This window comes from Chromobacterium sp. S0633, from assembly GCF_024158805.1.
Lineage (GTDB): Bacteria > Pseudomonadota > Gammaproteobacteria > Burkholderiales > Chromobacteriaceae > Chromobacterium.
The window spans coordinates 1-53564 of record NZ_JAMZGH010000026.1 but is presented as its reverse complement, the minus strand read 5'-3'; the positions used below and the strand labels follow the sequence as shown (position 1 = coordinate 53564).

Sequence of the window (53564 nt, the reverse complement as noted above, 5' to 3'; positions counted from 1 at the left end):
AGAGGACGCCGCTGCGCTCGGCCCAGGCTTCCGGCAGCGCCCGCAGCCGTCCGTCCGCCAGTTGGCGGCGCACGGTGAAGTCCGGCAGGCAGGCGATGCCGGCGCCTTGCTCCGCCAGCTGGATCAGCGCGTCGCCGGTATTGGCGCAGGCATGGACCGGCAGCGCCGGCGCGTCTTCATCCTGGCCGGCCAGCGGCCACGGCGCCAGTTTGCCGCTGCGCGGATAGCGGTAATGCAGGCAGCGGTGCTTCGTCAGATCCATCGGCGACGCCGGCTCGCCGCAGCGGGCGAAGTAGGCCGGCGCGGCCACCAGCCGCATGCGGTAAGCGCCCAGCCGCCGCGCGCTCAAGCGCGAGTCTCCCGGTTCGCCGCCGCGAATCACCACATCGAAGCCTTCGCCTATCACGTCCACCAGCCGGTCGCTGTAGTCCAGATCCAGTTCGATCTCCGGATAGTCTTGCATGAAGGCGGCCAGCAGCGGGGCCAGCACGCCGCATTCGTGCGGCAGGCCCACCTTCAGCCGGCCGCGCGGCGCGGCCTGCTCTTGTTGCAACTCGCGCTCCGCCGTTTCCACTTCGTCCAGAATGCGCAGGCAACGTTGCAGGTATTGCTCGCCGGCCGGGGTCAAGGTCAGCCGCCGGGTGCTGCGTTGAACCAGCCGCGCGCCCAAGCGCGCCTCCAGCCGCGCCAGGCCTTTGCCGGCGGCGGAGGCGGAAATGCCCAGTTGCCGTCCGGCGGCCACCAGGCTGCCTTGCTGGGCGATATGGGCGAACAGCTCGATGCCGCTCATTTTTTCCATGGTTTGCCTCGAAATTACGGAATAAAGTTCCGTTATGTATGGAATTGAAGACTATTTTTCCGTATCGCCAAGGAATCTAGCATAAGCCCTCGTTCATGTGCGATACGGGAGAAGTGGGATGACAGGCAAGAGCGGTGAGTCGGCGATGCCGGCGACGGTGTATCTGTTGGGCCTATGCATTTTTGCGATGGCGACGTCGGAATTCATGGTGGCGGGGATGATGCCGTCGTTGGCGGCGGCTCTGGGCGTCGGCTTGCCGGCGGTGGGCAATCTGGTGTCGGCCTACGCCGCCAGCGTGGTCCTGGGCGGGCCGGCGCTGATTTGGCTGCTGCGTTCGGCGCGGCGCAAGCACAGCCTGATCGGCCTGTTGCTGTTATTCCTGGCCGGGCAGGTTTTGGGCGCGCTGGCCGGCGATTACGGGCAGATGCTGTGGTCGCGGCTGATCTGCGGCGTGGCGCAATCGGCTTTTATCGGCGTGGCCGTGGCCTTGGCGGCGGAACTGGTGGGCGAACACCGGGTGGCGCGCGCCGCCGCGCTGGTGCTCAACGGCCTGATGCTGGCTTCGGTGGCCGGCCTGCCGCTGGCGGCCTGGGTGGACCAGAATTGGGGCTGGCGTGTGAGCTTTTGGCTGGTGGCGGGCATGGTGGCGTTGGCCGCGGCGGGTATCGCCGCGCTGACGCCGTCCGGCGTCCGCCCGCAGACCTTGAGTCTGGACGAGGAGGGGCGCCGGCTGGCGCGACCCAGCCTGTGGGCAGCCTATCTGAGCAGCGGCCTGATCATAGGCGCGGTGTTCGCCGCTTTCACTTATCTGGCGCCCTTGTTCACCCGGGTCAGCGGCTTCGCCGCTTCGACGCTACCCTGGCTGTTCGCCGCTTACGGGCTGGCGACGGTGCTCGGCAATCTGTTCAGCGGCCGCCTGGCGGACAGCCACACCCGCGCCGTGCTGCGCGGCGGCCTGCTGGTCTTGCTGGCTGCCCTGGTGGCGTTGGCGTCGCTGGCGCAATGGCAGACTGCGACGGTGATCTGCGCACTGCTATTGGGTCTGGCCGGCCTGCCGATGAATCCGGCGATGGTGGCGCGGGTGGTGCGCGCCGGCGGCAGCGGGCCTATGGTGAACAGCCTGCATGTATCGGTGGTCAATCTGGGGCTGATGCTGGGTTCCTGGGGTGGCGGTGCCTTGTTGGACGCCGGCTGGAGCCTGCGCGCGCCGGTATGGCTGGGCGCGGCGTTGGCCGCGCTGGCCTTGCTCAGCCTGTGGCTGGACCGCGCCGGTCACAGCTGGCAGGTCACCGGCAGTTCGGCCGGCTTGCCCAGGTAGAAGCCCTGGTAGAGCTCGACCCCCAGTTCCTGCATCGCCTGGTGTTGCTCGCGGGTTTCTATGCCTTCCACCGCCATGCGGCAGCCTATCTGCCAGCCCAGCTCCAGCAGCACCGGCAGCCGGTGGCGTTCGCCGGACATATAGTCCAGCAGCAGGCTGCGGTCTATCTTGATCAGGTCCGGGCACAGCGACTTGACCTTGCCGTGGCGAGCGGCCACCGCGCCGAAATCGTCCACAGACAGGCCGAAGCCGGCCTCGGCGGTTAGACGCAGGCTGTTGATCAGCGGTTGGCCGTGGTGTTCCACCTCGTATTCCGGCAGTTCGAAAATCACGCCGCCGCTGTCCAGTTCCAGCGAGTCCAGCAGGCCTTGCAGCAGGGGAAGGTGATTGCGGCCGTGGTTGTCCACCACCGCGGTCTGGGCCAGCAGGTTCAGGCACAGGCAGCCGGATTGGCCGCTTTGCGCGAAATTGCGAATGTGGATCAGCCTCGCCAGCTGATCGGCCTCCAGCGCCAGCTCCGGCGGCAGGCCGGACAAAAAAGAGTCGGGGGACGGCGTCTGGCCGTCCTGCGTCCGTACGCGCAGCAGCGCCTCGTAGCCGAACACGCCGCCGCTGCGGTAGAACAAGGGCTGGAACACGCTGCTGAGCTGACAGCCGCCCAGACGCGCGCAATACCGGCCGTCCGCGTCGCGGTACAGCTGTCGCTCGGGATGAGGGCCTAGGGGTGGAGCCATGGTGGTTTAGTCGCGCGGGATGGACTTTCAGCATAGCAAGCATTGCGCCGGGCTACCGGCCGGCTGCTGCCTCTGCTGGAGCGCTATCCCTTGCCGCTGCACGCGGTGTTTCCCGAGCGCAAGCACGTGCCGGCCTAGGTGCGCGCCTTCCTGGAGTTCATCGACCGGAAGCTGGGCGGTGAGCCGCCGCCGACAGATTTCCCGGCCGCCGCCGACTAAGAGTCTGTTCAAAGTTTCGCGAGCGAGAGCGAGACAGGGCGAACGCCGCTGAGAAAGCGGAATGCGTCAGTGGCGCATTGGCGCTTCAGCGGGCTTTGAACAGCTTCTAAGCTTTGGTAGTAGGGGCCCGATGAGGAGAGGCGCGATGAAGGCGTGGGCAGGCGGGATATGGGCGGCGTGGGCGCTGGCGTCCCTGGCCGCGGACGTGGCGGGCTGGGCCAGCTATCAGCGCGGCGATTTCGCCGCCGCGCGCCGGCAGTTCGAGCAAGCGGCCCAGGCGGGCGACCGGGTGGCGGCTTTCGACCTGGCGATGATGCATTGGCGCGGCGAAGGCGGCGCGCCGGACCGGGCGCAGGGCGAGCGCTGGCTGCGCCGCGCTGCCGACGCGGGTCTGCCGCAGGCGCAGCACGCCTTGGGCGCGCTGTATGAAAGCGGTCAGCAAGTGGCCAAGTCGCAGACCGAGGCGACGCGTTGGTTCCTGTTGGCCGCGCGGCAGGATTATCTGCCGGCGGAGCTGGATCTGGGCACCCAGTACTTCTTGGGCCGCGGCGCGGCCAAGGACTACCGGCTGGCCGCGTACTGGTACGAAAAAGCCGCGCAGCAGGGCGATATGGGCGCGCAATATCTGATCGCCAGCATGTACGAGCACGGCGACGGCGTGGAGCGGGATCTGCCGGCGGCGATACGCTGGTACGCCAAGGCGGCGGCTCAGGGCGACGTCGGCGCCAGGCTCAAGGCGCTGGATCTGGCCAAGAGGGCCAAATAGGCCTCGAAACCCAGGCCGGGCTTTCAGGCGCGGGCCGGCCCGCGGCGCATCGCCGCCAGGCACTGGCAGGCGGCCTGCCAGTCCTGAACCCCGCGCAGACCGCGCACGATGATGCCGGCCAGGGTGTCGTTGCAGGCGTCCGGGCCAAACTGCATCAGCATCTCATGCAGGGCGAAATGCAGGGAGGCGTTGTGTTGCAGCAACAAACCCACTTGCTCGTGGACGAAGCCGTCCACCGTGGCTTGGCCGTCGCGGTCCACATGCACATGGTGACGGGGGCAGAAGCCGGAACGGATCAGCGCCTGATCGGCGCGCACGTCGTCGAGAAAGGCCTGCGCGCTGTGGTGCAGAAAGCCGCAAGCCATGATCAGGCTGGCGACGGAGTAAGGCTTGGTGGTGGTGGCGTCGGCGACGAGGGCGTTGTCCGGCAGGGTGGCAAGCATTAATGTTCTCCTGTTATCTTTGTAAACCGCGCTCAATGGCATAAATCGTCGGTTTTATTATTTTTTCCGCGTTTTTGTATCATTCATGCGAATGTATTGGCAAGCCCGTCGAAAGGACGGTTGCCAGCCGCGGCTGCCAGGGTTTTTCTTGGGACGATGGCCATTTAGAATGAACTCTTTCTTTTCCGTTTGTTCCCATCCGCATGCATATTGTTTACCTGCACGGCTTCAACTCCGGTCCGCAATCGCTGAAGGCGAACGAAACCGCCGCTTATCTGCAACAGAACGCTTTCGATGCGACCCTGCATTGTCCGCAGTTGTCGCCGCATCCGGCCGAGGCGATTGAGCAGGCGTCCGCCCTGGTGGCCTCCTTGCCGGCCGACACCCTGTTGATCGGCAGCTCACTCGGCGGGTATTACGCCACGTTTCTGGCCGAGCGTCATCAACGCCCGGCGGTGCTGATCAACCCGGCGGTGCGGCCTTACGACGACCTGGCGCGCTTCATCGGCGAACAAACCAATCCCTACACCGGCGTGGTCTATACCCTGAGCGACGCCGATATGCGGGCCTTGCTGGCGCAGCGCGTGGCGCAGCCGTCCGCGCGCCGTTACTGGCTGCTGTTGGGCAGCCGCGACGAGGTGCTGGACTGGCGCGAAGCGGCCGCGCTGTATCTGGACTGCCGTCAGACGGTGTTCAACGGCGACGACCACAGGCTTGAAGCCTGGCCGCGCATCTTGCCGGAGGCGCTGGCCTGGGGGCGCGGGCAATTATTGGCCTGAGCATCGAAACAGTCTGTTCTGCGACAGTGGCTTGTCCGGGGGAAGGCGCTGCCGCACACTGGATTTTTTGCGCCGAGGAGGCCGCCATGACTCAAGCCATCGTTTTCTCCCATACCGGCGGGCCGGAAGTGCTGGGCCTGCAGAGCCAGACGCTGGCCGCGCCGGGACCGGGCCAGGTGCGGGTGCGTCACACCGCCATCGGCGTCAACTTCATCGACACTTATCAGCGCAGCGGCCTGTATCCGCTGCCGCTGCCGTCCGGCCTGGGCCAGGAAGCGGCGGGGGTGGTGGAGGCGCTGGGGCCGGAGGTGTCTGGCCTGGCGGTGGGCGACCGCGTCGCATACGCCGGCGGCCCGCTGGGCGCTTACAGCAGCGAACGGCTGTTGCCGGCGGCGGTGCTGGTGAAGATTCCCGACGGCATCAGCGACGAATCCGCCGCCTGCATGATGTTGCAGGGCATGACCGTGGAGTATCTGGTGCAGCGCAGCTACCCGGTGCGGCCGGGGCAGACCGTGCTGTGGCACGCCGCCGCCGGCGGCGTCGGCCAGATCGCGGTGCAGTGGCTGACGGCGCTGGGCGCGACGGTGATCGGCACCGTCGGCTCCGACGCCAAGGCCGACATCGTGCGCGGTCTGGGCTGCCAGCATGTGATCAATTACAGCCGAGAAGACGTGGTGGCCAGGGTGAGCGAGATCACCGGTGGCCAGGGCGTGCCGGTGGTTTACGATTCGGTGGGCAAGGACACTTTCCAGATCTCGCTGGCCAGCCTGAGCCCGCGCGGCATGCTGGTCAGCTTCGGCAACGCCTCCGGCGCGGTGCCGCCGTTCGCGCCGCTGGAATTGACCAGCCGCGGCTCTCTGTTCTTCACCCGGCCCAAGCTGGCCGATTACATCGCCAGCCGCGCGGAGCTGGAGGCTTCGGCCCAGGCGCTGTTCGAACGGGTGGCGGACGGCAGGATCAAGGTGGCGCCTTCGCATCGCTATCCTCTGGCCGAGGCGGCGCAGGCGCACCGCGATCTGGAAGGACGCAAGACCAGCGGCTCCATCATCCTGCTGCCTTGAGCCGGCGACGCGGCGCTTAGAGCCGCTAACAACACCTCGCAGAGAACCTGAGCCAAGGCGCGCCGACGCAGGCAGTACCCGTAGTACGACAAGGAGGCGCAACGCGGGATCAGGGGTTTTGTTAGCGGGTCTTATTCCTGATGCCAGGGTTGGCGCTGGTGTTGTTCCAGCCAGGCCAGCGCCTGGCCGCCGGCGTCCACATGGCTCAGATAGCCGGCCAGGCTGACCCCGGGCGGACAGCTCAAGTCCGTGGCGCGCCAGCTTTGCAGCCGGTCCACGCGGAAGCTGCGGTAGTCCAGGCGCAGCCCGCACCAGGCGGCCAGCAGCCAGCGGTCGCCCCAGAAGAACAGCGCCAGCGGCATCAAGGCGCGCTGGCTGCCGCGGCCGCTTTCGTCGCGGTAGTCCACCCATAGCGGCTGGCGGGAGACGATGGCGTCGCGCAGCGGCGCCAAGCGCTCGCGCGGGTAATTGCCCGACGTCGGCGCGTACAGCGGTTCCGGCGGCAGGCCGGACGAGCCCAGCACCGCGTGGATGCGGCCCAGCGCCGATTGCGCCGCCGCCGCGGTGTCGCGGTCGGCCCAGGCGGCCAGCATGCGGGCGCCCACTTCCAGCGCCGCCAGCTCGCGCGCGGAAAACGCCACCGCCGGCGGCGTGAAGCCGGCTTCCAGCCAATACCCCTCGCCGGCCTCGCCGTTGACCGGCGCGCCGCTGGCCATCAGGTCCGCCATATCGCGGTAGACGGTGCGCGGCGTCACCTCCAGCCATTCGGCCAATTGTCGGGCGGTGGTGCGGCGGCGGCCGCGCAGCAGCAAGAGGATTTGGACCAGTCGGTCGGCTCGGCGCATTCAGTCGGATTCCCGCAGCATGGATGGCGGCAGTGTCGCCCGCATTGCGCGCGCGATCAACAGGAAATCGGCATGGCCGATTTCCAGGTGGCCAAAGCGGAAAGCGTAGCCCCAGCGCGCCGGATCCGCGATAAAGGCCAATTGACCGAGCAGCGGCCGGATGTCGGCGTCCTCCGCCGGCCAGAAGGCGATGTCGCGCCGGTAGGGTTCGAAATCGGTGCTGACCCGGAAGGGATAGACTCGGGCGTCCGCCGCCAGGCCGACGGCGGTGAAGCGCTGGCAGGGCTCGCGCCCCTCCAGGCTCAGCACCGGCGAGTAATAGATCAGGCCGTCGCCGGCCGCCATCCGCCTGAGCGGCGCGGCCTTGCCGTGGCAGAGCTGGGCGAAGCCGCCGGCCAGACCGCGCCGAACATGGTCGCGGCTGGCCACGCCTATCCAGTAGCGCCGGCTCATGCGGCGCTGTGCAGGCCGATCAGATTGCCGTCCGGATCGGAAAACAGCGCGATCTGGCCCCAGTTCTCCGGCAGCGCGGTCTTGGGCTGCACCACGATGCCGCCGGCGCTCTTGATCCGTTCCAGCGTGGCGTCGAGATCGGCGCCGCCGTCCAGATAGACGCGCACGCCGTCGACATGGGGGCGGGCTTGCGGGCAGCTGAGCAGCGCGCCGCCGCAACTGTCGCCGGTTTGGGGAAACAGGGCCATGCGATTATTGTCGAAGCTCTCTTCTTGCAGCTCCACCCGCAGCGCCTGTTGATAGAAGGCGACGGCGCGCTCGAATTGGAGCACGGGAATTTCAAACCAGTGTAGAACGGGGGACATGGCACACTCCTTGAACAGGTTTTATCGAGATCCGGCCGGGGACATCCCGGCGCCGCTTCCGGGCGGGACGGAGGCGGCGTTGCGGCCTGGAGGACAGTGTGCGGCCCCCCTGCTGACAGCGTACTGTCAGCAGGCATCCGCCGTCGTCAATTTTCCTGCTTGGGCCGGCGTCACGTGTGCTTCGCCGCGCAGCAATCGCCTGGTCGGACACGACCCGGTGACGCGGATGTGGCAAACTGCCTGACTGTTTCCCGGCGCGACGGGAGCGCTGTTTTTTCAATCGACCGCAGGAGGAATAAGAAGTGGAAACCTTACTGCAGTTTCTGGGCTTCAACGGGTCTGGTCTGCTGCAAACCTTGCTCAGCCTGTTGACGGCTTTCATCCTGGGCTCGGCCATTGGCTATGAGCGGCAGTTCCGTCAGCGTACCGCCGGCTTGCGAACCAATACCCTGGTGGCGGTGGGCGCGGCGGCCTTCGTCGACATGGCCTTGCAGCTGGACGGCACCGGCGGCGCGGCGCGGGTGGCGTCCTACGTGGTGTCCGGCGTCGGTTTTCTGGGCGCCGGCACCATCATGAAGGAAGGCCTGAACGTGCGCGGTTTGAACACCGCCGCCACCTTGTGGGGCTCGGCCGCGGTCGGCGCCAGCGCCGGCGCCGGTCAGATTCCGCAGGCCTTTCTGATCACGCTGTTCGTCTTGGCCAGCAACACCTTGCTGCGTCCGGTGGTGAACTCCATCAACCGCAAGCCGATCGACGACGAAACCAGCGAAGTCACTTACCAGCTATGCGTGATTTCCAGCCGTTCCGGCCAGAAGCACGCGATGGCCTTGCTCAGCGATCTGCTGGAGGAGTCCAAATACCCGGTGGGGGATCTGGACGTGGAGCCCTTCGGCGACGACGAGGTGGAGATGACCGCCACCTTGCTGTCCACCTCGGTGGAGTGGGAGGAGCTGGAGGAGATCGCCGCCAAGCTGGTGGCCCAGCCTTTCATCAGCCAGGCTTACTGGAATCCCAGCACCTCGGAGTGAGGACGGCGGGGAAAAGACCGCGCCCTGGGCCGCTAGCCGGTCCAGGGCGTTTTTTATGGGGCGGAAGAGCGGTTCAAAGTCTTGCGAGCCAGCGCGAGACAAGGCGAAAACCGCTGAGGAAGCGAAACGCACGCGTAGCGCGTGGGCGTTCACGAAGCGGTGCTCGCCGCGCCTCGTATCACGAAGCGCAGCGGATGTTGAGCCGCTTCTTAACCTTCCGCCAGCGCCGCCATCACCTTGGCCGACAGCGCCTGCGGCTGCGCGGTGACGCGCAGCAGATGGCGCACCGCCGGATGCGGCGGCCGGTGCACGGCGATGCCGTCGGACAGCAGTTGGCGGTGAATGGCCTCGCTGCTGGCGGCGTCGCGATAGGCGATGCAGACGAAGTTGGTGTGCGAGGGCATCACCACCAGATCGCGCGCGCGCAAGGCGTCGGACAGCTTGTCGCGCAGATGGATGGTGGCGGCGATCAGCTGGCGCGAGTAGTCCGGATCGTCCAACACGATTTGAGCCGCCAGCTGGGCGAAGCTGGACAGCGCGAATTGAGGCCGTATCTGGTCCGCCTTGGCGACGATGTGCTGCGGGCCGACGGCGTAGCCCACCCGCAGGCCGGCCAGCGCATAGGCTTTGGACAAGGTGCGCAGCCGCAGCGTGTTGGGCAGCGCGCCTTGCGGCGGCGCGTCCTGCGCGTCCACGCAGAAATCGACGTAGGCCTCGTCCAGAATCAACAGCGTGGACGAGGGCAGCATTTCGCGCAGCGCCAGGATATCGTCCGCGCCCCAGTAATGGCCGCTGGGATTGTCCGGGTTGGCGAGATAGAGCACGGCGGCGCGCTCGGCGCGCGCCACCTCCGCCAGCCGCGGCAGATCGGCTTGCAGCCGGTCGCCTTGCTGCTGGTAGGGCACTTCCAGGATGCGCGCGCCCACGCCTTCGGCGAAATAGCGGAAAGTGGGATAGGTGCCGGCGGTGCACACCACCGCGTCGCCGACATTACAGGCCAGGCGCAGCGCCAGCAGGATCAGGCTGTCGGCGCCGGTGTCGAACAGCACCTGGCTCGGGTCCACGCGGTTGTGGGCGGCGGCGCGCTGGCGCAGCCCGTGCGCGTAGGGGTCCGGGTAGAGCCGGGCCAGCTCCGTCATCATCTCGCCGAATTCCGCCGTCAGCGGCGAGGCCGGCTTGGCCATGCTTTCATTGGAGCCGATGCGCGCGCCGATGCGGTGACCCAAGGCCGCTTCCAGCTTGGCGATGCCGGGAAAGGGGTTGACGATGGTGTGATGTTCCAGATGACGGGCGAAGTGGGACATCGGCGGCTCCTTTATCTGCAGATACAGCCTTTGAGTGTAAAGGATATGACTGAAGCGCAGGAAACCGCGTGGGAATATCAATATGTCTTCGGCATTTCGCGGCCGCCGCGCCGGGCCCAAAGCGCGGCGGGAACCGTCAGCGGACGGCGGGAGCGGCGGGTTCGGCCGCGGCGCGCGGAGCGGAGGCGTCGGCCTTGGCCGCGGGTTTGACGGCCGGCGCGGCGGCGGCCGGCTTGGCGGCGGGGGCGGGCAGATACAAGGGGCCTTTGAAGCCGCAGGCGGCCAGGAACAGGGTCAGGCTTGCACAAGCCAGCAAGGTGCGCATACGAATGAGTTCCAATGTGGCAAAATCTGGATACTAGCAAAGCTGCGGCGCGTCGTGTGATTCCGATGCGCCCGGCGATCAAGGCCTGAGCCGCGCCAAGACGGCGTCCAGGCCGTCATTCAACGGGAAAGCGCAATGAACGAAACCGAATTTCTGCGGCACACCGACGCCATCTTCGCACGCATCGAAGCCGCCATCGACGACAATGATCTGGACGCCGACTACCTGGTGTCCGGCAATGTGCTGGACATCGAGTTCAGCGACGGCGCCAAGATCATCGTCAACCGCCACACCGCCAATCAGGAGCTGTGGATCGCGGCCAAGAGCGGCGGCTACCACTTCGCCTTCCGCGACGGCCGCTGGATCGCCGCACGCGACGGTTCGGAGTTCTTCTCCACGCTCAGCGCCGCCATCGCCGCCGCCTGCGGCGAAACCATCGGGTTTGATGAATGAGTCATTTGGTTTGGCTGGGCCTGGGCGGGCTGGCGGTGTCGGCCTTTACCTCGTCCACCATCCTGCCCGGCAATTCCGAACTGGCGCTGTCCGCCTTTCTGTACAAATGGCCGGAGTGGCTGTGGCCGGCCTTGCTGGTGGCCACGGTGGCCAATACCGCCGGCAGCGTCACCAGTCTGTGGCTGGGGCGGCTGGCGCCGCGCAAGGAGTTGCCGCCGCGGCTGGCCGGCTGGTTCCAGCGTTTCGGCCCGGCGGTGCTGGCCCTGTCCTGGCTGCCGGTGATCGGCGACGCCATCCCCTTGGCCGCCGGCTGGCTGCGGCTGCCCTGGTGGTCCAGCATTCTGTGGCTGACCCTGGGCAAGGCGGCGCGCTATCTGGCCTTGGCCTGGGGGGTGCTGCTGTTGTCGAGTTGAGCCAATAACAATCAGGGCAAATAAAAAAGGACATGCGCGAGCATGTCCTTTTTCGTATGGAGTCCCCGGGATCAGCAGCCCTGTTTCAGCGCCAGCTCCAGGCTCTTGTTGTAATGCTGAGCCGCCAGCTCTTCCTTGCCGGTGGCTTCGAACAGCCGCGCCAGCTCGGCGTGGGCGCACAGCGTCGGCGAGATCGAGGCGCTGGCTTCCAGATAGCTCTGCGCCTTGCCCCACAGCTGCTGGCACAGGGCCAGACGGCCCAAGGCCATCAGCAGCCAGTGGTCGCGCGGCCGCTTCTTCAGCCAGTTTTCAGCGGTTTTCAGCAGTTCCAGGCGCTTGTCCTCGCTCAGGTGCTCGGCCAGCTTGCCCAGTTCGCGAGACAGCTCCGGGGTGTCGTGGTCGTCGTTGGCCAGCGCGCCGGCCAGTAAGGTGGCGGCGTAGTCGTAGTCCTGCAGCACGATCAGCCGCGCCACCACCTGGTCCATCAGCTGCGGGTTGCTGCGTTCGGCTTCCGGAATGCGGCGCAGCCAGTCGCGGATTTCCTGACCGCCCAGCAGCGTCACCAGCTGTTGCTGGTAGGCGGCCAAGCGGTAGCGCCGCGCCTGTTCCGGCTCCAGCGCGTCGGCCTTGAGCAGTTTCTCGGTCAGCGCCAGCACCGCCTCCGGCTGCTTCTGCAACAGACGGACCTTCAATTCCAGCCGCAAGGCGTTGGTCAGATTGGGCGACAGCGCGCGCGCGCGTTCGATGGCGGCCAAGGCGCCCAGCGGGTCTTTGGCTTCCAGCTTCAGTTCCGCGTCCAGCATATGGCGCGCCAGCTGCAGCCGCGGCGGCATGGCGTCCAGTTGCGCCAGATAGCCGTCCCGCTTGTCCAGATCGCCGGCGGCGCCGGCGGAACGGGCGGCGATCAAGAGCGCCAGCGCCTTGTTTTCCGGCGAGTATTCGTCGTCCAGCGATTTGCTGGCCTCGCGCTCGGCTTTCTGGAAACGGCCTTCAAAGTAGGAAATGCCGGCTTCACGCAGCGCGTGGCGGGAAGCTTTCAGCTTTTTCTGGCGCTGGAAGCGGCGCACTTCCGCCGGCAGATTGGCGGCCACCGCCACCATGCGCAGCACCAGGTGCACCACGAAGATCAGCGCCACCACCGACACGATCAGCAGGTTGAAGGACACTTCCATCCGGTAAGGCGGCAGGAACAGGATGGCGTAGCCGGTGTTCAGGGTGGCGGCCAGGCCGACCAGCACCGCGAGGGCAAACAGCCCGGTAATCCACAAGGCGAATTTCACGGTTTATTCTCCTGCCGCGCCTTGGGCGTCGCGCACCGATTTGAGGCTGGCGTTCATGTCCGGCAGCGCCACGTCCAGCGGCGCGCCTTCCAGTTCGCCCAGCGTGCCCAGCCATTGGGTGACGGCTGGAGCGTCGCGGTCGAAGTAGCGCTGCACATAGCTGCGCGCGGCCACGATGTCGGCGGCGAAGGTCTTGCCGTCGCGCTGGATCAGCGCCAGGCGCGCGTCCAGCAGGCGCATTTTCAGGTTTTCCCGCAGGAAGAAGGCTTGCTCCGGCGACAGCAGCAGCGCTTCGGGCTTGTCCATGCGGCGGATATGGATCAGCTCGCCCAGGCTCTTGCTGACGTCGGCCACCAAGCGTTCCCACAGCGGCGCGCTGGCCGGCGTCGCGGCCTTGGCCTGCGGTTTCTGGCTGGCTAGGCGGTGGGCGTCCACCGCCAGCGGCAGGCTGTCGGCGGACAGCATCAGCCGGTCCAGCTTGACGGTGAGGCCGACGCTGTCCAGATAGGGCAGGGCCTTGAGTTTTTCCAGGTCGGTGGCCACCGCCTTTTTCACGCCGATCAGCTGCGGGCGGTCGAACTTGGCCAGGCGCGCGTCCACCATTTCCAGCGCGGACACGGCGGCCGGCACATTGCCGGCCAGCTGCAATTGCTGGCTGGCGATGGCCAGGGTGTGCTCGACTTCGGACAGCAGCCAGTCGGTGCGGTTCTTGGTCAGTTCCTGGTACATGCCGTTCAGCGTCGCGTATTGGCCGGCGGATTCGTTGACGCGGGCCTCCATCAGCGCCAGCCGGCCTTCGGTGGCGCGGTTGGCGCTGATCGCCTGCTCGGTCATCGCGCGCAGCTCCTTGGCGGATCCGCTGCCTTCGGCCAGCCGGCGCGCCAGTTCCTGGCGGGCGGCGGTCAGTTCCTGCTGGGTGCTGAAGTACTGCCAGCCGGACACGCCCAGCGCGGCGATGGCGATCAGCAAGGCCGGACTCAGCGATTTCTTGGACTCGGGTTTGGCGGTTTCGGTGATCTGGGATTCGCTCATGGGTGACGACAGAACCATTTTTTAAGGCCGGCGACCAGCGCGCTGTCTTCGGCCCGGGTTGTCATGATGCGCGTCGCGCCTTGCGCGGCGAGCCGGTCGGCCACGCGCGGATGCGGCACGCAATATAGCAGGCATTGTAACGTCCTGATTCGACTGGGGCCAGCGAGACGGAACAATTGCTCTACGATTTCGCCGGAAGTGACGATTACCGCGTCCGGCGGCGCGAGGTCGAAGGCCGCCCAGTCCGGCGCGCCGTCCAGCCGACGGTAGATTTCGGCGAACTCCACCGCCGCGCCGCGCGCGGCCAGGCTTTGCGCCAGCAGCGGCCGGCCGCCGACGCCGCGCACGATCAGCACGCGCTGTCCGCGCATATCGGCCAGTTCGGGCAGGGCCAGCAAGGCTTCGCTGTCGCTGCCCTCGGCGGGGTGCAGCGCCGTTCGGCCGCTGAGCGCGGCCAGCTTGGCGGCGCTGGCGCGGCCGACGCAGACCAGCCGCTTGGCGGCGAGGTCCAGCGTTCGCAGCGCCGGCCAGGCCTGATCTATGGCGCTGGGGCTGATGAAGACCAGGCAGTCCGCCGCCGCCGCTTGTTGCGGCAGCGCCGCCAGCGCGTCTGGCTGCGGAGCGATCTCCATCAGCGGCAGATGGCCGGCGTCGAAGCCGGCGGCGGCGAGCAGGCGCAGCAGCTCGGCGCTTTGCGCCAGCGGGCGGGCGACCAGGACGCGCGGCATCGCCGTCTCAGCGCGGGTCGGCCAGCACCGCCTCGATCAGCGGGCCGGCGCCGTCGTCCAGCAGCTTCTTGGCCACGACGCGGCCCAGCGCGTCGGCGTAATCGGCCGGGGCGCTGGCGCTGGCGGTCAGCATCACCGAACCGTCCGGGCTGGCGACGAAGCCGCCCAGCGTCAGCGTGTCTTCGCTGAGGGTGGCGAAGGCGCCCAGCGGCACCTGGCAGCTGCCGCCCAGCTCGCGCGCCAGCGCGCGCTCGGCGCTGACACAGGCGTGGGTGGCGGCGTGGTTCAGCGGCGCGAGCAGCTGCATCAGGTCGGCGCGGTCGGCGCGGATTTCGATGCCCAGCGCGCCTTGGCCGGCGGCCGGCAGGCTTTCCGACGGCGGCAGCTCCTTGCGGATGCGCTCGGACAGGCCCAGGCGCTTGAGACCGGCGGCGGCCAGGATGATGGCGTCGTATTCGCCGTCGTCCAGCTTGCGCAGCCGGGTTTGCACATTGCCGCGCAGCGGCTTGACCACCAGCCACGGATAGCGGGCGCGGATCTGCGATTCGCGGCGCAGGCTGGAGGTGCCCACCACCGCGCCGTCCGGCAGCTCCGACAAGTCCGCGCAGCGGGCGGACACCAGCGCGTCGCGGGGGTCTTCGCGCTCGCAGATGGCGGCCAGCGCGAAGCCTTCCGGCAGCACCATCGGCACGTCCTTGATCGAATGCACGGCCAGGTCGGCGCGGCCTTCGGCCAGCGCCACTTCCAGCTCTTTGACGAACAGGCCTTTGCCGCCGATCTTGGACAGAGTCTTGTCCAGAATCTGGTCGCCCTGGGTGGTCATGCCCAGGATGTCCACGCTGAGGTGGGGGTAGAGCGCTTGCAGCCGGGCCTGGATATGTTCGGCCTGCCACATGGCCAGCCGGCTCTCGCGGCTGGCGATGACGATTTTGTCCATGAAAACCGGTTTCCGATTGGGCTATGTGCTTGGATGGCGGGCATTCTAGCACGCCGGCCCGACGCGCAGCGCCGCGGCATCGTCCAGGCGGGGGCGTAAAGCTTGATGTTGCGCAATGCGCAGTCAGGTCAATATCTAACGGCTTAAATGACAGTAGTGTTGCCACTACAGCGGCAAGCCTGCTTATGATGTTTTGCATGCGAAACGAATCGTCTGAAGTCAGCGACCGCGCTGACTTGAGCTGATTCAAAACTAGGAGCGGCCACGGCCGCTCGTCATCATCAAGGAATACCGAATGAGCGATTTAGACAAGGACTTGCCGCTGCGCGCCGATCTGGCGCGCCTGGACCGCGCGCTGGCCGAAGTGTTGAGCGAACAGGCCGGCTCCGAGGTCTACGCCGAGGTGCGCGCCATCGCCGGCCGCAGCGCGGAGGAACGCAGCCAGCCCTTGGCGGCGGAATTGAGCCCGGCGGCGGCGATGGCGCTGGTGCGCGCCTGCGGCCTGTACGCCCAGCTGTTCAATATCGCCGAGGATCTGCACCATGTGCGCCGCCGCCGCGCCCACCGCCAGGCCGGTTCCGCGCCGCAGCAGGGCAGCCTGTCGCGCGCGCTGGGCAAGCTGAAGGCGGACGGCGTCAGCATCGCCATGCTGGCCGACACCCTGCGCGACGCCTATGTCGGCGCCATCCTCACCGCCCACCCCACCGAGGTGCAGCGCCAGAGCGTGCTGGACGGCCACCGCGCGGTGCGCCGTTTCCTGGGCAAGCTGGCGGCGGCGGACCTGACGCCGGAAGAAGAAGAGGAGCTGGAGGCCAAACTCAAGCGCGTGATTGTCGCCTTGTGGCAGACCTCGGAAATCCGCCACTTCAAGCTGGCGGTCAAGGACGAGATCGAAAACGGCGTCGCCTACCACCCGCTGACCTTCTTCCAGGCCTTGCCGGCGCTGTATCAGCGCCTGGACCGGCAGATTGAGGCCACCTGGGGCCAGACGACGCCGTTGCCGTCCTTCATCCGCGTCGGCAGCTGGATAGGCGGCGACCGCGACGGCAACCCCAATGTCGACGCCGTGGTGCTGCGCCACGCGGTGACGCGCCAGGCGCAAGTGGCCTTCGAACATTATCTGTACGAGCTGGCGGCCTTGTACCGCGAGCTGTCGCTGTCGCAGCGCCTGGTCGGCGTCAGCCCGGCCCTGGTGGGTTTGGCGGCGTTGACGCCGGACCAGGAGGAGAGCCGCCGCGAGGAGCCGTACCGGCGCGCGTTGGCGGCGATGGAGGCGCGGGTGCTGGCCACCGGCCTGCGGCTGGGCGTGAGCCTGAGCGGCCGCTGGCCGGCGGGCCGGCCCTATGCCGACCAGGCTGAATTCCAGGCCGATCTCGCGGTGCTGGACGCCTCGCTACGCGAACACGGCAGCGCGACGCTGGCCGACGGCCGGCTGGCGGAACTGATCCGCGCGGTGGACGTGTTCGGCTTCTTCCTGATGCCGCTGGACCTGCGCCAGTTCGCCGGCAGCCACGAGGCGGTGGTGGGCGAGCTGTTCGCCCGCGCCGGGCTGGAGGAGTTCGCGGCGCTGGACGAGGCGGCGCGGACCCGGGTGCTGCTGCGCGAGCTGGCCACGCCGCGGCTGCTGTATTCGCCCTATCTGGACTACAGCGCCGAAGCGGAGAAGGAACTGGCCATCTTCCGCGAAGCAGCCTTGATCCAACGCCAGTTCGGCGTGGACGCCATCGGTCAGAGCATTATTTCCAATTGCGCCCAGGTCAGCGACATCCTGGCGCTGGCGCTGCTGCTGAAGGAGGCCGGCATGATCCGGCTGGTGGACGGGCAGCCGCGCGCCAGCGTCAACCTGGTGCCCCTGTTCGAAACCATCGCCGATCTGGACCGCAGCGCTCAGGTGATGACGGCGCTGTTCGCGCTGCCGTGGTACCAGCAACTGCTGGACAGCCGCGGCCGCATGCAGGAAGTGATGCTGGGTTATTCCGACAGCAATAAGGACGGCGGTTATCTGACCAGCCAATGGCAGCTCTACCAGGCGGAAAAGCGGCTGGTGCGCTGTTTCGCCGACGGCCGGGTCAAGCTGCGGCTGTTCCACGGCCGCGGCGGCTCGGTGGGCCGCGGCGGCGGTCCGTCGTTCGAAGCCATCATGGCGCAGCCGGCCGGCAGCGTGGCCGGCCGCATCCGCATCACCGAGCAGGGCGAGGTGATCGCGTCCAAGTATTCGGACCCGGCCATCGGCGGCCGCAACCTGGAAGCCCTGGTGGCGGCGACGCTGGAAGCCAGCCTCAGCGGCTGCGCCAGCTGCGAGACCGACGAGACGGTGTTCGACGAGTTGTCGGACGCCGCCTACCGCGCTTATCGCGAGCTGGTGGAAGCGCCGGGCTTCATGCAGTACTTCCTGGAGGCGACGCCGATCAACGCCATCGCCAAGCTCAATATCGGCAGCCGGCCGGCCTCGCGCAAGAGCCTGGCCTCGATCAAGGATTTGCGCGCCATTCCCTGGGTGTTCTCCTGGTCGCAATCGCGGGTGATGCTGCCCGGCTGGTTCGGCGTCGGTTCGGCGGTGCGCGCCTTTATCGAGCGCCACGGCGAAGCCGGCCGCGCGCGCCTGCAAAGCCTGTATCGCAGCTCGCCGTTCTTCCAGGTGGTGTTGTCCAATATGGAGCAGGTGCTGGCCAAGGCGGATCTGGGCATCGCCCGCCGCTTCGCCGGCCTGGTGGAGGACCGCGCGCTGGCCGAGGCGCTGTTCGGCCGCATCCAGGCCGAGTGGCAGGCCACGCTGGACGCTTTCTACGCCGTCACCGGCCAAAGCGCGCTGTTGGAGAAGAACCCGACGCTGCACCGCAGCCTGGAAACGCGCTTGCCGTATCTGGACGCGCTGGGCCTGTTGCAGGCCGAGTTGCTGAGCCGGCTGCGCCGTCAGCCGGACGACGCCGAGGCCTTGTACGCGATCCATCTGACCATCAACGGCACTTCGGCCGGCTTGCGCAACAGCGGTTGAGGCCAGGCGCGGCGGCGGCACAGGCCCGTCGCCGCGCTATGTAGGCCGGTTTTGCTGCTGGAGCTCGTTTTTGATCATTTCAGATCGGGCTAATGGCCTAAATGATGATTTAGGGCCGGTTCCGCCCTGACCGAGCGAAGCGTCGCGAGGGAATCAAACGGAAAGGGAGATTTGCGCGAGCCAATCGCCCCATCGCTGAGCGAATCAAAGATTCTCAAAGATTCTCAGTGATGGGGCGCTAAGGTCGCGGTGCTCGAACAAGCCGCCGCTTAAAACCCGCGAAGCGAAGTTGCTGCGTAGCTAAAACCGCGGGCCCGCCACCCGACGGCAGGTTTGAAGGGCGCCGGGGCGCGTCGAATACGAAGTCTCCTACGTATCTACGCAGCATCTCGAGGTACTCATAAAAGATCGTGAACAGGCTCTAGGCCAAGTCAAGGCGCGGGGATGTCCAACACTTGCCAGCCCTCCTTGCGGGCCTGCAGGAAGTTCATCACCGAATCCACGGTCACGGTCTGGATGCGGTCGGCGTAGCGCATCTCGTTGGGGTGGTCGTCGAAGGCGACATTGGCCTTGAACATGCGGCCGCCCAGCCGCGTCAGCGGCCCCAGCTTGAGTTCCGACGGCGCGTAGCCGTTGAGCTTCAGCCACATTTGCGCCTGTTCGCGGTTGGCGATGCGCGCTTCCTGGCTGGCCGAGGCCGCCAGCGTTTCCAGCACCCAGGTGTTGGAGTTTTCGTAGCGGGTGGCGAAGGGATAGGCCAGCAGGCTGTATTGCGGGGTGTGCAGTTCGCGCAGCCGCGGCGGCGTCTGCAGCCGTTCGCGCAGGCGGGCGGCCAGCGCCGGCGGCGGCAGCAGCGCCACCGATTCGAAGGAATACATATCGTCGAGGAAGAAATTGCCCAGGCCCTCGTACCACAGGTCGGAGCTGGCGCTGCCGCAGTCGTTGAGCAGGTGGGCGACGCGCCAGCGGCCTTCCGGCTGGCGGTAGGCGATGCCGACATGGGTGTAGCGCAGCTTGAAGCGCGACAGGTCCTGGCCGACGCGGCCGATCACCGCGACGTCGCCGCCGCTGGCGTCCAGCTTTTGCCGCAGCTGTTCGGCGGCGGCCATCGCCTTGCCGAAGGTGGCCGGGGTGATGGTTTGTTCCTCGCAGCTGCGGCCGGCCTGGGCGGCGTGCGGCAACAGCAGGCAGAGCGCCAGGCCAAGGCCGGCGAGACGGGCGGGCAGAGCGTCAGGACGGGACACGGTTGTGCTCCAGCAGGGCCTCGCCCAGCTTGTTGGGGATGAAGGCCAGCACTTTGCCGGAGGTGACCAGCATGGTGCCGCTGGCCACCGCGGTGACTTGCACCGAGGCGCCGACCGCGGCGCCGGTGGCTTTCAGCGCCTTGCCGGACAACTCCACCACCAGCTTGGCGCCGCCTTGCGCCGCGTCCAGCGACATCTTGACGGTGTCGCCGGCGCCCTGGGCCAGGCCGGTGATCACATAGGCGCTGCCGGTCACCGCCAGCACTGGGGCCAGCAGCGATTCGCCCTTGCCCTGGGCGCTGCCGGCCACGCTGATCGCCGGCGCGGCGACGATGGACAGGGTGCCGACGGAGATTTTCTCGGAGGCGGTGTCGGTCTGGGACAGGCCGGCCCAGGCGGGCAGCGCGGACAGCAGCAGGCTGGACAGCAGGAGGGCTTTGAGCATGGATAATCCGGAATCAAGGAAATGACGCCAGCTTGCCCATTTTATGACGAAAGGGCAATGCTCAGCTTTGGCGCAATAGTGCCAACAGCGCCGCGCCGTCCAGCCGCGCGCTGAGATCGCCGCCGTCCAACAGGCTGTCGGCCAGCTCGCGCTTGCTGGCGTGCAGCGCCACGATCTTTTCTTCTATGGTGTGCTGGGCCACCAGCCGGTACACCGTCACCGGCCGCTGTTGGCCCATGCGGTAGGCGCGGTCGCTGGCCTGGTCTTCCACCGCCGGGTTCCACCAGGGATCGAGGTGGATCACGTAGTCGGCGGCGGTCAGATTGAGGCCGGTGCCGCCGGCTTTCAGGCTGATCAGGAACACCTCGCCGTCGCCGGCCTGGAAGGCGTCCATGCGCGCCTTGCGTTGCGCGCCGGGCACCGCGCCGTCCAGATACTGGTAGCGGATGCCTTGCTCATCCAGCCAGCGGCGGACGATGGCGAGGTGATCGACGAACTGGCTGAACACCAGCGCCTTGTGGCCGTTGTCCAGCAGTTCCAGCATCAGTTCGCGGAACAACGCCTGCTTGGCGGAGGGCAAGGCGCTGTCCGGCTGGGTCAGCGTCGGGTGGCAGCAGAAGCGGCGCAGCCGGGTCAGTTCGGCCAGCACTTGCATCGCGCCGCCCTCGGCCTCGCCCGGCTGGCCCAGCTTGTCCAGCGCCTGCTGACGCATCGCCTCGTAGACTTCCATTTCCGCCTCGCTCAGCGGGACGGCGCGGGTGATGTCGGTGCGCGGCGGCAACTCGGTCAGCACCTGTTGCTTGGTGCGGCGCAGCAGATAGGGGCGGATCAGCGCCTTCAGCGCGTCGCGGGCGTCCTCGTCGCCGTCGGCGATGGGCTGGGCGAAGCGCTGCTGGAATTTGTCCTCGTTGCCCAGCAGGCCGGGCGCGACGAAGCGGAACAGGCTCCACAATTCGCCCAGATGGTTTTCCACCGGGGTGCCGCTGGCGGCCAGGCGGAAATCGGCGTAGAGCGCGTGGGCGGCCTGGGCGCGCTGGCTGGCGGCGTTCTTGATTGCCTGCGCCTCGTCCAGCACCACGCTGGCCCAGCGCACCTCGGCGAAGGCGTCGGCGTCGCGTTGCAGCAGACCGTAGCTGGCCACCACCAGATCGCCGGGGCCGGCGCTGTCCAGCCGTCGTTGTTGCTGGTAGGGCCGCAGCCGCAGGCTGGGCGCGAAGCGGGCGGCCTCGGCCAGCCAGTTCAGCGCCACCGAGGTGGGCGCCACCACCAGCTGCGGGCCGAGCGTGGCGCGGCTGAGCAGGAGCGCCAGCGTCTGCACCGTCTTGCCCAGGCCCATATCGTCGGCCAGGCAGGCGCCGGCGCCCCAGTGGGCCAGCCGCGCCAGCCAGTTGTAGCCTTGCTGCTGGTAAGGCCGCAGCGTGGCGCGCAGGGTGTCCGGTATTTCGGGTTCGAAGCTTTGCAGCGATTGCAGCCGCCGCCATTGTTCATTCCAGCCCGCGTCGCCGTCGAAAGCGCCGGCCTCGGCCGCCAGTTCGCCCAGTCGCGGCGCGGCCAGCGGGCTCAGGCGCAGGCCGCCGGGCGCGGCGTGGTCGGCCAGCAGCGTCAGCTGGCGCAGGCGGGCGGCGAGGGAGTCGGACAGCGCCAGCCAGTCGCCGTCGGACAGGCGCAGGTAGCGGCCGGACTGGCCGGCCAGCGCTTCCAGCAGATGGCGCAGCGCCAGGATGTTGCCGTCGTCCAGCCCCAGTTCGCCGTCCACTTCCAGCCAGCCGCCCTTGCGTTTGGCGCTCAGTTTCAGCTGCGGCAGGCCGACGCCGGCGCGGATGCGCTGGCGCTGGCCGGACGGCCATTCGCATTGCAGGGTGTCCGCGTCCAGCGTCTGCAGTTCGGCCAGCAGGTCCAAGGCCGCCTGCTGGCCGTCCACCGCCCATTCGTCGCCGTCGCGGCGCGCGGCGGCCAGCGTCGGGCAGGCGGCGTGGACCCGGCGCTGGCGGGCGCGCTCGGCGGGAAGGTCGCGCTTGAGCTGCAGCGCGACGCCGTCCGCGCTCACCACCAGGCCGGGCGCGCCGCGGCCGGGCGCGTACAGCGCGCTGGCCGGGTGCGGGCGCACTTTCAGCTGCAGCCGCAGGCCGGCCTCGTCCAGCCGCAACAGCGCGCGCAGAACGGCGTCGGCCGGCTGGCTGGGCAGGCTGTCGTCAAAGCTGGCGCTGACGTCGTGCAAGGGCAGTTCCGGCGCGATGTCGCGGATGGCGTCCAGCACTTTCTTGCGGGCGTGCCAGGGCAGGCTCAGGCTGTGGCCGAGCAGGGCGGCGATCTGGCGCACCTCCTCGTCCAGCCGGTAGACCGCGAGACGGTCCGGCGCCAGCTTGCGCCACAGCACGCCGGCGCAGGCGGCGATGCCGGGCGGGCTCAGCCGCAGGGAGATCTGTTCGCCCTGGCGCTCCAGTTCCAGCGCCACTTGGCCGGCCTCCACCCGCAGCGCCTGTTCCGGCGCGTCGGCCCAGTACAGCGCCGGGTGGCCGACCAGCAGCGGCAGCGCGGCCAGCGCGTCCAGCGCCGCGTGGCCGTCGGCGGCGATGTCGGCCTGCAAGGCGGCCAGCGCGCGCAGGATCAGCCGGTCCTGGCCGCCGAGCCAGTCCAGTGCGTCCTGTTCCGCCAGCAGTCTGGTGAGCGGCAGGCGCCGGCCGCGGCCGTAGCCGTCGGGACCTCGCGTTTGCTCGCAGGGCTGCAGTTCCACGCCAGAGGCTTCGACGCGCAGCCGCCAGGCCAGGCGGGTGGGGGGAGTGTGCATGCGGGAAGGCGCCGCCGCGCGGAGGCGGCGGCGTTCAGGCTTAGACGCGGCTCAGCGCGCGGGCGGCGGCGGCCAGGGTCTGCTCGATGATGTCGTCGCTGTGGGCGCTGGAGACGAAGCCGGCTTCGTAGGCGGACGGCGCCAGGTAGACGCCTTCGTCCAGCATCGCGTGGAAGAAGCGCTTGAAGCGTTCGATGTCGCAGCGGGTGGCTTCGGCGTAGGACTTGGGCGCGTGCTCGCTGAAGTAGAAGCCGAACATGCCGCCCACGCTGTCGCTGCTCATGGTCACGCCGGCCACGCGCGCGGCGTCGGCCAGGCCCTGGGCCAGACGCGCGGTGCGGCGGCCCAGCTCTGCGTGGAAGCCCGGCTGCTGGATCAGCTTGAGGGTGGCGAGGCCGGCGGCCACTGACAGCGGATTGCCGGACAGGGTGCCGGCCTGGTAGACGTTGCCCAGCGGCGCGATGCAGGCCATGATGTCGGCGCGGCCGCCAAAGGCCGCCAGCGGCATGCCGCCGCCCACCACCTTGCCCAGCGTGGTCAGGTCCGGCTTGACGCCGTGCAGACCCTGGGCGCAGTTCAGCGCCACGCGGAAACCGGTCATCACTTCGTCGTAGATCAGCACCGCGCCGTGTTGTTCGGTCAGGCTGCGCAGCGCCTGGACGAACTCGGCCGAGGGCTGGATCAAATTCATATTGCCGGCGATCGGTTCCAGGATCACGCAGGCGATCTGGCCGCCGATTTCGCGGAAGGTCTTGTCCAGCTGTTCGACGTCGTTGTACTGCAGCACCAGGGTGTGCTTGGTGCAGTCGGCCGGCACGCCGCCGGAGGACGGGTTGCCGAAGGTGAGCAGGCCGGAGCCGGCCTTGACCAGCAGACTGTCCGAGTGGCCGTGGTAGCAGCCTTCGAATTTGACGATGAGGTCGCGGCCGGTGAAACCGCGCGCCAGGCGGATCGCCGACATGGTGGCCTCGGTGCCGGAGGAGACCAGGCGCACTTGCTCGACCGAGGGCAGCAGCTTGCGGATTTCCTCGGCGATCAGCACTTCGCCCTCGGTGGGCGCGCCGAAGGACAGGCCGCCGACGGCCGCTTCCTGCACCGCGCGCACCACGTCCGGATGGGCGTGGCCGACGATGGCCGGACCCCAGGAGCCTACATAGTCCAGATACTGTTTGTCGTCGGCGTCCCAGAAGTAGGCGCCTTCGGCGCGCTGGACGAAGCGCGGCGTGCCGCCGACCTGGCCGAAGGCGCGCACCGGCGAGTTGACGCCGCCGGGGATGGATTTCTTGCCACGTTCAAACAGTTCCAGATTGCGGGACATGTGCGTTTCCTTGTCGGGCGGCCGCGGCCGCGGGTGTGTTCGGATTGGGCGCGGGCGCTGGACCCGCCATTGGCCGCTATTTTAACCGAGGCTGGCGTGGGTGGGCTATGAGTGATATATGCTTTTGACCATGTCATTTTCGATAGAGAACGCGTCATGAAAAAAGCCGTATTTTTCTTATTGGATGAGTACGCCGAGTGGGAAAGCGCTTTTCTGGCCAGCCGGCTGGCGATGAGCAAGCAGTGGTCGGTGGCCACGGCCTCCTTGGAACGGGGCGTGTGCAAATCCATGGGCGGTTTTACAACGGTTGTTGACTACGCGCTGATGGATATTCCCGGCGATACCGCGCTGTTGGTTTTAGTCGGCGGCAACGCCTGGGACCTGGATAGCTCTGAGTTGAGGGAGAGGGTTGCCGCTTGCTTGGCAACAGGGGTTGTCGTGGCGGCAATTTGCGGCGCGGTGGATTTTTTGGCGCGGAATGGCTTGTTGAATGATTATCGCCATACGGGCAATGCTCAGCATTTGTGGGCGGAATATCCGGAATATCGCCATCACGCAGGCTTTATCGCAGCGCAAACGGTGCGGGATAGAAACCTGACCACAGCGAATGGAACCGCGGCCATGGAGTTTTCGGAAAGCGTATTAAAATCTTTGCACGTGGGTGATTCGGCGGGAATAGAGATGGAGCATAAGTTATTTAAAATGGGCTACCATGATTACGTTCTGCAATATGGCAACCCATTCGCATAGCCTTGATCCGAACCATCGCTAATCCATGGCGTCAGGCCGGCAAGACTACCAGCGGCTATAGGGGTTCTTGGACAGATAGGCGTTGGTGTAGCGGCCGTCCTCGGTGACTTCCTCGCCTATCCAGGCAGGCTGGTCGAAAGGGGTGCTTTCATCCGGCAGCTCGATTTCGGCCAAGACCAGGCCGGCGTTGTCGCCGAAAAATTCGTCCACTTCCCAGATGAAGCCGCCGTGCTCGATGCGGTGGCGCAGCTTGTCCACCACCATCGGGCACATCGCTCCCATGATGGTTTGCGCGTCGGCCAGCGGCACCGGGTATTCGAACTCGTGGCGGCTGACGTTGCTGATATTGCTTTTCAACGTCAGCCAGGCCTGATCTCCGACCACGCGCACGCGCACGGTGCGTTCCTTTTCCACCGACAGATAACCCTGGCGGTATTGCACGCCTGGGGCCAGGCCGCGCCAGGCGTCGCCTACGACGATGAAGCGGCGTTCGATTTCCACTGCCATTTTATACCTACTCCAGCCAATTCAACGCTGTATCGCCGCAGCGCAGCGGACATTGAACAGCTTCTAATGGGCGATCTGTTCGCCCTTGGGTTTACCGCAGGTTTCCGCCCGCGGCGAGATCTGCAGATACAGCGACAGGCTGCTTTGCTGAGAGACTACACCGCTGCTCTGGCCGTAAGGCGTGGCGCGTTGCGGCCAGCTCCCCACCAATTCCGGCTGCGCGCCGATCAGGGTCTGGGCGCTGACCACGCGTTTGCCGTCCTGGTCGCTCCAGCTGGCGTTGGCGTTCAGCAAGGGTTTGTGCTGGGCGCGCGCCACGGAGACGGTGCCGCCGATGCTGAGCAGGGCGTCGCCGACCTCCCGCTGGCCGGAAAAAGCGCCCTTGGCGTCCACGCACATCGGCAGCCGCAGCAGCTCCGCGCCGTCGCGGCGCAGCGTGGCCACCACTTCCGGCGGCAGCGCCGGTTTGGGCGGCAGCGGGGTGGCGGCCCAGGCGGGCAGGCAGCCCAGCCACAATGCAATCCATTTGCGCATGCGATCCATCTCCTCAGAACGGTTTGACCACCACCAGAATCACCACCGCCAGCAATACCAGCACCGGCAGTTCGTTGAACACGCGGAACCAGGTATGGCTGCGGCGGTTGGTTTTGGCGGCGAAGTCGCTGTAGAGCTTGCCGCAACAGCCGTGGTAGCCGACCAAGAGCAGCACCAGGGTCAGCTTGGCGTGCAGCCAGCCGCCGCCGATGCCGAAGCCCAGCCACAGGCCAAGACCGGTGGCCAGCGCCAGCGCGGCCAGCGGGGTCATGAAGCGGTAGAGCTTGCGCGCCATCAGCAGCAGGCGCTGGTATTCGGCGTCCTGTTCCGCCAGCGCCAGATTCACGTAGAGGCGCGGCAGGTAGAACAGCCCGGCGAACCAGGACACCACGAAAAAGATGTGAAAGGCTTTCAGGTAAAGGTAGCTCACGGTGTCCTTGTCCTTGTGGCGGGCGTCCATGGGCCGCGCAAACCGATGCAATTGCCCCATGGGTCCCGCAATTGGCAGATGCCCTGTTGCGCTTCTATCGCCAGCGGGCCGCGATACAAGGCGGCGCCCAGGCCGGTCAGCCGATGGATGTCGGCGTCCAGGTCGCCGCTGCGCCAATAGACGACGCTGCCGGCCGCGCCGGAGCCCACCTTGGCGTCGGCCCGCACGATTTCCAGCCGGACGCCCTGCCATTCCAGGCAGGCGAAGTCGAAATCGGGCAGGTCTACGGCTTGCGCCGCTGGAAAAGCCCGTTGATACCAGGCGAGTCCGGCGCGCCAATCGGCGACGTGAATCAGCACCGCGGCGATGGGCCCGGCTGCGCTCATGCGCTGGCCTCGTAGCGCTGTCTGACCGCCTTGGGCAGCTTGGCCAGCACCAGGCGCCGCGCGTCGGCGAGGCCGTCGTGCAACTGCTCCAGGCTCAGCGCCTCCAGCGACGACACTTCTATCCAGCGCGCCCGCGCCAGATACGGCGCCGGCCGCACCCCGGGCAGGCCGCTGAGGACGAGAAAATCGTCGTCGGCCACCTTGTACATCACCGTGTCGTCGTTGAACAGGGCGAACATCTTGCTTTCCAGGCTGAGCACGCGCCGGGTTTCCCACTTGATGTCGAACTGGGCGCCTGGCAAGGCGCGGGCCTGGGCCAGCAGCGCGTCCATATCCTCTTTGCGCAAGGGCATGTTCAGCCTTTCTTCGCGGCCTGGTACAGCGGCATCACTTGCGGGATGCGCTGCTGCAGGTCGTGGATGCGGGTGGGGCCGGACGGGTGGGTGGACAGGAATTCCACGCCGCCGCCATTGCCGGCCGCCTGCATTTTGTTCCAGACGTTGACCGCGGCGTTGGGGTCGTAGCCGGCGCGCGCCATCAGTTCCAGGCCCATGATGTCGGCCTCGGATTCCATGGTGCGGCTGTTGGGCTTGGACAAGGCCACGTCGGCGGCCATCGCCGCCATGTCCAGCTGGTTCTGCCTGAGGCCGGCCACCGCGCCCACCAGCGACAGACCCACTTGCTGCGCGTAGGCCTGGCTCATGCTTTCGCGCGAGTGCTCGCGCAATGCGTGCGAGATTTCATGGCCGATGACGGCCGCCAGTTCGGCGTCGCTCAGCTTGAGCTTGGTGATCAGGCCGGAGTAGACCATGATCTTGCCGCCGGCCATCGCGTAGGCGTTGGGTTCGTCATTGCGCATCACATTGACTTCCCAACGCCATTTGGCGGCGTCGGGACGGAATACCGGCGCCTGGGCGATCAGGCGCTGGGAGATTTTGCGCACCCGCGCCGTCATCGCCGCGTCGGCGTTGAGCTGGCCGCCGGCGCGCGCCTTGCCCAGCTGCTGGGCATAGGATTTGGCCGACATCTGCTCCACTTCCTGGCTGGACAGCAGCATGGTTTGACCGCGGTTGACGCCGACGGCGCCGCCCTGGGTGGTGTTGACCTGGGCACAGCCGGCGAGGGCGGCGGCGACCAGCAGGCCGGCCAGGGTTTTGCTCCAGAAACTTTTCATTGCGGTATGGCCTCTTGAGCGCCGGACGCCGCCTGGACGGCGAGCTGCGGCGCGGCGGGAAATCGCGGCGGACGCGGGTGGCGCCGGCTCAGATTTCCACCATTTCGAAATCGTCTTTGCGCGCGTCGCAATCCGGGCAAGTCCAGTTGGGCGGAATGTCTTCCCACTTGGTGCCCGGCGGGATACCATCCTCCGGACGGCCGGCTTCCTCGTCGTAGATAAAGCCGCAGATCAGACACATCCAAGTACGCATCGCATCACCTTGTGATCGAGTAAAACAGTTATTCTAAGAGTGGTCCGCGACACTGACAATGCGCCCGCCGGCCGCTCCGCCCATATACAGAACGAAGAGGTTTCCGTCTTGACCACTCAGCCCACTCCTCCCGTGGTCCTTACCCTGGCGGGCTCGGACCCTTCCGGCGGCGCCGGCATCCAGGCCGACATTCTGACGCTGGCCAGCCTGGGATGCCATCCCTTGTCGGTGATCACCGCGATTACGGTGCAGGATACCGTCGGCATCAATGACTTTATGGTGCTGGACGCGGACTGGGTCAATGACCAGGCGCGTTTTCTGATGGAAGACATTCCGGTCACCGCTTTCAAGATCGGCATGCTGGGCAGCGTGGAGAACGTGGCGGTGGTGGCGCAGCTGATCGCGGACTACCCGGACATCCCGGTGGTGCTGGATCCGGTGCTGGCCAGCGGCGGCGGCCACGAGTTGGCCGACGAGGACCTGATCGCCGCGATGCGCGACATGCTGATTCCGCAGGTGTCCATCCTGACGCCCAACAGCATAGAAGCGCGGCGCATCGCCAGCAACGACGCCGACGAGGACGAGGATCTGACGCTGGAGCAGTGCGCGCAGCGCATCCTGGCGCTGGGCTGCCCGCACCTGCTGATCACCGGCACCCACGAAAACACCAAGGAAGTGGTCAACCAGCTGTACGGTCCCGGCGGCCTGGTGCGCTCCGACGCCTGGGAGCGTCTGCCGGGCAGCTACCACGGCTCCGGCTGCACGCTGGCCTCGGCCATCGCCGGCATGCTGGCCACCGGCCTGCTGTTGCCGGAAGCGGTGCGGGAGGCGCAGGAATACACCTACCAGGCCTTGCTGAACGGTTTCCGGCCCGGCATGGGCCAGTTCCTGCCGGATCGGATGTTCTGGGCGCGCGGCGACGACGAGGACGACGATGCCGGACAGGCTTAAGGGGCTGTACGCGATCACGCCGGACACCGAGGACAGCGCGCGGCTGCTGAGCCTGGCGCAGGTGGCGGCGCCGCACATCGACATCCTGCAATACCGCAACAAGAGCGAGGACGCGGTTTTGCGTCTGGAGCAGGCGCAGGCGCTGGCCGAGCTGTGCCGGCGCAAGGGCGTGGTCTTCATCGTCAATGACGATGTGGAGCTGGCGGCGCGCGTCGGGGCCGACGGCGTGCATCTGGGCCGCGACGACGCCGCCCTGAGCGCGGCGCGGCGGCGGCTGGGCGCCGGCGCGCTGATAGGCGCGTCTTGCTACGACAGCCTAGAGCGGGCGCGACGGGCGGCGGAGGCCGGCGCCAGCTACCTCGCCTTCGGCGCGGTGTTTCCGTCCGGCACCAAGCCGGACGCGGCGCGCGCGGGGCTGGGTCTGTTTTCCGAGGCGCGCAGCTTGGGCGCGCCCCTGGTGGCGATAGGCGGCATCCATGCCGGCAACGCCGGACAGGCGCTGGCGGCCGGCGCGGATGCGATCGCGGTGATAGGCGGCGTGTTCGGCGCGGCGGACCCGGCCGCCGCGGCCGGGGAACTGGCGGCGATATGCCGCCGGGGCGGCCGCTGAAAGCAAAACCGCCGCGCATGGCGCGGCGGTTGGAGGATGCTCGGGTTCGGGTTTGGCGTCTGTTCGCGGTCTTAGACCTGGCTGGGCCGCGAACTGCCGTCGATCAAGGCCTTGCTGACCTCGCCGGGCTTGATGATGCCGTGTTCCACGCTGTAGGCCAGCAGCTCCAACAGGTAGTCGTGACGGAAAATCAACGATCCTTCCCATTCGCTGCCTTGCTCGCCCTGGATGGCGGGCAGGGTGATGATCACGCGTTCGCCGTCTATCGTGTCCAGCGCGAAGGCCTCCACGTTTCTGGCGATTCCCGATAAGGATCTTGCAGAATGCTTGCCATAATTCAAGGCGCGTATGCTCATTGCTGACTCCTGTCGCATCATGGTTTCTCTTTGGCCCGCGTTGATCTTGAAATGGCCGCCGCTTCGCCGTCCTGGCGTCGCCTTGCGACGCCCGCCTGAGGCGGCGCGCAGGCGGGAGGCGCTTGGCGTTGCGCAAGGGCTGGATTTGGCGGCGTTTCAAGTTTTTTTATTGTCGAGCGGCCGGCATCCCGATAGTGCGTCGCGGCGTCGCGCTTGAGGCGCGAACCGGCGAGATGCGTCGGCCGCCCGGCTTCGCCGCGTGATGGGCCGGCGATATCGGCATGGGATGGCAGTCCGGCCGCGCGGTGTACCGCTCCAGGCTCAGAGCATAGCGTTTTTATGCTTATGGGGTAACTCCAGAAAAATGGAGAATACCCAGTTGGATATCACAGCTGTTTGGAGCCGATCAGCCGGCTAAAAAGCGAGGTCGGCATTTTGCGGTGCATGCCGGCGGCAATCAGCGCATCGCATAATTCGGCGCGTCGTTGAGAGGGCAGGCCCAGTTTTTCGCAGATATAGTTTTTGCTCTTGATAATAGAATCCGCCACCCGGGTTTTGGGCTTGGGCCGATATTTGTTCATGAAGTCGGCGATTTGCTTGAAGTCCCAATTCAGCAGCATCAGGAAGCAGACTTCCTGTTCGTATTCCGTCAATTCCACGTCGAGCAGTTTCAATTCGCCCTGCACCTGTTCTATGCTGCAGCCGGCGCCGAATTCCAAAATGTAATTGGGCATCAGGTTGATGAAGTTGGCGATCTCGATTTCATGCGCGTAATAGATGGTGCCCAGGATGGAGCGCGTCGCCTCGTGCTTGAGCAGATGCTTGGAGAACACCCGCGCCTTGAGGCCGTCTCCGTATTCATGCACGTTGAGGATGGAGACCTTGCGCGTCGGATCGCAGGTTTGCATCAGCGCCAAGTCTTCCTGCACATAGCAATCGGCGAACTGGGCGGTGCCTTCGCAGGGCATTTCCTTGTCCAGACGGTCCACCACGTCGTCTCCGCGCTTGAGCGCCACGATTCTGGCGTAGGCGTCGCTGGACGCCAGATGACGGGAGTTGGCGTCTTTGGCGCCGACGATCATGTCGGTCTGGCCGGAGATCTGGGTGACGGATTGGCGGAACTGAGCCACGAATTCGCTTTGCTCTTCGGTGAAGCGTTCAGGGGAGACGAGCTGATAGTCCATAATGTGCGCCTGGTGCGGAGGTTGGTCATGTCGGGGTGCGCTGTCTTGGCCTCGCTGTCGCGTCGGCCGCCGTCCAATGGTTGCTGAGCGTTGGCGAGATGCTTGGAATGGCGTTGAAACCGGTTTTGAAACGCGGCGCGCAGTATGCGCGCGCGTTCCTAATGCCGCAACGCCGTGTCTCGCTCTTGTTCGCTAAGCTTTGAACAGGCTCTAAGCTGGGCACTTATAGATTTTTTGTTCCGATAGTGTCAATGCGAATGGCCGTTTGGCCTTGATTAACTGTACTAAAGGATTAAGGCGCACGGAGAAGGCGCATAAGGCGCGCAGGTTTGAAATAATAGCTCGCTTTTAATGTTTGTTTTGTCCGCTATTACGGTTTGTTAGGAATATCATGAAGGTGATTGATTGGCAGTTGGAACTTGAAAACGGCGTTTACGACAAGAGCGTGGGCATCAAGATTTTGAAATTGGCCGGCGACGCCGGCTTCAGCACGTATTTAACCGAAATCGCCCCCGGGGTGGCCATCAACGGTCATTATCATCGTCATGGCGACGAGCACTACCATATCGTCAGCGGCCGAGGCGAGATGAGGCTGGTGGATGTGGCCACCGGGGCGGCGCGCGCCCATGAGGTGGCGGAGCGGAGCTCCTTCGTGGTGCCGGCCAATACCCAGCATCAACTCAGTAATACCGGCGCCGCGCCGCTGGTGTTGATGTTCAGCTGTCCGGCCAGTCATCTGGCGGAGGATCGCCACTTTCTGTAGCCGCGTCGAAGCGGAACAGCCGGGCGGGCGTATCGTGAGTGATGCGTCGGCGGCGTTCCGCGTCCGGCAGCCACTGTTCCAACAGCTCCAGCGTGCGGGCGTAGCGGATGGAGCCGAACTGAGTATGCGGCCAATCGCTGCCCCATAGCAGCCGCCCCGGCCCCAGCGCGCTGTCCAGCAGCGGCAGCGCGGCGCGGGCGATGTCCTCGCCGCGGCCGGCTAGGCCGTTGCGATAGGCCGCGGAAATCTTGACCCAGACGCGGCCGCTGGCCGCGCCGGCGTCCAGCATGCGGCGGAAGCCGGGATCGTCCACCCCCAAAGCGGGATGCGGCCGGCCGAAGTGGTCGATGACCACCTTGACTCCGGCGTCCAGCAGCGGCGGCAGCAAGACCGGCCAATCCTGCGCCGCGCGGTGCACCTCCACTTGCCAGTCCAGGCTGGCGGCATGCGCCAGACAGCGGCGCCACGCCGGCGAGTGCAGGTCCGGTAGCGGCCGGCCGATCAGATTCAGCCGCAGGCCGACGACGCCGGCGTCGTCCATCGCGCGCATGGCCGGCAGCGGACAGTCCGGCGCGATCACCGCGATGCCGCGCAGCCGCCCCTCGCTCTCGCGCAGCCCCTGCAATAAATAGCGGTTGTCCGTGCCCAGAAAGCTGGGTTGCACCAGGACGCCGCCGGCGATGCCGAACTGATCCAGCTGAGCCAGATAGGCTTGCAAGGGGGCGTCCCGGTACGGCTTGTAGCGCAGCGGGGCGGTGCCTATCAGCTGACGCAGAAAGATGTGGGCGTGCCCGTCTATCATCGGCGCCGGATTCAGCCGCAGGCCTGACAGGCGCCGCCGCGCACGGCGCCCAGGTCCAGCGCCGCGTCGATGTCGGCGGCGTCCAGCACTTGATGCCGGATGCTGTGGGACAAGAGGGCGAGCAGGTAGTCGCGCCGGAAAATCGGCGAGCCCTCCCATTCGCTGCCGGCCGTGCCCAGGATGATGGGCGAGGTGATGATGACCCGCTCGCCCTGGATGGTGTCCAGGGCGAACTCGTCATCGGTGATCTGGTTGGCGATTTCGTCTAATGCCATGGTGACCTCACAATTTCGATGAAATGGCGCGTCCGCCGTTCAGGCCGAGGCGCGGGCGTCGCGGGCTTCCGGTCCGCGCGGGTCCGGCAGCGAGTCGTTCAGCGGCTTGCCCTTGGTTTCCGGCAGGCAGAACACGGCCAGCGCGACGATGGCGTAAGCCATCGCGGCGCTGACGCCGATGGAGGCGCCCAGGGTCCAGCTGTCGCTCAGATAGCCGACCAGCAAGGGAAAGCCGGCGGACAGGATGCGGCCGAAGTTGTAGCAGAAGCCCACGCCGGCGCCGCGCATGCCGCTGGGGTAGAGCTCGTTGAACAACGCGCCCAGGCTGGAGGGAATGCCGGCGGCGAAGAAGCCCAGCGGAAAGCCCAGGAACAGCATCAGCGGATTGCTCAGCGGCGCGAACACGTAGATCAGCACCGTGGCCACGCAACAGACGGAGAACAGCAGCAGGTTGAGACGGCGGCCGATGCGGTCCAGCAGGTAGGCGCTGGCCATGCAGCCGCACCAGAAGGCGACGATGATCACCGCCAGATAGCCGCTGGTGCCGAGAATGGACAAGTGGCGCTCGGTCTTGAGGAACATCGGCAGCCAGGTCATCAGCGCGGCGTAGCCGCCGTGCGCGCCGACGCCGATCAAGGAGCCGATCAGGGTCATGCGCAGCACGTCGGGTTTGAAGATGTCCAGCAGCGGCACCGCGGGGGCGGCCTGGCGCTCGCGGCGCGGCGGTTCCGGAATGTGGCGGCGGATATAGATGATGAAGAAGGCCGGCAGGATGCCGATGCCGAACATCACGCGCCAGGCGATTTCCGCCGGGAACAGCAGGAAGATCGCCGAGTACAGCAGCACCGACGCGCCCCAGCCCACCGCCCAGGCGCTTTGCACCGAGGCCATCGCCTTGCCGCGGTGTTCCGGCCGGATGATCTCCGCCATCAGGACCGCGCCGGCGGCCCACTCGCCGCCGAAGCCGAAGCCCTGTAGCGCCTTGAACACCAGCAATTGCTCATAGCTTTGGGCGAAGCCGGACAGCAGGGTGAACAGCGAGAACCAGACGATGGTGATTTGCAGCGCCAGCACCCGGCCGACGCGGTCCGACACCGCGCCCATGATCCAGCCGCCCAGCGCCGAGGCCACCAGGGTCACGCTGCCTATCATCCCGGCTTCCGCCTTGCTCAGGCTGAAGGCGGCGATCAGCGCCGGGATGGCCAGGCTGAACATCTGCACGTCCAGCGCGTCCAGCGCCCAGCCGCCGAAACAGCCCCAGAAGGTCTTGCGTTCGCCCGGTGAAACCTGCTTATACCAATGCAACATGATGCTGCCCTTTATGGTTCTTGCTTGTTGTCGATGCGTCGCCGCGCGCCGCTGCCACGGCGCGGGCGGCGCGGAATCAGCGGATGTCCGCCTGATAGCGGAATTTATCGGCGCGGCCGCGCACGCTGCGCCATTCCAGCGGGCTGCCGTCATAGGCCTTGGCCAGCCGCTCCAGCACGATGGCCGGGGTGCCGGGCGTCAGTTGCAGCAGTTCCGCGTGCGGCGAGGCGATGGCTTCCGCGGTCAGGATTTCACGCGCGGAGGCCACCACCTGATGACAGCAGTCCTCGTACAGCGGATAGAGCAGGTCGCCGAAACTGGGTAGCGGAATGGCCAGCAGCGCCTGGAAACGCGTCGCCGGCAGCCAGATGGACTCGGCCAGCAAGGGCTCGCGGTCCAGATAGCGCAAGCGGGTCAGGTGGATGGCCTGTGCGCCCGGCGATAGCTGCAGGCTGTCGGCGATGGCCGGCGGCGGCGTCAATTGTTCGCGGTGCAGGATTTTCGCTTCCGGGATGCGGTAATTGCCCGCCGCGTCGTGAAAGCGGAAAAAGCGCAGCAGCGAGGATTGGAAGTTGGCCGGTTTGATGAAGGTGCCCTTGCCTTGGCGGCGTTCCACCATCTCGTCGGCCACCAATTGATCCACCGCCTTGCGGATGGTGCCGATGGAGGTGTGGAAGCGTCCCACCAGCTCCGCCTCGGTGGGAATCGCTTCGCCGGGCTTCCATACCCGGTTGGCGATGTCGCGCGCCAAAGCGTCGCGCACTTGCTGGTACAGAGGCAGGCGGAGGTCCGCCTGACGCATGTCGGTCATATGGTCATATATATGAATTAATTCGATGGCCGCAACGATGACAAATTAATGAACGTCAAACAAGAGCTAAAACGTTTTATCAGGGCCGATCTGTACTAAAGGATGGTGTTTTGCGCGGGGACGCGCGGGCGGGAACGGCGGGGGCAGCGTACAGGCCCGGCGGAGCCGGGCCTGAGAGCCTGTTTACGATCTGCTGCGCGTCGGCGATACGGCGTTGAAAATGGTTTCGAAATGCTCATGTACCGTCTGTACACTCCGCTTTCTCAACCGTTTTCGCCTTGTTCCGCCTTAGCTCGCGAGATCGTAAACACGTTCTGAGAGCCTGCTTAGGACAGTCCGGCGGCCATGTCTTTACGGCATGGCCGGCCGGCGAGAGGGCGGGCGGGAATCAGATGCGGGCGGCTAGGCGCGAGCCTTGATCGATCGCCCGTTTGGCGTCCAGTTCGGCCGCCACGTCGGCGCCGCCGATCAAATGCACGCTCTTGCCGGCGGCCTGCAGGGGCGCCTGCAGCTCGCGCAGCGGATCCTGGCCGGCGCAGATGATCACATTGTCCACCGGCAGCAGCTGAGCCTCGCCTTTGACCGTGATGTGCAGGCCGGCGTCGTCTATCTTGTCGTAGCTGACGCCGGACAGCATGCGCACCCGCTTCATCTGCAGGCTGGCGCGGTGAATCCAGCCCGTGGTCTTGCCCAGGCTTTCGCCCACCTTGCTGGTTTTGCGCTGCAAGAGGTAGACCTCGCGCGGGCTGGGGTGCGGTTGCGGGCCTTGCGGACTGAGGCCGCCCGGATGCTCCACCGCCATGTCCACGCCCCATTCGCGCATGAAGGCGGCGGTGTCCAGCGAGCTGGACCGGCCTTCGTGGGTCAGGAATTCCGCGGTGTCGAAGCCGATGCCGCCGGCGCCGATGATGGCGACGCGCTTGCCCACCGCCTTGCCGTGCTTGAGCACGTCCAGGTAGTTGAGCACCTTGGGATGGTCCACGCCGGGAATCTCCGGCGTGCGCGGCGCGATGCCGGTGGCCAGCACCACTTCGTCGAAGCCGGCCAGGTCCGCCGCGGCCACTCGAGTGTTCAGCCGCTGCTCCACCCCGGTTTGTTCCAGCTTGCGCTTGAAGTAGCGCAGGGTTTCGTAGAACTCCTCCTTGCCGGGAATGCGCTTGGCCACGTTGAACTGGCCGCCGATTTCCGCCGCGGCGTCGAACAAGGTCACTTGATGGCCGCGCTCCGCCGCCACCGTGGCGAAGGCCAGGCCGGCTGGGCCGGCGCCGACCACGGCCAGCTTCTTGGCCTGGGCGGTTTTTTCGTAGTTCAGTTCGGTCTCGCGGCAGGCGCGCGGATTGACCAGGCAGCTGGTCAGCTTGCCCTGGAAGATGTGGTCCAGACAGGCCTGGTTGCAGCCGATACAGGTGTTGATCTCGTCGCCGCGGCCGGCGGCGGCCTTGTTGACGAAGTCCGGATCGGCCAGGAAGGGGCGCGCCATCGACACCATGTCGGCGCAGCCGCCGGCCAGGATCTCTTCGGCCACTTCCGGGGTATTGATGCGGTTGGTGGTGATCAGCGGAATCTTCACCTTGCCCATCAGCTTCTTGGTGACCCAGGCGAAGCCGCCGCGCGGCACCATGGTGGCGATGGTGGGCACCCGCGCCTCATGCCAGCCTATGCCGGTATTGATCAGCGTGGCGCCGGCCTTTTCGATCTCTCCGGCCAGATGCGCCACCTCCTCCCAGGAACTGCCGTCCTGCACCAGGTCCAGCATGGACAGCCGGTAGATGATGATGAAATCGCTGCCCACCGCGGCGCGCACCGCTTTCACGGTTTCAATGGCGAAGCGGATGCGGTTTTCAAAGCTTCCGCCCCAGTCGTCGCTGCGCTTATTGGTGGCGCGGGCGATGAACTGGTTGATCAGATAGCCTTCCGAGCCCATCACCTCCACGCCGTCGTAGCCGGCCTGCTGCGCCAGCCGCGCGCAGCGGGCGAAGTCGGCGATGGTTTGCCAGACGTCGGCGTCGGACAGCTCGCGCGGCTTGTAGAAGTTGATCGGCGCGATCAGCGGCGAGGCGGACACGCATTTTTCCTGGAAGCTGTAGCGGCCGGAGTGCAGGATTTGCAGCGCGATCTTGCCGCCGGCGGCGTGCACCGCGTCGGTGACCAGCTTGTGGTGCGGCACTTCGGCCTCGTCGGCCAGCATGGACGCGCCTTCGGCGACACAGCCCTCCGGATTGGGGCCGACGCCGCCGGTGACGATCAAGCCCACGCCGCCGCGGGCGCGCTCGGCGTAAAAGGCCGCCATTTTCTCAAAGCCTTGCGGGGCTTCTTCCAGGCCGGTGTGCATCGAGCCCATCAGCACGCGGTTTTTCAGCGTGGTGAAGCCCAGGTCCAGCGGGGCCAACAGGTGCGGGTATGCCGTCATGTTTTCGTCCTCGTGTAGATTTCTCGCGCAGATCATTGTGGCCGCGGCCGCCGTCCGGCGCCAGCGCGGCGGGCAAGTGTTTGATTGCTTGGGCTTGCCGGTGTTGGCGTTGAAGATACTTACTAGTAAGTAAGGTGTCAATCGGCCTTGAGGCCAAGCTTGCCGCGGGAGAAGGCCAATATAAAAAAAGCCACCGCGAAGGGTGGCTTTCATTTCCAGGCCGATAGGGCTTAGAAGTTGTATTTCAGCGAGTAGATGACGGCGTTTTCGTTGCCGGCCACGCCCAGCTTGTTGACGGCGTAGCGGTACTGCAGACCGGCGGTCATGGATTTGACCGGGGTCCACCACAGGCCGATGGCGCCGTTCTGGCCGGTGCGGCGTTCGCTTACGCCGTTCGGGGTGGCCAGGGTGGTGTATTCCTTGGCGCGGTCAAATTCGGTTTCGTGCCACTGGGTCACCGAGAACGGCTGGCCGAAGGCGGTGAAGTCGAAACCGGCGACATAACCGGCCATATAGCCGTTCATATTGGCGCCAACGCCATATTTCAGTTCCTGGTGGAAGCCGAGGAAAGGCTTGAACCAGACTTTGCCGAAGCTCAGGTCGGTGCCCAGGCCCACTACGCGGTTCTGGTCAAAGAAATTGTGGCCGCGGGTATCGTATACGTGGGTGTACAGCTTGACCGGCACGCCGCCGACTTCAGCCAGGTTGAAACGCGCAACTACCTTGGTGGTGTAGCGACGATCGCCTGCCGGCATTTCCTTGTCGTTGCGGTTCCAGTTCTCCAGATCGAAGAAGCCGTAAACATCGCCCCAGGAACGGCCGATGCCGCCTTCGGCTTCCAGGTATTGGAAGTTGCGCTTGGCGCCGAACGGGCCGGCTTGCGTGCGATCCAAGGTGCTCGGCGACCAGTTCAGCTGGTTGAAGCTGACATTGCCGAAGGAGTAATCACCGGCTTGCGCCAGGGTACAGCCGCCCACCAGAGCCAGGGCCAGCAGCAGATTGCGAGTTTTCATTGTTTCACCAGAATATTGTGCGTGTAGCGTGTAGTGCGCGCGGACAGACCTGTCGGCGCGGGCGCAGACTAGCTCAGAAATATTCGTTTGCAAAGTATTTACAATGCGCCTGTCGCATTTTTGTCATTTTATGTAAATGCGATGTATTTTGAGCTATAGATATTTGGCATGAAACATTAAATGTTGTGGAACTACAGTTTTTTGCTACAAAAATGCGCGTCCGGCCAGCCGTAACGCCTTAAATCCACTTTGCCGGCCGCACTCAATTCCACCCCGTCTTCTTCCAGCAGCAAGCGCTGCCAGTCGGCCTGCTCGCTGCCCGGCCGCGAGATGCGCCCTCCGGCGCCCAGCACCCGAAACCAGGGCACGCTGAGGCCTTCCGGCAAATGGCTGAGCAAACGGCCGACGTGGCGTGAATGGCGCGGATAGCCGGCCTGTTCCGCCAGGGCGCCGTAAGTGGTGACCCGGCCCGGCGGCAGCGCCAGCAGCAGCGCGATCACCTTGCGTTCAAATTCGGGAGGCATCGCGGCTCAGCGGTAGCGAGGGTTGGCCACATAGGGGTTGCTGCGCTTTTCCTCGCCTAGGGTGGTCAAGGGGCCGTGGCCCGGCACCACCGTGGTGTCGTCCGGCAGCAGGAACAGCTTTTGCTGGATGGCGTCGATCAGTTGCTGGTGATTGCCCATTGGAAAGTCGGTGCGGCCGATCGAGCCCTGGAACAGCACGTCGCCGGCGATCAGCAGCCGCGCGCTTGGGCTGTGAAACACCACATGGCCGGGGGTGTGGCCGGGGCAGTGGATCACGTTTAGGCTTTCCTCGCCCACGCTGACAGTGTCGCCTTCCTCCAGCCAGCGGTCCGGCGTTAGCGCCTCGCTGCGCGGAAAGCCGAACATATGGCCTTGCTGAGGCAGTTGATCCAGCCAGAAGCTTTCCGCGCGCTGCGGGCCTTCTATCTTGACGCCCAGTTGCTCGGCCAGGCGCGCGGCGCCGCCGGCGTGGTCGATATGGCCGTGGGTCAGCAGCAGTTTTTCCACCGTCAGGTTCTGGCGGGCGGTCCAGTCGGCGATGCGTTCGATATCGCCGCCGGCGTCCACCACCGCGGCGCGGCCGCTGGCGTCGCACCACAGGATGGAACAGTTCTGGGCAAACGGCGTGACCGGAATCACGTGGAAATGCAGGGACATGGCGCGCTCGATTCAATGCAATGCGGCATTGTGGCACGAGTCGGCGGGCAAGAGGAGGGCGGGCCGTCGCGGCCCGGGCCGGTGCCGAGCCTGTTCAACGCTCCTGCCTCACTCTCCCGCCGACGCGCGGCACATTTTGAGCAGGCTCTTAGTCCTTGCGGCCGTCCCAGGACAGCTTGCCCGCGCCGTGGGCGAACACCATCAGCAGGCCGCCGGCCATGGCCAGGTTCTTGGTCAGCTGGATCATTTGCTGGCTATTGCCCGGTTCCCAGTGGAAGAGCAGCGCCGAGGCGACCGAGAAACCGGCCAGCAGCAAGGCCACCCAGCGCGCTTGCACGCCCAGCGCCAAGGCCAGACCGCCGCCGATTTCCAAAGCGATCACCAGCGGCAGCAAGAAGCCGGGCACGCCCATCGCGGCCATATAACCCTGGGTGGCGGCGTAGCCGGCGCCGAGTTTGCCTATCCCGGCCAGGATGAAGACCTGAGCCAACAGCACGCGGGCAAGCAATGCGATCCATTTGTCCATCTTGCGTTCTCCTGCCGGCGCGCCGGCCTTGATTGATGACGCCGGCCGCGGAGGGCGGCCGGCCATGAACGGACTATACGGGCCGGGGCGGCGCGAAAAAAGCGCAAAAAACCGCAAGAGTCGATCAAAAAATCCGACCAAGCCGCGGCTACAGCTTGAATTTTCCAATCAGGGAATCCAGCTCCTCGCCCAGACGCGCCAACAAAGTGGTGGCCTGCTGCGCCTGGCTGATGGATTCGTCGGTTTGCAGCAACATGCCGTGAATGTTTTCGATGTGGCGGGCGATTTCCTGGCTGGCGCTGGACTGTTCGGAGGTGGAGGCGGCGATGTCGCCCACAGATTCCACCACTTGCTGGGCGTGGCCGCTGATCTGCTGGATCGATTGCGCCGATTCCTCGGCCAGCTTCACCCCCTGGTCCACCTGGCGCAGCGCGCCGTCCATGCTGTCGGAGGCCTTGGTGGTGTCCTGCTGCATGGTCTGGATCACGCCGGAGATTTCCAGCGTGGCCTGAGCGGTGCGCTCGGCCAGCTTGCGCACTTCGTCCGCCACCACCGCGAAGCCGCGGCCCATCTCGCCGGCGCGCGCTGCCTCGATCGCCGCGTTCAGCGCCAAGAGATTGGTCTGGTCGGCGATGTCGCGGATCACCGACACGATGCCGCTGATCTGGTCCGAGCGCTGCTGCATGCCGCTCAGCACCTCGGCCAGCTCGCGCACCGTCTGCGAAATGCGGCCGATCTCGCGCACGGTGGCGTCGACATTGGCCGAAGCCTCGCTGGACAGCGTATCGGCCTCGCGCGCGCGCTGCTCCGCCACTCGCGCCGATTCCGCGATGTGGCTGACGCTGACCGACAACTGCTCCACGCTGGCGGCGGTGGCGTTGGCGGCCTCGGACTGGCGCGCCGAGCTGCCGCGGATCTGATCCACGTCGCCGGACAACTGGCGCACCGAACCCAGCACATCGCCGGCGTGGCGGCGCACGTCCAGCATCATCGTGCGCAGCGAGCCGGTGAAGGTATTGAACGCGCCGGCGGCCAGGCCGATCTCGTCGCGGCTGGCGATGGGCAGCGCCCGGGTCAGATCGCCGCTGCCTGAGGCCAGCTCGCTCATCGCCGATTGCAGCCGGCCCAGCGGGCGCAGCAACTGGCTGAGCGTGGCGCCCAGCAGCAACAGGATCAGCGCCAGAATGCCCAGGCTGATCAAGGCCGACTGCCAGCTAGCCGCGCGCACCGGCGCGAACGCCTCGCTCAAAGGGATGGAAATGCGCACCGCCCACGGCATGCCGGCCTCGCCCACGGTGATGGGCATGATGAAGTGGCGGAAGCCGTCGTCGCTGTCGTACTCCGCCGGCTGGCCGCCCTTGATCGCCGTCTTGGCCGCCGCCGGCAGACCGGCGTCCGCCTTGCCGTTGAGCACCGGGTCGCGGCCGGCCAGCTGCACGCCGCTATTGGAATACAAACTCATGAAGCCGCTCTGATAAGGCTTGACCTTGGCGGCCAGCTCCTGCAAATGACCGAGCGCGATATCGCAGCCGGCCACGCCCAAGACCTTGCCGTTGCTCGACAGGGGAAAGGAAATGGTGCCCATCAGGATCTTGATGTCGGGATCGACGTAAGGCTCGGTCAGCATCGGCTTGCCGGTCTTGCGCGGCTCGGTGTAGTAGGCGCTGTCGTCCACGCCCTCGCCGCCCCACACCACGTCGATCTTGCCGCTCTTGCGATACCAGTACACGCCGCTGCGGCCGGTCTTGTCGTTGTGCTCCTTGCCGGCCAGCTCCGCGTCGCGGCCGTCCAGCGCGTTGGGCTCCCAGATCGCCCAATAGCCGACCGCGTCCGGATTATTGGGCAACTGGCCTTTGACGATGTCGGATACCAGCTGGCGGGCGTTGGGCGGCAGATTGTGCTTGACCGCCACCGCGGATTCAGCCACCACCTGGGCCGAATCGTAAGTCTTGCCCAGCAAGCGTTGCACCTGGCCGGCCTCGCTTTCGGCCAACAGCTTGGCGTTGTCCAGCACCGCCTTCTCCGCGCTCTGATAACTGGCGTAGATATTGACGCCGGCCAGCACGCAAAAACCGATCAGGATCAGCAGGCCGGAACTGGCCAGAATCTTGCCCTTGATGGTGGTGATCATGGTTGTCCCCATCGCTTCATATGTGTTCTTCCCCAAAAGCCGTTGCGAGCGGACGCCGGTTCCCGGCCCGGTTATTATGGTGTGGGCCCGCCGGCGGCATCGGTTTCCAACGGCATGCCGCCATTTGTATTAAATAGCGTAAATGGGGTAAAGGGAAATTTTGCAATCGGCGGGACGGCGCGCCATCTTCCGGCGCGCCGCGGCGAGACAGGGAGAATCAAAGCATGTCGATGGAAGCATGCGCCCGCCCGGACCATGCCGAGCGCCCGGCGGAGGCCGCGCGGCGGCTGGTGCTGGCGCGCTTGGAACAAGTGGAGGCGAGCCACGGCGTGCGCATCCTTTACGCGGCCGAAGGCGGCAGCCGCTGCTGGGGCTACGCCGCGCCGGACAGCGATTACGATGTGCGCTTCGTCTACCTGCATCCGGAAGCGTGGTACGAGACCGGCGACCGGCGCGACGTGATCGAACTACCGCTGGCCGACGGGCTGGACATCAGCGGCTGGGAGCTGCGCAAGGCGCTGCGGCTGAGCCTGGGCGGCAACGCCGCGCTGCTGGAGTGGCTGGCCTCGCCGCAGGTCTACCGCCAGCACCCGGCGGCCTGCCGGGTCTTGCGGGATCTGGGGCCGGAGCACTTCGCCGGAGAGGCGGCCTATTGGCATTATCTGTCCGTGGCGCGCAAGAACTACCGCGGCCGCAAGCTCGAACAACAACTGCGACTGAAAAAATACCTGTACGTGCTGCGACCCTTGCTGGCGGCGCAATGGGTGAAGACGCGGCGCGGCATGCCGCCGCTGGCGCTGGCGGAATTGGTCGCTGGGACTTTGGACGATGTCCGGCTGCGCGATGAGCTGGCCGGCCTGCTGGCCTTGAAAACCGCCGGCGGCGCGCCGGAGTACGGCCCGGCCACGCCGGGCCTGCAAGACTATATCGATGGGGCCATGCGGGATTACGAGGCCGCGGCGCGCCCGAGCCGCTACAGCGACTGGGCGCGGGCGGACGCATTGCTGGAGCAAGTACGCCTGGCCTGCGGCGCTTGAACAGGCGGAGGCCTTGGTTTCAACAGCCCGTTTCTGAAGGCGTCATCCGTCCGACAAACCTCCTGCCCTAGGGTGGGCGGAGCCCGGCGATGCCTACGCGGAAACGCGATGGGACCGATGCTTGGATCTTGGCGGCGGGGTTTGGTGGGTATCGCCTGCGGCTCCACCCACCCTACAAGACCATCCATCATAGGGTGGGTGGGGCGCAGCGATACCCACGCGGAAACGTGATGGGATCGATTCTTGGGCCTTGGTGACGGGGTTTGGTGGGTATCGCCTACGGCTCCACCCACCCTACAAATACCCCCGACCAAACCATCCGCCGTAGGGTGGGTGGAGCGCAGCGATACCCACCGCAAGACGCTTAGCGGTTTCGCAGGCGGATGCGGCGGAAGCGCGCTTCCAGGCTGAAGCGCTGTCCCAGCGCCAGGTAGATCTGGTGTTGGCTGTCTACATGGCGGTAAACCCGGACCCGGTCAGCGCCCAGCAGCATCATGATTTCCAGATAGTTGAAGAAGCCCATCCACTGGCCGCGTCCGTCGCGGTCGTCAAAATCGATGTCGCGCGCCACGCGGCTGAGCAGGCCTTTACCGACGTATTCCCGGTTGTCCTTCAGCCATTGCAATAGGTGAGCCGCGCATTCGCGGCCATAGGCGTGGTCGGCGAGGAGATCCTTGCTGGGCGTGGGCATTTGCCAGTAATGCGGGTAGGTGCGGCCGGGGCAGAAGCGGACGAAGGGGAGCAGCGCTTCCTGTTGTCCCAGGGCGTTCAATTTGTAGCGACGGCGCGGGGGAAAGTTTTGAGGCTGTTGCATGGTGTTTCTCCTGCTGTGACACAAGATAAACCACCTGCCGGGGAAGGCTGAGGTATTGGGCAGGCGCGTGGCAGGATTGGCGTACCGAGCTATGAAACCGGCGAGTGCATAGCACTCTCCCACCACACGCCTGCCAAGTTGGCAGAGCCATGGGTGTACTGCTTGCGTAATTTCATAGCAACGGGACGCCAATCCCGTGTGCCGCATGTGGGCGGCAACGGGGGGATTGTTGCCGACCGGGTGCGGAGGGTCAAGGCATGGAGGCAAGGCTTGCGCCGGATGCGGCGGCATCCGCGAAATTGTCCTTGTAATTCAATTGTTTCCCTAACCGGCTTTAAAAGCCCCGCGGCGGGCCTTGCGGCATCATAGGCCCATGACCCGCATATCCGACATCTCCTCCTTGCACTGGCAGCCGGCCTTGCAGGCCCGCGATCAGGCATCCCCCGCTGACATCGTCGAAAACCTCGACGACATCCATCAGGCCTTGCGCATCATCTTGGGCACGCCCAAGGGCAGCGATCCGCTGCGGCCGGAGTTTGGCAGCGATTTGTTCCGTTATCTGGACTACCCGGTGGATCGGGCCCGGCCGCATGTGGTGCGCGAGGCGGTGGAGGCGATCAGCCACCCCTTGTACGGCGAACCGCGCGTCGCCGTGGCGCGAGTGTTCTACAGCGTGGGCGGCAACGGCGACGCGCGGCTCAGCGTGCAATGGCGGCTGGCCGACGGCGTGATCCGCGAAACCGAGTTGCGGCTATGAGCGCGGCGGCTACGGGCAGCGGAACCGTGCCCAATATGTTGGCCAAGGACGAACGCTTCAGCCAACTGGCGCAGCTCACCACCCGCTTGGGCGACGCCGATCTGAGCACCTTGCTGGTCTATCTGGTGGATCAGGTGGACGCCGGCTGGCTGCCGGCGCTGGCCGAGCAATTCCATGTCGCCGGCGACGAGGGCTGGCGGCTGAGCCAGGGCGAGCGCCAGCGGCGCGAGCTGATCAAACAGTCCATCCACCTGCACCGCAGCAAGGGCACGCGCTGGTCCTTGCAACAGGTGCTGGCCACGCTGGCCTTGTCCGGCCAGATCAGCGAATGGTTCGAATACGGCGGCAAGCCTTATCACTTCAAAATCCAAATCGACCTGGCCGCCCGCGGCATAGACGCCGCCACGCTGGCGGCGCTGGAGGCGATGATCAACGAGTACAAGAACGCCCGCTCGGTGCTGGAGCGGCTGGCGCTGGTGTTGAGCAACCGCAGCGCCGTTCCGGTGCTGACCTTGGCCACCCAGGCCGGCGAACTGGCCACCGTGCTGCCGTTCCAGCCGGTGTCGCTGGAGCAGCGCGCCAGCTTGAACGCCGCGCTGGCGTTAGACAGCGTGGAGACCGCTACTGTCTATCCGTTTCAGACGACGGCGCTGCGGCAGCAGGCGCCGGTGACGCTGGGCCTGGCGCACGCCAGCGTCGAGACGGTCACGCTTTATCCCGCAGCATGAGACCCCTTGAATCTTTTCCAGGAGCAATCGATGGCCAATGAGTTTTTCACGCTTCTCACCGCCAGCGGCAAGGCCAAGCTGGCGGCGGCGCAAGCCAACGGCGCGCCGCTGCAGATCAGCCAGATGGCGGTGGGCGACGGCGACAACGGCGGGTATTACACGCCCAGCGAGAGCCAGACCGCGCTCAAGCACGAAACCTGGCGCGGCGCGCTCAACCACCTGGCGGTGGACCCAAACAACCCCAACTGGGTGGTGGCGGAGGCGGTGCTGCCGGATACGGTGGGCGGTTTTTACATCCGCGAGGTGGGCCTGTTCGACAGCCGCGGCGATCTGATCGCCGTCGGCAAATTTCCCGAGAGTTACAAGCCGCTGCTGGCGGCCGGCTCCAATAAGCAGCTCTATGTGCGGATGATTTTGGAAGTGTCCAACACCGCGGCGGTCACCCTGCTGGTGGACCCCAGCGTGGTGCTGGCCACGCGCTCCGCGGTGGAGCAGCGCATCGCCGAGGAGTTGGCGAAGCGGGACTTGCCCCTGACCGCCTTGCCGCTGCCCTGCGTGGCGACGGCGGACAACCGGATGGCGATGACCGTGGCAGCGGTGGCGGGCCAGGGCGGCACGGTGTCGGTGCCGGCCGGCATCGCCATCAGCCTGGGGCAGGACACTCAATCCGGCGCCGGTAAAGCGGGAACCTTCGTCACCAGCGCCTGGACCAGCCCGGTATTGGCGCCCGGCAGCGAGTACTTCCTGCGCGGCCAGATTGTGTCCGGCACCTTGACTTGCTATGTGCAGAAAGGGGCGTTGACGGACGCGGCGCCGGCGTCCTTGAAGGGGGCCGCCAATGGCGCGGCGGGAGGCGGTTTTTTCTCCACGGCCTTGGATATCTGTTTGGCCAGGGTGATCACCGGCGCGGCCGGCAGCGCGCCCGTTGTGCAAAAAGTGATCAATCGCGGCGCAAGCAGCTGGTCCGCGACGATGAATGGCTCCGGCACCGTCTATCTGCCGTTCGATCCCTTCATCAAAACCGGGCGGATCACCGCGTCGACGATCACGCCGCATCCGACGCAAATTTCGCAAATTAGCCATGGCAGCGGGGGCTGGACGGGCGCCGCCTATTGGTTGGGCTGCCCTACCGGCACCGGCGGCGGTACGGCGAACATGTCCAGTTACTCGAACTGGACGGGCCCCGCCGCCGTGCTCATCACGTCCAATAACGTGGTGGGCGATATGGTGGTGTCCACCTGCACCGGCATGTTCGAGCACATCGCCGGCAAGTCGATGTGGCAGGTCTTGCAGATGGAGCATCAAATCGGCGACGCCGCGGGCGCAAACGGCGATGAGCATTTGATGGGGGAGGGCACCAAGAACCTGTTGCCCGCCGATTACGACAACGGCTTGGCCATCAGTTACAGCAACTGCGTCAATGCCTTGCTGACTTGGGAGGTGGTGCGATGAGAATGGTGGAAAACCTGCTGTCTTACGATGGCGAGCTGCGTCCGGCCCAGCCTTCCGACAATCATGTGTGGACCGGTGCAGAATGGCGATTTGACGCCGCCTTGCAAGCCGAGCGGCTGGAGCAGCATAAATTGGCGCAGTGCGCGCGCCTGGACGCCGAGGCGGACGCGATTGCCAACTGGCATGCGATTTCGCCGCCGCGTCTGGCCGAATACCAGCGCGCCGCCGCCGAGGCGCAGGCGTTCAAGGACGCCGCTTACAAGGGCGAGGCGCCGCCGGCGGTGCGCTCCTGGGCCGAAGCCAAGGCTTGGGACGGCCAGCAGGCGGCGGACAGCATCCTAGCCAAGGCGGCCGCCTGCGAACAGGCGCTGTACGCGATCCGCGACGCGCGGCTGAAGGGCAAGGAGGCGGTGCGTCAGGCCGCGGATGAGACGGCGGCGCGCGCGGCGACCGACGAGGCCGTGTCCCGGCTGCAGCAGCTGGCCGCCGGCGATTTCGCCGCCGCCTTGCCGGAAGCCGAAGCCGGTCGCGCCGGCAGTCTGTTCAAGTTCTTTTCCAAACGGCTTTAAAAGCCGGCGGGGAGCATGATGGCGGATCATTTCGCCATCCGCTTCCTCTTCGGCGCCCCGCGGCGGCCGCGTCTGGCCGCCGCCGCTCCCCATTCAAGGACGTTATTCCATGACCCCAGACTTGCCCAAGTTCATTGATGACGATCCGCATCTCGTCACCGCCGAGCTGATCGACGCCTACCAGAAGATGAGCGGCAAGACGCTCTATCCCGGCCAGGTGGAGCGTTTGCTGATCGATTTGATCGCCTATCGCGAAAGCGTGGTTCGCGCCGCCTTCAACGACGCCGGCCGTCAAAACCTGGTGGCCTTCGCTCGCGCGCCGATGCTGGACTACCTGGGCGAACTGGTCGGCGTCAGCCGCTTGCCGGCCCAGCACGCGCGCTGCACGGTGCGCATCGCCTTCTCCCAGCCGTTGGCGCTGGCGCAGCTGATTCCGGCGCAGACCCTGGTGGCCGGCGGCGGCGTGCAGTTCCAAACGCTGGCCAGCCAGATTGCGCCCGCCGGCAGCAGCAGCGTCGACGTGCCGGTCAGCGCGGTGGAGGCCGGCGCCGCCGGCAACGGCTTTGTGCCGGGCCAGATCAATGCTCTGGTGGATGAACTGGACGTGGACGCCAGCGTGGTCAATATCGATACCAGCGCCGGCGGTGCCGACGCCGAGGACGACGAGCGTTTGCGCGCGCGCATTAGGCTGGCGCCGGAGTCGTTCAGCGTGGCCGGCAGCGCCGCCTCCTATCGTCACCACGCGCTGCGCGCGCATCAGGACATCGCCGACGTGGCGGTGATCAGCGCCAGCCTGCAACAGCAGAACGGCGAATTGCAAAGCGCCAATCAGGTGCCGCCCGGCGTGGTGCGGCTATACCCGCTGACCAAGACCGGCATGCCGCCGGACAGCCTGCTCAGCGTGGTGGCCGCCGCCTGCAGCGCCGACCGGGTGCGGCCGCTGACCGATCTGGTGGAGGTCTTGCCGCCGGAGGATTACGGCTACCGGGTGCGCGCGCGGCTGACGCCGTATCGCGATGTCGATCCCAAAACCGTGCAACAGCAGGCGCAGGCCGCCGTCGGCGCTTTCGTGCAGGCGCAGGCGGAGCGCTTGGGCCGCGACATCGTGCCGTCGCAACTGATCGCCACGCTGTCGGTGTCCGGCGTTTACCAGGTGACTTTGCTGGAGCCGGCCGCCACCCAGGTGGTGCCGCCGCAGGGCTGGTCGCACTGCACCGGCATTCAGCTGGAAATGACCGGAGGCCAGGATGGCTGATGTGACCCCCAATCTGCTGGCGCGCGACGCGCGCTTCGGCCCGCTGGCCCGGCTGAGCGAACGCTTGGGCGACATCGACCCAGGCGGCTTGCTGGTTTATCTAGTGGACGCGGCCAAGCCGGAGCTGTTGCCCCTGTTGGCCGAGCAATTTCATATCGACGGCGATGAAGGCTGGCTGCTGACCCAGAGCGAGCGGCAGCGCCGAGATCTGATCAAGCAGAGCATAGAACTGCACCGCCACAAGGGCACGCCCTGGGCGCTGCGCGAAGTGTTCCGCATCCTCGGCGTGACGGTGGAACTGGAGGAGTGGTGGCAGCGCCAGCCGCCGGCCGCGCCCTATACCTTCGAATTGACCGCCTGGGCCAACGACAATCTGTTGCCCGGCCAGGCCTTGTTGAATCCCGAGCTTTACCGCCGGCTGCGGCGCATGGTGGAGCTCGCCAAGCCGGCGCGCAGCACTTATCGCTTCAAGCTGGGCGCGCGCTTCAACGGCCGCTTGGGCCTGGCTTCGGCCGCTCAGGCGCGCGCCTTGATCCGCCGCAGCGCCGAGACGGCGCCGATGCGGCTGGCGCCGCAGCAGCCGCTGACCCTTTCATCCGCCGCGCAGATCTATGGCGTGGTCCACGTCACCATGGAGGCATCGTTGTGAGCACCCCCTTAGCACCTCTTATCACCGCCGCCGGCCTGGCCGCGATCTGGCGCGCCAGCAATGACGGCGTGTCCGCGCAGATCACTCACATCGCCTTGGGCGACGGCGCTTACGCACCTGCGCAGAGCCAGACCAAATTGCGCGGCGAACAGGCGCGCTACCCTATCGCCGGCGGCGAACGGCTGGGCAATACCCAGATCCATCTGACCGCCATCGCCGACGACGACAAGGCGTTTTGGGTGCGCGAGATCGGCTTCATCCTGGCGGACGGCACTTTGCTGGCGGTCTGGTCGGACCCGAAGGCGGCGCTGGCCTATAAGGCCGCCGATGTGCAATTGCTGCTGGCTTATGACCTGGCCTTGAACGCGCTGCCGCCGGACAGCGTCACCATCCAGTCCAGCGGCGCCGGCCTCAATTTGAGTTTGGCCAGTGAGTTGGCGGCTTTGGCCGCCGCCCAGATCAGCGAGGCCACCCGCGGTTTGGAGCGCGACGATCGCATCCGCGCGCAGGCGGACAAGCAGCAGGCGCTGGAACCGCAGGTGGTCGCCCTGCAAAGCCAAAGCCGAGCATTGGAGCAGGAGCATGCCGCCGATAAACGCGCTGGCCTGGAACTGGCCACTGCCAACGCGGCGGCCATCGTCAGTCTCCAGCATTTGCTCGTGAAACAACATCTGGGCATTTGAGCCAACGGATCGTGGGGGGCGGCGGGCAGCCAAGCGTTGAGGATGAAACTATTTTGAGCCGTCTAGGCGAGCTGTGCTGATGTTGCTGGCACATCGCATGCGGTAAAGAGACAGCATCCAGCACTTGTCGCAGGGCTTCCCCGCCTATCTCATGAATACGCTGATCCGCTGTTTAGTTCGCCATTTATTGAATTTATTAATTTAAATATTCATTAATTGCTGGACTTGTCATGAAAGAGTGTTGGTAAAGGCGGTTTTGATGTCAGCCGAAATGGCTGTGTGTTGTTGTTTGACTTTAAGGAGAAAGAGATGAGCTTGGAAAGCAATGTTGCAGATCTGGTCAAGTCAGCAAATGCATTGACTGGAGTTGTCAATGGCAAGATCGGCGCTATTGATAAAAGGGTGGATGTTCAAGTCGCTAAAATGGACAGCACGATGGCCAATTGGGGAACCACGGCCAGCCAGATTCTGGAAGTGGGACCGGGCAAGCCCTTCAAGACGATTTATGAGGCGTGGACATCCTTGAGTGGCAAGGTATTGCGACATGATGTGAAAATTAAAGTGAGTGACGGGGTGCACACCAGTACTTCAATTCATTTGAGAGGGCAGCCCTATGCGCATCGGATCAGGATTGAAGGCAATATCAAAAACCCGGAGGCATGTGTGCTTAAGTTTGTGCCGGATAACGCCAAGCTTTCTCATGGGGTGATTTTTAATGGGGTGCGGGGGGTCAATTTTAGTGGGTTTAAAATTGTCGGAGAGAACGATGCCGATAAAAATTTCACTTGGCGTGGCGTGAATTTGCAAAGAGGAGCTTATGTGGTGTCCGACCCTAACTCTATACAAATAGAAGGTGTGCATAATGGTGTTGAATTGATTTATGGCAGTCTTTATTTTTGCCCTGGTTTAAAGGTAACAGATTTTGGCGGTCATGGAATATTGGTGCATGATTTTTCTCGAGCGACTGTTGATGACGTGAAGTTAAAAGGAAGGGGGAAGCAGTTTGTAAGTGTCAGGCCTGATGGTGTCAAAGTCATAACCATTGGAATCAAGGCTGACTATCAATCTTTTGTAACAGCGCATCGTGCTGTGATTAGCCAGTGCAGTGATACGGGGTGCCTTGCCGGCAAGAATAGTGTTGTTTTTGCCTATGGAGTACAAATCCGAGATTGTGCCAATTATGGTATTTACAGCAGTTCCGGTTCTAAAGTGGAGGTTCACCCAAATGATGGGGAGCCTTCTGCAATCAAGGATTGTAAGGTAGGTATTGGCGCACGGTATCAAGGCGCTGTATTTGGTAGTGATCTGGCTATTCAAAATGTTGAGAAGGGTTTCTATGTTGATCTGGCGGGTCTGGCTAGCGTGGTTGGTAGCTCAGCCAGTCATTGTTCGGTCATCGCTTATGAGGCAACCAACGGAGGATTCATCAATGCGACAGGTAGCTCTGCCAAATCAATAGAAAACAAAGTCAAGTACTCCCCGGTGAGTAGCGGTGTGGCAGGTAATGCCAACGCGACAATCGTTTTTAGTTAAGGAGAAACATCATGGACTATATTGAAAATATTAATGAATTTGATGAAGGAGCGGCCTGCCTGAATTTGGATGGCGGCTGGTTTGATTATACAGAAGGCACCGAGGTGCCGGAGGTGGATGCTGATCATTATCTGCGGGCAGCGGCGGAGGGGAAAATCCTTAGCGCCTATAGCATCCAACAACAGTTGAACATCGTGCGTAGAGGAAAAAAGGAGGAGGTCGAAGCAATGGGTACATTCATCGATGCGGTTCTGGCTTGGAGAGGTGGTGCCAACCCAGACTTCGACGAGCTTGAGAAAATTCAACCCTGATTGGAAGGGATGAATAAGAAGCCACTTGGGGAGGTGGCTTCCTTTGCTTTTTTAAAATGTTTTAAGATACAGCGCATTTTGCCAGTGCCAGAATGCTTCCTTGTCAGTCTCGAGTTCGTTCATACCTTTCTTGCTGTGGACGAAAAGCATGGTCGGACCCAGGGTCCCGGCCGAACTCTGTGATGAACTATTGGAGAGCATGATGAGCTTGGAAAGCAATATCGCGGAACTGGTACAGGCGTCGAACGCGCTGACCGGCACGGTAAACGGCAAGATTGCCGATATCGATCGACGCGTGGATGTCAAGATTCAGCAAATGGAGGCTTGGCGTAAGGAAAACACCCCGGAACGCCGCATCGTCATCGATTTCACCATCGGCGGCAGCAAGGATTTCTTCTATCCGGTGTGGTGGCGTTTTCGCGCCGCGGGTGAGAGTGGTGCGCATCAAGTGTCTATCGTCCGTAATTTTGCATGGAATGGTGCCGAGACGGAGCGGCCATTGAATGCCAGCAGCGTGCACCAGGCTGGGTTGTTGCTGGAAATGGAGGGAAGCGACGTGGCTTGGGGCGGGGACGCCAAGTTTCTCGAAATCAAGCGCTTCAGCGAAACTTATAACCCGACGGTATCGCATGTTTCTCATGCGATGTATTGCAAGCAATATCGGATAGACATGAATAAGCCGGTGTACAACAGTATTCCGGAGGGGACGCTTGCTGCATGCAATATGGTGCTAAGTGGCGCATATCTGCGTGGCGGCGGTTTGAATTATCGCGTGATTTCCAATCAGCCGCTGGATTTTGGTTTTCATGATGGCAAGGGCGGCGCGCGCGAAATTGCGAATGGACCGCATGTGAATGTGCGCTGGGAGGTCGAGCCGATTGCATTGGCCAGCCGCGTTGCGCCGCCGCAAACCCTGAACGCCTTTGTCGACGCGCCGACCGCTTAACTCCAGGAGATTCCGATGCTGATGATTGCCAAACTGCCTAACGGCATGATCAATGTGCCCGCCGACCAATTGGCCGAACTAGACGTCGACGCGGCCACTGCGAGCCAGCTGATTCGTGCAGCCAAGTTGGAGCTGCTGCGTATTGAGCGTGACCGCCTGCTAGCCGCGTCCGACAAAACCCAGTTGCCGGACGCGCCGTACAGCGCCGAGCAGCGAACCGCCTGGCAGGCCTACCGCAAGCAACTGCGGGATATGCCCGAGTCCGTGCCGGACCTTGACCATGTAGTGTGGCCGGCTCTCCCGGCCTGATGCCGCGGTTAGCCAATAAAAAACCCCGCGAAGGCGGGGTTTGTCTTTGCACGTAGCGGATCAGGACTTGGCCGGGGCTTCCCAGCCGCCGCCC

Annotated in this window: 60 protein-coding genes (1 of these 60 running past the window's edge); 24 read left to right on the top strand and 36 right to left on the bottom strand. The window is 65.4% G+C overall.

The window, feature by feature from the left end:
- Positions 1-799, bottom strand: the 5' portion of a protein-coding gene (locus NK214_RS16065; RefSeq protein ID WP_227105717.1) for a LysR family transcriptional regulator. The gene continues 89 nt to the left of window position 1, outside the view; 799 of the gene's 888 nt are visible here — the first part of the coding sequence; its start codon is at positions 797-799; the stop codon falls past the left edge of the window.
- 118 nt (positions 800-917) lie between these two features.
- On the opposite strand from NK214_RS16065, the gene NK214_RS16060 reads away from it, so the two are divergent.
- Entirely contained in the window at positions 918-2117 is a 1200-nt protein-coding gene (locus NK214_RS16060; protein ID WP_253314981.1) for an MFS transporter, read from the top strand.
- Here NK214_RS16060 and NK214_RS16055 read toward each other — a convergent pair.
- Positions 2072-2851 (bottom strand): EAL domain-containing protein, encoded by a 780-nt coding sequence (locus NK214_RS16055; protein ID WP_107801210.1) that lies wholly within the window; start codon positions 2849-2851, stop codon positions 2072-2074. The genes NK214_RS16060 and NK214_RS16055 overlap by 46 nt on opposite strands.
- A 364-nt stretch (positions 2852-3215) precedes the next feature.
- On the opposite strand from NK214_RS16055, the gene NK214_RS16050 reads away from it, so the two are divergent.
- Positions 3216-3836, top strand: a complete 621-nt coding sequence (locus tag NK214_RS16050) for a tetratricopeptide repeat protein (protein ID WP_253314980.1) — start codon at positions 3216-3218, stop codon at positions 3834-3836.
- A 23-nt stretch (positions 3837-3859) separates the two neighbouring features.
- On the opposite strand, the gene NK214_RS16045 is transcribed toward NK214_RS16050, so the two are convergent.
- Positions 3860-4279 (bottom strand): hypothetical protein, encoded by a 420-nt coding sequence (locus tag NK214_RS16045; RefSeq protein WP_043589344.1) that lies wholly within the window; start codon positions 4277-4279, stop codon positions 3860-3862.
- Between the two features lie 203 nt (positions 4280-4482).
- On the opposite strand from NK214_RS16045, the gene NK214_RS16040 reads away from it, so the two are divergent.
- Together NK214_RS16040 and NK214_RS16035 are read left to right on the top strand one after the other, a co-directional pair.
- Positions 4483-5058, top strand: a complete 576-nt coding sequence (locus NK214_RS16040; protein ID WP_107801208.1) for a YqiA/YcfP family alpha/beta fold hydrolase — start codon at positions 4483-4485, stop codon at positions 5056-5058.
- 86 nt (positions 5059-5144) lie between these two features.
- On the top strand, positions 5145-6119 hold the full coding sequence (locus NK214_RS16035) for a quinone oxidoreductase (protein WP_107801207.1): 975 nt from the start codon (positions 5145-5147) through the stop codon (positions 6117-6119).
- A gap of 131 nt (positions 6120-6250) precedes the next feature.
- Here NK214_RS16035 and NK214_RS16030 read toward each other — a convergent pair whose 3' ends face one another.
- The 3 genes from NK214_RS16030 to NK214_RS16020 are packed head-to-tail and all read right to left on the bottom strand — an operon-like array spanning position 6251 to position 7782.
- Positions 6251-6964 carry a YafY family protein gene (locus NK214_RS16030; RefSeq protein WP_107801206.1) on the bottom strand — a complete coding sequence of 238 codons (714 nt, stop codon included), beginning with the start codon at positions 6962-6964 and terminating at the stop codon, positions 6251-6253.
- Positions 6965-7417, bottom strand: a complete 453-nt coding sequence (locus NK214_RS16025) for an EVE domain-containing protein (protein ID WP_253314979.1) — start codon at positions 7415-7417, stop codon at positions 6965-6967.
- Positions 7414-7782 (bottom strand): VOC family protein, encoded by a 369-nt coding sequence (locus tag NK214_RS16020; protein ID WP_107801204.1) that lies wholly within the window; start codon positions 7780-7782, stop codon positions 7414-7416. The genes NK214_RS16025 and NK214_RS16020 overlap by 4 nt, the downstream gene beginning before the upstream one ends.
- Positions 7783-8084: 302 nt before the next feature.
- Between NK214_RS16020 and NK214_RS16015 the strand changes: the two genes are divergently transcribed.
- Positions 8085-8810: an MgtC/SapB family protein gene (locus tag NK214_RS16015; protein ID WP_019103569.1), complete on the top strand. Its 726-nt coding sequence runs from the start codon at positions 8085-8087 to the stop codon at positions 8808-8810.
- A 209-nt stretch (positions 8811-9019) separates the two neighbouring features.
- On the opposite strand, the gene NK214_RS16010 is transcribed toward NK214_RS16015, so the two are convergent.
- The gene (locus NK214_RS16010; RefSeq protein WP_107801203.1) at positions 9020-10114 is read right to left on the bottom strand and encodes a histidinol-phosphate transaminase; all 1095 of its coding nucleotides are present in this window, start codon (positions 10112-10114) and stop codon (positions 9020-9022) included.
- Positions 10115-10250: 136 nt separating this feature from the next.
- On the bottom strand, positions 10251-10439 hold the full coding sequence (locus NK214_RS16005) for a lipoprotein (RefSeq protein ID WP_107801202.1): 189 nt from the start codon (positions 10437-10439) through the stop codon (positions 10251-10253).
- Between the two features lie 135 nt (positions 10440-10574).
- Between NK214_RS16005 and cyaY the strand changes: the two genes are divergently transcribed.
- Positions 10575-10892 carry an iron donor protein CyaY gene (gene cyaY / locus NK214_RS16000; protein WP_107801201.1) on the top strand — a complete coding sequence of 106 codons (318 nt, stop codon included), beginning with the start codon at positions 10575-10577 and terminating at the stop codon, positions 10890-10892.
- Positions 10889-11305: a YqaA family protein gene (locus NK214_RS15995; protein WP_107801200.1), complete on the top strand. Its 417-nt coding sequence runs from the start codon at positions 10889-10891 to the stop codon at positions 11303-11305. The genes cyaY and NK214_RS15995 overlap by 4 nt, the downstream gene beginning before the upstream one ends.
- Positions 11306-11376: 71 nt before the next feature.
- Here NK214_RS15995 and NK214_RS15990 read toward each other — a convergent pair whose 3' ends face one another.
- Genes NK214_RS15990 through hemC form a run of 4 tightly spaced genes read right to left on the bottom strand, consistent with a single transcriptional unit; the run spans position 11377 to position 15282 of the window.
- The gene (locus NK214_RS15990; protein ID WP_048412739.1) at positions 11377-12585 is read right to left on the bottom strand and encodes a heme biosynthesis protein HemY; all 1209 of its coding nucleotides are present in this window, start codon (positions 12583-12585) and stop codon (positions 11377-11379) included.
- Positions 12586-12588: 3 nt separating this feature from the next.
- Positions 12589-13617, bottom strand: a complete 1029-nt coding sequence (locus NK214_RS15985; RefSeq protein ID WP_107801199.1) for a uroporphyrinogen-III C-methyltransferase — start codon at positions 13615-13617, stop codon at positions 12589-12591.
- Positions 13614-14345, bottom strand: coding sequence for a uroporphyrinogen-III synthase (locus NK214_RS15980; RefSeq protein WP_253314978.1), 732 nt, complete (start codon positions 14343-14345; stop codon positions 13614-13616). Before NK214_RS15980 ends, NK214_RS15985 begins: the two co-directional genes overlap by 4 nt.
- Before the next feature lie 7 nt (positions 14346-14352).
- The gene (gene hemC, locus NK214_RS15975) at positions 14353-15282 is read right to left on the bottom strand and encodes a hydroxymethylbilane synthase (RefSeq protein ID WP_253314977.1); all 930 of its coding nucleotides are present in this window, start codon (positions 15280-15282) and stop codon (positions 14353-14355) included.
- Positions 15283-15577: 295 nt separating this feature from the next.
- Between hemC and ppc the strand changes: the two genes are divergently transcribed.
- A complete protein-coding gene (gene ppc, locus NK214_RS15970; RefSeq protein WP_253314976.1) occupies positions 15578-18277 on the top strand; it encodes a phosphoenolpyruvate carboxylase in 2700 nt (899 codons plus the stop codon).
- 431 nt (positions 18278-18708) lie between these two features.
- Here ppc and NK214_RS15965 read toward each other — a convergent pair whose 3' ends face one another.
- The 4 genes from NK214_RS15965 to hemL form a co-directional block, all read right to left on the bottom strand.
- Positions 18709-19521: a DUF2145 domain-containing protein gene (locus tag NK214_RS15965; RefSeq protein WP_253314975.1), complete on the bottom strand. Its 813-nt coding sequence runs from the start codon at positions 19519-19521 to the stop codon at positions 18709-18711.
- The gene (locus NK214_RS15960; RefSeq protein WP_253314974.1) at positions 19508-19966 is read right to left on the bottom strand and encodes a hypothetical protein; all 459 of its coding nucleotides are present in this window, start codon (positions 19964-19966) and stop codon (positions 19508-19510) included. Before NK214_RS15960 ends, NK214_RS15965 begins: the two co-directional genes overlap by 14 nt.
- Before the next feature lie 61 nt (positions 19967-20027).
- Positions 20028-22754 carry a DEAD/DEAH box helicase gene (locus tag NK214_RS15955; RefSeq protein ID WP_253314973.1) on the bottom strand — a complete coding sequence of 909 codons (2727 nt, stop codon included), beginning with the start codon at positions 22752-22754 and terminating at the stop codon, positions 20028-20030.
- A gap of 40 nt (positions 22755-22794) precedes the next feature.
- Complete coding sequence (gene hemL / locus NK214_RS15950) at positions 22795-24072, bottom strand: glutamate-1-semialdehyde 2,1-aminomutase (protein WP_253314972.1); 1278 nt, start codon at positions 24070-24072, stop codon at positions 22795-22797.
- 156 nt (positions 24073-24228) lie between these two features.
- On the opposite strand from hemL, the gene NK214_RS15945 reads away from it, so the two are divergent.
- Positions 24229-24822: a DJ-1/PfpI family protein gene (locus tag NK214_RS15945; RefSeq protein WP_253314971.1), complete on the top strand. Its 594-nt coding sequence runs from the start codon at positions 24229-24231 to the stop codon at positions 24820-24822.
- 45 nt (positions 24823-24867) lie between these two features.
- On the opposite strand, the gene NK214_RS15940 is transcribed toward NK214_RS15945, so the two are convergent.
- From NK214_RS15940 to NK214_RS15910, 7 genes are all read right to left on the bottom strand, one after another.
- On the bottom strand, positions 24868-25329 hold the full coding sequence (locus NK214_RS15940) for a CYTH domain-containing protein (protein WP_107801191.1): 462 nt from the start codon (positions 25327-25329) through the stop codon (positions 24868-24870).
- Between the two features lie 63 nt (positions 25330-25392).
- Positions 25393-25863, bottom strand: a complete 471-nt coding sequence (locus NK214_RS15935; RefSeq protein ID WP_253314970.1) for a hypothetical protein — start codon at positions 25861-25863, stop codon at positions 25393-25395.
- Between the two features lie 13 nt (positions 25864-25876).
- On the bottom strand, positions 25877-26293 hold the full coding sequence (locus NK214_RS15930; RefSeq protein ID WP_253314969.1) for a CopD family protein: 417 nt from the start codon (positions 26291-26293) through the stop codon (positions 25877-25879).
- Positions 26290-26679, bottom strand: coding sequence for a glyoxalase/bleomycin resistance/dioxygenase family protein (locus NK214_RS15925; RefSeq protein ID WP_107801189.1), 390 nt, complete (start codon positions 26677-26679; stop codon positions 26290-26292). Before NK214_RS15925 ends, NK214_RS15930 begins: the two co-directional genes overlap by 4 nt.
- Complete coding sequence (locus NK214_RS15920) at positions 26676-27032, bottom strand: MmcQ/YjbR family DNA-binding protein (protein ID WP_107801188.1); 357 nt, start codon at positions 27030-27032, stop codon at positions 26676-26678. Before NK214_RS15920 ends, NK214_RS15925 begins: the two co-directional genes overlap by 4 nt.
- 2 nt (positions 27033-27034) lie before the next feature.
- Positions 27035-27853 (bottom strand): M48 family metallopeptidase, encoded by an 819-nt coding sequence (locus NK214_RS15915; protein WP_227105698.1) that lies wholly within the window; start codon positions 27851-27853, stop codon positions 27035-27037.
- An 88-nt stretch (positions 27854-27941) separates the two neighbouring features.
- Positions 27942-28106: a rubredoxin gene (locus NK214_RS15910; RefSeq protein WP_039756174.1), complete on the bottom strand. Its 165-nt coding sequence runs from the start codon at positions 28104-28106 to the stop codon at positions 27942-27944.
- A 108-nt stretch (positions 28107-28214) separates the two neighbouring features.
- On the opposite strand from NK214_RS15910, the gene thiD reads away from it, so the two are divergent.
- Positions 28215-29057, top strand: coding sequence for a bifunctional hydroxymethylpyrimidine kinase/phosphomethylpyrimidine kinase (gene thiD, locus NK214_RS15905; RefSeq protein WP_227105696.1), 843 nt, complete (start codon positions 28215-28217; stop codon positions 29055-29057).
- A complete protein-coding gene (gene thiE, locus NK214_RS15900; RefSeq protein WP_253314968.1) occupies positions 29041-29667 on the top strand; it encodes a thiamine phosphate synthase in 627 nt (208 codons plus the stop codon). The genes thiD and thiE overlap by 17 nt, the downstream gene beginning before the upstream one ends.
- Positions 29668-29738: 71 nt before the next feature.
- Here thiE and NK214_RS15895 read toward each other — a convergent pair whose 3' ends face one another.
- Together NK214_RS15895 and NK214_RS15890 are read right to left on the bottom strand one after the other, a co-directional pair.
- Positions 29739-30023 carry a hypothetical protein gene (locus NK214_RS15895; protein ID WP_146176757.1) on the bottom strand — a complete coding sequence of 95 codons (285 nt, stop codon included), beginning with the start codon at positions 30021-30023 and terminating at the stop codon, positions 29739-29741.
- A gap of 386 nt (positions 30024-30409) precedes the next feature.
- Positions 30410-31207, bottom strand: coding sequence for a hypothetical protein (locus NK214_RS15890; RefSeq protein ID WP_107801184.1), 798 nt, complete (start codon positions 31205-31207; stop codon positions 30410-30412).
- Positions 31208-31598: 391 nt separating this feature from the next.
- On the opposite strand from NK214_RS15890, the gene NK214_RS15885 reads away from it, so the two are divergent.
- Positions 31599-31970 carry a cupin domain-containing protein gene (locus tag NK214_RS15885; protein WP_107801183.1) on the top strand — a complete coding sequence of 124 codons (372 nt, stop codon included), beginning with the start codon at positions 31599-31601 and terminating at the stop codon, positions 31968-31970.
- Here the strand turns inward: NK214_RS15885 and NK214_RS15880 are convergent.
- The 10 genes from NK214_RS15880 to NK214_RS15835 form a co-directional block, all read right to left on the bottom strand.
- Positions 31924-32772, bottom strand: coding sequence for an amidohydrolase (locus NK214_RS15880; protein WP_253314967.1), 849 nt, complete (start codon positions 32770-32772; stop codon positions 31924-31926). The genes NK214_RS15885 and NK214_RS15880 overlap by 47 nt on opposite strands.
- 11 nt (positions 32773-32783) lie before the next feature.
- The gene (locus NK214_RS15875; RefSeq protein ID WP_235085766.1) at positions 32784-33047 is read right to left on the bottom strand and encodes a hypothetical protein; all 264 of its coding nucleotides are present in this window, start codon (positions 33045-33047) and stop codon (positions 32784-32786) included.
- Between the two features lie 39 nt (positions 33048-33086).
- Entirely contained in the window at positions 33087-34355 is a 1269-nt protein-coding gene (locus NK214_RS15870) for an MFS transporter (RefSeq protein WP_253314966.1), read from the bottom strand.
- A 76-nt stretch (positions 34356-34431) separates the two neighbouring features.
- Positions 34432-35166, bottom strand: coding sequence for a GntR family transcriptional regulator (locus NK214_RS15865; protein ID WP_253314965.1), 735 nt, complete (start codon positions 35164-35166; stop codon positions 34432-34434).
- Positions 35167-35554: 388 nt separating this feature from the next.
- Positions 35555-37576 carry an NADPH-dependent 2,4-dienoyl-CoA reductase gene (locus tag NK214_RS15860; RefSeq protein ID WP_253314964.1) on the bottom strand — a complete coding sequence of 674 codons (2022 nt, stop codon included), beginning with the start codon at positions 37574-37576 and terminating at the stop codon, positions 35555-35557.
- A 230-nt stretch (positions 37577-37806) separates the two neighbouring features.
- Positions 37807-38589, bottom strand: coding sequence for an outer membrane protein OmpK (locus tag NK214_RS15855; protein WP_227105685.1), 783 nt, complete (start codon positions 38587-38589; stop codon positions 37807-37809).
- A gap of 191 nt (positions 38590-38780) precedes the next feature.
- Positions 38781-39113: an MGMT family protein gene (locus NK214_RS15850; RefSeq protein ID WP_227105683.1), complete on the bottom strand. Its 333-nt coding sequence runs from the start codon at positions 39111-39113 to the stop codon at positions 38781-38783.
- Positions 39114-39119: 6 nt separating this feature from the next.
- Positions 39120-39770 (bottom strand): MBL fold metallo-hydrolase, encoded by a 651-nt coding sequence (locus NK214_RS15845; RefSeq protein WP_227105681.1) that lies wholly within the window; start codon positions 39768-39770, stop codon positions 39120-39122.
- A gap of 148 nt (positions 39771-39918) precedes the next feature.
- Complete coding sequence (locus tag NK214_RS15840) at positions 39919-40296, bottom strand: DoxX family protein (RefSeq protein ID WP_107801175.1); 378 nt, start codon at positions 40294-40296, stop codon at positions 39919-39921.
- A gap of 148 nt (positions 40297-40444) precedes the next feature.
- Complete coding sequence (locus tag NK214_RS15835; RefSeq protein ID WP_253314963.1) at positions 40445-42427, bottom strand: methyl-accepting chemotaxis protein; 1983 nt, start codon at positions 42425-42427, stop codon at positions 40445-40447.
- 224 nt (positions 42428-42651) lie between these two features.
- Between NK214_RS15835 and NK214_RS15830 the strand changes: the two genes are divergently transcribed.
- Positions 42652-43464, top strand: a complete 813-nt coding sequence (locus NK214_RS15830; RefSeq protein ID WP_253314962.1) for a nucleotidyltransferase domain-containing protein — start codon at positions 42652-42654, stop codon at positions 43462-43464.
- 364 nt (positions 43465-43828) lie between these two features.
- Here NK214_RS15830 and NK214_RS15825 read toward each other — a convergent pair whose 3' ends face one another.
- Positions 43829-44278: a hypothetical protein gene (locus NK214_RS15825; RefSeq protein WP_253314961.1), complete on the bottom strand. Its 450-nt coding sequence runs from the start codon at positions 44276-44278 to the stop codon at positions 43829-43831.
- Between the two features lie 373 nt (positions 44279-44651).
- Here NK214_RS15825 and NK214_RS15820 point away from each other — a divergent pair, with 373 nt between their 5' ends.
- The 11 genes from NK214_RS15820 (at position 44652) to NK214_RS15770 (ending at position 53470) form a co-directional block, all read left to right on the top strand.
- Positions 44652-45035: a GPW/gp25 family protein gene (locus NK214_RS15820; protein ID WP_107801567.1), complete on the top strand. Its 384-nt coding sequence runs from the start codon at positions 44652-44654 to the stop codon at positions 45033-45035.
- Positions 45032-45763: a phage tail protein I gene (locus NK214_RS15815; protein ID WP_253314960.1), complete on the top strand. Its 732-nt coding sequence runs from the start codon at positions 45032-45034 to the stop codon at positions 45761-45763. Before NK214_RS15820 ends, NK214_RS15815 begins: the two co-directional genes overlap by 4 nt.
- A gap of 30 nt (positions 45764-45793) precedes the next feature.
- Positions 45794-47215, top strand: coding sequence for a phage tail protein (locus tag NK214_RS15810; RefSeq protein ID WP_253314959.1), 1422 nt, complete (start codon positions 45794-45796; stop codon positions 47213-47215).
- Positions 47212-47784, top strand: coding sequence for a hypothetical protein (locus tag NK214_RS15805; RefSeq protein WP_253314958.1), 573 nt, complete (start codon positions 47212-47214; stop codon positions 47782-47784). Before NK214_RS15810 ends, NK214_RS15805 begins: the two co-directional genes overlap by 4 nt.
- 109 nt (positions 47785-47893) lie before the next feature.
- Positions 47894-49039, top strand: a complete 1146-nt coding sequence (locus NK214_RS15800) for a baseplate J/gp47 family protein (RefSeq protein WP_107801561.1) — start codon at positions 47894-47896, stop codon at positions 49037-49039.
- Positions 49032-49688: a phage tail protein I gene (locus NK214_RS15795; protein WP_235085792.1), complete on the top strand. Its 657-nt coding sequence runs from the start codon at positions 49032-49034 to the stop codon at positions 49686-49688. The genes NK214_RS15800 and NK214_RS15795 overlap by 8 nt, the downstream gene beginning before the upstream one ends.
- A complete protein-coding gene (locus NK214_RS15790) occupies positions 49685-50371 on the top strand; it encodes a phage tail protein (protein WP_253314957.1) in 687 nt (228 codons plus the stop codon). Before NK214_RS15795 ends, NK214_RS15790 begins: the two co-directional genes overlap by 4 nt.
- 309 nt (positions 50372-50680) lie before the next feature.
- Positions 50681-51904 (top strand): hypothetical protein, encoded by a 1224-nt coding sequence (locus NK214_RS15785; RefSeq protein WP_253314956.1) that lies wholly within the window; start codon positions 50681-50683, stop codon positions 51902-51904.
- Between the two features lie 11 nt (positions 51905-51915).
- A complete protein-coding gene (locus NK214_RS15780; RefSeq protein WP_253314955.1) occupies positions 51916-52215 on the top strand; it encodes a hypothetical protein in 300 nt (99 codons plus the stop codon).
- 202 nt (positions 52216-52417) lie between these two features.
- On the top strand, positions 52418-53161 hold the full coding sequence (locus NK214_RS15775) for a hypothetical protein (protein ID WP_253314954.1): 744 nt from the start codon (positions 52418-52420) through the stop codon (positions 53159-53161).
- Positions 53162-53176: 15 nt separating this feature from the next.
- Positions 53177-53470, top strand: coding sequence for a tail fiber assembly protein (locus NK214_RS15770; RefSeq protein ID WP_227105664.1), 294 nt, complete (start codon positions 53177-53179; stop codon positions 53468-53470).
- Positions 53471-53564: the final 94 nt, after the last annotated feature.

What these genes read in the sequence shown, in the direction of transcription:
- NK214_RS16060 (WP_253314981.1), top strand. Translation starts at nt 918, where the DNA reads ATGACAGGCAAGAGCGGTGAGTCGGCGATGCCGGCGACGGTGTATCTG.
- NK214_RS16055 (WP_107801210.1), bottom strand. Translation starts at nt 2,851, where the DNA reads ATGGCTCCACCCCTAGGCCCTCATCCCGAGCGACAGCTGTACCGCGAC.
- NK214_RS16050 (WP_253314980.1), top strand. Translation starts at nt 3,216, where the DNA reads ATGAAGGCGTGGGCAGGCGGGATATGGGCGGCGTGGGCGCTGGCGTCC.
- NK214_RS16045 (WP_043589344.1), bottom strand. Translation starts at nt 4,279, where the DNA reads ATGCTTGCCACCCTGCCGGACAACGCCCTCGTCGCCGACGCCACCACC.
- NK214_RS16040 (WP_107801208.1), top strand. Translation starts at nt 4,483, where the DNA reads ATGCATATTGTTTACCTGCACGGCTTCAACTCCGGTCCGCAATCGCTG.
- NK214_RS16035 (WP_107801207.1), top strand. Translation starts at nt 5,145, where the DNA reads ATGACTCAAGCCATCGTTTTCTCCCATACCGGCGGGCCGGAAGTGCTG.
- NK214_RS16030 (WP_107801206.1), bottom strand. Translation starts at nt 6,964, where the DNA reads ATGCGCCGAGCCGACCGACTGGTCCAAATCCTCTTGCTGCTGCGCGGC.
- NK214_RS16025 (WP_253314979.1), bottom strand. Translation starts at nt 7,417, where the DNA reads ATGAGCCGGCGCTACTGGATAGGCGTGGCCAGCCGCGACCATGTTCGG.
- NK214_RS16020 (WP_107801204.1), bottom strand. Translation starts at nt 7,782, where the DNA reads ATGTCCCCCGTTCTACACTGGTTTGAAATTCCCGTGCTCCAATTCGAG.
- NK214_RS16010 (WP_107801203.1), bottom strand. Translation starts at nt 10,114, where the DNA reads ATGTCCCACTTCGCCCGTCATCTGGAACATCACACCATCGTCAACCCC.
- NK214_RS16005 (WP_107801202.1), bottom strand. Translation starts at nt 10,439, where the DNA reads ATGCGCACCTTGCTGGCTTGTGCAAGCCTGACCCTGTTCCTGGCCGCC.
- cyaY (WP_107801201.1), top strand. Translation starts at nt 10,575, where the DNA reads ATGAACGAAACCGAATTTCTGCGGCACACCGACGCCATCTTCGCACGC.
- NK214_RS15995 (WP_107801200.1), top strand. Translation starts at nt 10,889, where the DNA reads ATGAGTCATTTGGTTTGGCTGGGCCTGGGCGGGCTGGCGGTGTCGGCC.
- NK214_RS15985 (WP_107801199.1), bottom strand. Translation starts at nt 13,617, where the DNA reads ATGAGCGAATCCCAGATCACCGAAACCGCCAAACCCGAGTCCAAGAAA.
- NK214_RS15980 (WP_253314978.1), bottom strand. Translation starts at nt 14,345, where the DNA reads ATGCCGCGCGTCCTGGTCGCCCGCCCGCTGGCGCAAAGCGCCGAGCTG.
- hemC (WP_253314977.1), bottom strand. Translation starts at nt 15,282, where the DNA reads ATGGACAAAATCGTCATCGCCAGCCGCGAGAGCCGGCTGGCCATGTGG.
- ppc (WP_253314976.1), top strand. Translation starts at nt 15,578, where the DNA reads ATGAGCGATTTAGACAAGGACTTGCCGCTGCGCGCCGATCTGGCGCGC.
- NK214_RS15960 (WP_253314974.1), bottom strand. Translation starts at nt 19,966, where the DNA reads ATGCTCAAAGCCCTCCTGCTGTCCAGCCTGCTGCTGTCCGCGCTGCCC.
- NK214_RS15955 (WP_253314973.1), bottom strand. Translation starts at nt 22,754, where the DNA reads ATGCACACTCCCCCCACCCGCCTGGCCTGGCGGCTGCGCGTCGAAGCC.
- hemL (WP_253314972.1), bottom strand. Translation starts at nt 24,072, where the DNA reads ATGTCCCGCAATCTGGAACTGTTTGAACGTGGCAAGAAATCCATCCCC.
- NK214_RS15945 (WP_253314971.1), top strand. Translation starts at nt 24,229, where the DNA reads ATGAAAAAAGCCGTATTTTTCTTATTGGATGAGTACGCCGAGTGGGAA.
- NK214_RS15940 (WP_107801191.1), bottom strand. Translation starts at nt 25,329, where the DNA reads ATGGCAGTGGAAATCGAACGCCGCTTCATCGTCGTAGGCGACGCCTGG.
- NK214_RS15935 (WP_253314970.1), bottom strand. Translation starts at nt 25,863, where the DNA reads ATGCGCAAATGGATTGCATTGTGGCTGGGCTGCCTGCCCGCCTGGGCC.
- NK214_RS15925 (WP_107801189.1), bottom strand. Translation starts at nt 26,679, where the DNA reads ATGAGCGCAGCCGGGCCCATCGCCGCGGTGCTGATTCACGTCGCCGAT.
- NK214_RS15920 (WP_107801188.1), bottom strand. Translation starts at nt 27,032, where the DNA reads ATGCCCTTGCGCAAAGAGGATATGGACGCGCTGCTGGCCCAGGCCCGC.
- NK214_RS15915 (WP_227105698.1), bottom strand. Translation starts at nt 27,853, where the DNA reads ATGAAAAGTTTCTGGAGCAAAACCCTGGCCGGCCTGCTGGTCGCCGCC.
- NK214_RS15910 (WP_039756174.1), bottom strand. Translation starts at nt 28,106, where the DNA reads ATGCGTACTTGGATGTGTCTGATCTGCGGCTTTATCTACGACGAGGAA.
- thiE (WP_253314968.1), top strand. Translation starts at nt 29,041, where the DNA reads ATGCCGGACAGGCTTAAGGGGCTGTACGCGATCACGCCGGACACCGAG.
- NK214_RS15895 (WP_146176757.1), bottom strand. Translation starts at nt 30,023, where the DNA reads ATGAGCATACGCGCCTTGAATTATGGCAAGCATTCTGCAAGATCCTTA.
- NK214_RS15890 (WP_107801184.1), bottom strand. Translation starts at nt 31,207, where the DNA reads ATGGACTATCAGCTCGTCTCCCCTGAACGCTTCACCGAAGAGCAAAGC.
- NK214_RS15885 (WP_107801183.1), top strand. Translation starts at nt 31,599, where the DNA reads ATGAAGGTGATTGATTGGCAGTTGGAACTTGAAAACGGCGTTTACGAC.
- NK214_RS15880 (WP_253314967.1), bottom strand. Translation starts at nt 32,772, where the DNA reads ATGATAGACGGGCACGCCCACATCTTTCTGCGTCAGCTGATAGGCACC.
- NK214_RS15875 (WP_235085766.1), bottom strand. Translation starts at nt 33,047, where the DNA reads ATGGCATTAGACGAAATCGCCAACCAGATCACCGATGACGAGTTCGCC.
- NK214_RS15870 (WP_253314966.1), bottom strand. Translation starts at nt 34,355, where the DNA reads ATGTTGCATTGGTATAAGCAGGTTTCACCGGGCGAACGCAAGACCTTC.
- NK214_RS15865 (WP_253314965.1), bottom strand. Translation starts at nt 35,166, where the DNA reads ATGACCGACATGCGTCAGGCGGACCTCCGCCTGCCTCTGTACCAGCAA.
- NK214_RS15860 (WP_253314964.1), bottom strand. Translation starts at nt 37,576, where the DNA reads ATGACGGCATACCCGCACCTGTTGGCCCCGCTGGACCTGGGCTTCACC.
- NK214_RS15855 (WP_227105685.1), bottom strand. Translation starts at nt 38,589, where the DNA reads ATGAAAACTCGCAATCTGCTGCTGGCCCTGGCTCTGGTGGGCGGCTGT.
- NK214_RS15850 (WP_227105683.1), bottom strand. Translation starts at nt 39,113, where the DNA reads ATGCCTCCCGAATTTGAACGCAAGGTGATCGCGCTGCTGCTGGCGCTG.
- NK214_RS15845 (WP_227105681.1), bottom strand. Translation starts at nt 39,770, where the DNA reads ATGTCCCTGCATTTCCACGTGATTCCGGTCACGCCGTTTGCCCAGAAC.
- NK214_RS15840 (WP_107801175.1), bottom strand. Translation starts at nt 40,296, where the DNA reads ATGGACAAATGGATCGCATTGCTTGCCCGCGTGCTGTTGGCTCAGGTC.
- NK214_RS15835 (WP_253314963.1), bottom strand. Translation starts at nt 42,427, where the DNA reads ATGATCACCACCATCAAGGGCAAGATTCTGGCCAGTTCCGGCCTGCTG.
- NK214_RS15830 (WP_253314962.1), top strand. Translation starts at nt 42,652, where the DNA reads ATGTCGATGGAAGCATGCGCCCGCCCGGACCATGCCGAGCGCCCGGCG.
- NK214_RS15825 (WP_253314961.1), bottom strand. Translation starts at nt 44,278, where the DNA reads ATGCAACAGCCTCAAAACTTTCCCCCGCGCCGTCGCTACAAATTGAAC.
- NK214_RS15820 (WP_107801567.1), top strand. Translation starts at nt 44,652, where the DNA reads ATGACCCGCATATCCGACATCTCCTCCTTGCACTGGCAGCCGGCCTTG.
- NK214_RS15815 (WP_253314960.1), top strand. Translation starts at nt 45,032, where the DNA reads ATGAGCGCGGCGGCTACGGGCAGCGGAACCGTGCCCAATATGTTGGCC.
- NK214_RS15810 (WP_253314959.1), top strand. Translation starts at nt 45,794, where the DNA reads ATGGCCAATGAGTTTTTCACGCTTCTCACCGCCAGCGGCAAGGCCAAG.
- NK214_RS15805 (WP_253314958.1), top strand. Translation starts at nt 47,212, where the DNA reads ATGAGAATGGTGGAAAACCTGCTGTCTTACGATGGCGAGCTGCGTCCG.
- NK214_RS15800 (WP_107801561.1), top strand. Translation starts at nt 47,894, where the DNA reads ATGACCCCAGACTTGCCCAAGTTCATTGATGACGATCCGCATCTCGTC.
- NK214_RS15795 (WP_235085792.1), top strand. Translation starts at nt 49,032, where the DNA reads ATGGCTGATGTGACCCCCAATCTGCTGGCGCGCGACGCGCGCTTCGGC.
- NK214_RS15785 (WP_253314956.1), top strand. Translation starts at nt 50,681, where the DNA reads ATGAGCTTGGAAAGCAATGTTGCAGATCTGGTCAAGTCAGCAAATGCA.
- NK214_RS15780 (WP_253314955.1), top strand. Translation starts at nt 51,916, where the DNA reads ATGGACTATATTGAAAATATTAATGAATTTGATGAAGGAGCGGCCTGC.
- NK214_RS15775 (WP_253314954.1), top strand. Translation starts at nt 52,418, where the DNA reads ATGAGCTTGGAAAGCAATATCGCGGAACTGGTACAGGCGTCGAACGCG.
- NK214_RS15770 (WP_227105664.1), top strand. Translation starts at nt 53,177, where the DNA reads ATGCTGATGATTGCCAAACTGCCTAACGGCATGATCAATGTGCCCGCC.